Origin of the sequence: Streptosporangium sp. NPDC002544, assembly GCF_040295965.1 — a bacterium.
Classification (GTDB): Bacteria; Actinomycetota; Actinomycetes; order Streptosporangiales; family Streptosporangiaceae; genus Streptosporangium.
Genome location: NZ_JBEOWJ010000027.1, coordinates 1 through 55,095 on the forward strand (window position 1 = coordinate 1; position 55,095 = coordinate 55,095).

Here is a 55,095-nt window from a genome sequence, read left to right on the forward strand (position 1 = left end):
CTTCTACGGCCCGGGCAAGGCGCGCCACGACGACCACAGCCTCGCCGTCTACGAAGCGGCCGGCTTCGTCGGCACGCAGGCGGACCGCGCCGCGGCCACCGTCTTCACGTTCGTGCTGGGCGACGTCCTCGGCGCATCGGCCGCGGTCTCCCTGACCAGACGGCTGAGCCAGGACGGTGGAGACGCCGAAGCGCTGATCCAGGACACGATGGTCAAGGCGAGCGAGATCGCCATGCAGTTCCCCCGGCTGCGCACCCGCCTCGAAACACCAAAGGCCGTGGACTACACCGCCGCCCCTGATCAGACCTTCGAGTTCGGCCTCCAAGCCCTCCTCGACGGCCTTGAGGACCGGCTCACCGGCCGGCCCGGACGCGCCCCGACCACCCGTCACGATGCCCGGCGGATATGAAGATCACTCAGGCTGAGCGGAACGCCGGAGGACGGCACCCCCGCCCGCGTCAGCTCCCTAACGCCACTGGCCGTTCCGTTGTTGCTCAAGCCCTGCTACCGCCTGAAGGCTGCCGCGGCGCTTCCGGGTCCTCGCTTCGCTGCGGTCCGGATCACCTTGCCATCGGACAAGTTCTGTCCTCACCGCGCAGCTAAGCAGCACAAACACACTCAGGCGCACAAAGAGGTTGACTCAGGGAACTGTCGCGGACCGACTTCGTCGGTCCTTGCCACCGGATGACGTGGTGACCGCAGCGCCAGGATCTCCGGCCACGGAGCATGCACGGAACGATCAACGGAGGTTGATCACTACATATGCGGTTTTGGCAGCTCAGGCCGGTGATTACAGGGAAAGACGATCGCTCTCCTAACGAGGGTGTCTCACAGTGAAGCGCCCTCGTAGGGTGGCACCGTGCAACGGCTCGCGCTTTTCGACCTGGACAACACCCTCGTCAACTTGGATGAGGCGTTCCAGGTGTGGGCTGGGGAGTTCGCCGACGAGCATGGCCTTGGGCGTGAGGCAACTGGTTGGCTGATCTCTCTCGACCAGGCCGGCTACCCGCACCGTGAAGTCTTCTTCGCCAAGATTCGCGACCGCTTCGCCCTGTCCGAGCCGGTCGAGGAGCTGTGGAGCCGTTACCGTCAGCGCATGCCGTACCTCGTTCGCTGCCGACCCGAGGTGATGGATGGTCTGTCTCGACTCCGTGCGTCGGGCTGGAAGGTGGCGATCGTCACCAACGGCACCGCGGACAACCAGCTCGGCAAGATCCAGCGGACGGGTCTGGCCGAGGCCGTCGATGCCTACACGCTCTCCGGGGTCGAAGGCATCCGTAAGCCCGACATCGGTCTGTTCGAGGTTGCGGCCAAGCGCTGTGGCGTGGTTCTGGCCGACGGGGGATGGATGGTCGGTGATCACCTCGTTGCCGACATCGGCGGAGGGCGCGCAGCCGGTCTGCGTACGGTCTGGGTCGACCGAGGCGCGTGGCCCGACCACGATCACGACGCTGATCATGTCGTCACTGACGTGCTCCAGGCCCTGGAGATCCTGCACGCCGAGCGGTGATCGAGCGGCTGTGCCGTAGCCCCGAGAAGGCGTGCCGGTGAGGTCGAGCCGAGGCGCGGTATCGAGTTTGACCCGTCTCCTCGGCCCGCCTTCCGGACCGGACGTGCGGCTTTCACCGCATCCGGCTCTCCGTAGATCCCGTCGCGGGGATGGTTCGTCATGCCGTTGTCGGCGAGGTCCTGCTCTGTTGAGGTCGGGAGCTCCCCCCTGATGTGACCGGGGAGTTTCCGCGGGCATCGGAGCGGCCTGTGGGGGCTCAATGACCTCTGGAGAGTCCAGGCCCCCGATGGCCGACGCCCCTGTCCTCTGCTCGGTCACCGCGTGCCACGACCTGAGACAACGTGTGTCGTTCTCTCATCTTCGTTCGGGTGGAGAGGCGGAGAGCCGCCCTCTTGTAACCATTTGGATGGTTCTGACCAAGCAGGGGTGTCAATCGACGAAGGGAGCATTGCCGGTGCGTCGTAAACAGGCGGAGATCGCTAGAGATCACGTGGCGTTCGAAGCCTTCTACCGGCGGCACGTCGATGCGGTCACCCGCTTCCTCGCTCGGCGTGTTGACGATCCGCACACGGTCGCCGACCTGGTGGCCGAGGTGTTCATGGCGGTGCTTGACTCCGCCCACACCTACCGGGCCGGGTTGGGGACCGAGATCGCGTGGCTGTACGGCGTGGCACGTAACACACTCTCGACCGAGCGGCGCCGGGTGTTCAAGCAGTCGCGGCTGACCAGCCGGGTGAGCGGGCGGCGGTCGTTGGACACCGACGACCTTGCCAGGCTCGAAGAGCGCATCGACGCGGAACGGCACGCCAGGCGGATCTTCGAGGCCATGGCCTACCTGCCCGAAGGGGAACGCGCCGTCCTGGAACTGGTCGTCATCGACCAGCTCACGGTCACCGAGGCGGCGACGGCCCTGGGCATCCGGCCGGGGACCGCCAAGGTGCGGCTGTATCGCGCTCGTCGCACGCTGCAGGGACTGCCCTTCGTCATGGAAGGAACACCGGGATGAGTTTCGAGGAGCAGATACTGATGGAACTTAAAGCCGAGATCACCGCACGTGCCGAACGACGTCGTCGCACCGGCCGCCGCCTGTTCGCGGGGGCGGTGGTGGCCGGGCTGGCCGCGGCGGCGGCGATCGCGGTGCCGCTGCTGACCGGAGCGGAGCAGCCCGCGTACGCGGTGACCAAGAACGGCGACGGCACGATCAACGTCAAGCTCAACGAGTTCAGGGACGCTGACAAACTGGAACAGGATCTAAAGAGGATGGGGGTATCTGCGGACATCACCTATCTCAAGCCCGGCAAGTGGTGCGGGGGAGACAGAGGCGAGATCGTCGGGGGCGGCTCCCCGGAGGAGTGGAAGGGCTCCGTGTCCGACAGGGCCGCCCGACTGCTCAGGACGGGAGGGTTGGAGATCGACCCCCGGTACGTCGGGAAGGGCCAGACCTTGGTGATGGCGTTCAGCGAGAGCAAGGAGCAGGCATCTAGGGCGAAGAAGCCGGAGACGGCGTGGCAGTTCTCCGCATATGTGGTCAATGGCCAGGCCAAGCCGTGCGTCGTCGTCGACAATCCGACCTGGAACGACGTTGACGGCACCGGCCAGCCCCCCGCAGGAAGCTGATCCCGCGAGGAGCGATCCCCGTTCGTAGGGCGGCGACCACCCAAAGGTGGATCCAACAGGGGTTCTGTCCGATCAGCTTGATCGGACAGGTTCCCGCCTCAGCGCATCGGGCTGGAAGGTGGCCGTCGTCATCAACGGGACGGTGGATGATCAGCTCGGGGGAATCCGGCGGCCGAGACCGGCTGAGGCCGTTGACACCTGCGGGCTCTCAGGCGTCGGTGGAGGGCGGGCGGCCTCACTGCGTCGCCATGACGATGCAGCGCCGCAGCTCCTCGACCGCCTCAGGGGTGCCCTCGACCGTCACACCGCTCGGCTCGCCGGCACTCTCCCGGTTCCACATCCAGCGGAGCACGGCCGTCGGCGGGCCGCTCACGGTCACGTCGGCCGCGTCGTCGTCAGCGCCGTCTTCGACGGCGAACAGCCCCGGGCCGGTCCGCACCCGCCACGCCGCGCCGTCGGTCCGCACCGTGTACGTCCGGCCCGGCGAGCCGGCCAGGATGTCGGTGAAGTAGTCGCCCCACTCGGCGACGCTGTATGCCACGAAGACCTTGAGCAGCTCGTCGATGCCGTCGACGGCGAGGTCTGCCGGGACCGGCGTGACCGGCTGCCCGGTGCCGAGCTCGGCGTCGATGCGGTGGATGACCGTCTCCTGAGCCATCCGCCGGATCCAGAAGCCGACGGTCTGATCCGGGGTGTACCAGGAGCCGGCCGGATCCCCTGGCTTGCGGGCGCCGAACTCGTCGATCAGCCCGGCGTACGCACGGTCGAGCAGCGCGATCGGCTCCTCGTCCGCGAGCTCCTTCGGCGGCCACGGGTCCGGCTCGGCGTCCCCGCGCATGGCCAGAATCTTATGCAGGTACACCTCGCCGATGTGACGGGTCAGGTCGGCGACGGTCCAGCCGGGACAGCTCGGCACCACCGCGGTCGGGGCGGTCGGCACGACGGCCCGCAGGCGGCCGAAGTCGGCCGCGAGGCAGTCAAGGAGTCGGGGATATTCCATGTCGAACAGTTCAGCACACGCCCACGGCTCGTTCGGCCCGCCCGGCGACGGGCCACCAGTCGCCGAGTATGCCCGCAGACGCATCCCGGCGGCTATCGCCAACCATCCACGCGCGAGAGTGCGGATCAGCCTGCGTAGACAGCCTCCACTACGACTAACCACACCCGGCAAAGAGCGCGTTGGCCCGAAAAGAAGTATCGCTACCGCTCACCTTAGGTTCTGGTACACATTTCGCGGAGGGCTCTGCCCACCCTGGGGACATGTCGTTCACTCGTAATGAAGGGGGCTTGGGTTCGATTCCCCAAGGCGGCTCCAGGTCACTCGATGGCTCCCACAGCCTGATCCCCCTGCCGTTCCGGTTCCCTGGCCATCGCCCTGATAAAGGACCATGGTGGGGCGGGTCTCGCATCGCTAGTGTGTGGAGACGACCGTGCATGGAGGAGCCGATGCCCGCTGGCCCGCTGGAGCCGGGAGACCCGCGCGTGCTGGGGGAGTTCGAGATCGTCGGGCGTCTGGGCGAGGGCGGGCAGGGGATCGTCTACGAAGGGTGGAATCGGTCCGGCGAGCGGGTGGCGATCAAAGTACTTCGCAGCGGCGCGGATCCCGACTCGCGCCGCCGGTTGGCCAGGGAGTTGCAGTCGGCACTGCGGGTGGCCCCCTTCTGCACAGCCCGGGTGTTGAAGGCGGAGACCGACCGGCCAGACCCCTACGTCGTGAGCGAGTTCATCGCGGGTCCCGCACTGCAGGATCGAGTGCGTGACGAGGGTCCCCTTCGTGGCGGTGACCTCGATCGCCTGGCGGTCGCCACGGCTACCGCGCTCGCCGCCATCCACAGTGCGGGAGTCATCCATCGGGATTTCAAACCGGCCAACGTGCTGCTCGGTCCGGACGGCCCGCGGGTGGTCGACTTCGGCATCGCCCAGTTGCTCGACGCGAGCACGATGCCCTCGGCCATGTCCGGCACCCCGCCGTACATGGCTCCCGAGCAGCTCAACGGCGTGCACGGATCACCCGCGGCCGACGTGTTCTCCTGGGCCGCGACCATGGTCTACGCCGCTACCGGCCGGGCGCCGTTCGGCAGCGACACCGTTGCCGCGGTCTTCAGCCGGATACTCAACGCCGAGCCCGACCTCACGGACATCTCATCGCCCCTGCGGGAGACGCTGGCCGTCTGTCTGGCCAAGGACCCCGGGGTACGCCCCTCCGCCCGGGCGCTCATGATCCGCCTGGTCGACACCGGAGCCCCCACCGTCACGGTCCCCGACGTCGGCCCGGTACCCACCGCCTACCTTCCCGCTGACTGGAGCGGCCGGGCGGATCAGGTTCCGGTCGCGGCCGGTCCCGGGCCGACCAGACTGCTTCCAGCCGACTCGTCCGGAGCACAGGGGCCGGCCGGACCCGCGTACGGCCCGGCCCCCACCCGCCAGCTCGGCCGTTCCGATACGGCGGTGCAGGAAACGGAGCCGCGGCCTGGTGAGCCGGTGCCCCGACGGGGACGGAGGCCAGCCGTGCTGATCGCGGTCACCGGCATCGCAGCGGCGCTCGCGACGGCGGTGACGCTGTACGCGACAGGAACGTTCGGTGGCTCCTCCGGCGACGGCGCGGCGAGGCCGGAGGCCGTTACCGGTAGCGGCAGGGACTCCGGATCACGCACGGCCGCAGGCAAACAACCGGCTTCCCCGTCGCAGTCGATGCCGCAGTCGACACCACCACCGTCGACACCACCGTCGACACCGCCATCGACGTCGCCCTCGGCCCAGCCGGGAGGCGGAGTCCCGGAGGCGTTCGCCGGGACGTGGACGGGCCAGGTCGTCTCGCAGGACAATCGGAAGAAGACCGTCGCGGTCACGCTCATCCTGCTGAGTGACCAGTCGGCCGGGACGTGGCGGGCCGATGCGTGCGAGCAGCAGGTCATGCTGACCCGGGTCAGTGCCGGGAATGTGCTCGATCTGACCCGCGTGCAGCGGAATCAGTGTATAGGGGGAGACATGACCCTCACTCTGAAGGACCCGGCGACGCTGGACTTCGTGGGCCAGGAGGGCGCCGGCGGGCTGGAGTATCGCGGGAGCCTGAGCCGGTCCTGACGCGGGACCGGCTCAGGCACATGACATCCTCCCCGGCCTGGAGGACTCCGTTGCTCAATTATTTCCGGTCGACGTCCAGCGTCGTCATCCGGTGCCGGACACGCAGGTCGCGGAGATCGAAAACGAATTGGGGGACGGAGTCCTGAAGGCCGGGGCATCCTCCGGTTACCTGGTGACCACGACCAGACGCCCGGCCGACGCTCAACCCGCCCGCGCGATCTGGAACGAGTAGGCCCCGGTCTTCGCCGTACCTGATCTGACCACGAGCGCATACCTGCCGTCTCCATTGGAGAGCGGGATGTCGAACTCGTATCCGCAGAGTGGGACGGGCTGCCGTGGGCTGGCGATGTTCTTCTCCGCGGCATCTGTGAGCTCCAGCTCGATAGCCGTGCACGCCCCGGCCCCACCGAGGACCTTGATGGCCGACGCGCCGTCCGCGTCGAACTCGAAGCGGTCGATGCGTCCTGGGACGTCCAGCCGTCCCGCGCCGTCCGGGTTGCCCTCGCCGATCTGCAGGCCGATCGTCGCCGGGAACGTGCGGATCTTCACCGTCGCGATCCTGAGGCTGTACGGGCCGATGACGTTCGTGCTCCCGAAGACCTCCAGCCGGTACTTGCCCGCCTTGGTCAATTTGATGACCGACGTGCCCCAGCTGAGAGCGATGTCGGACGGGCCGACCGGCTTACCGTCGACCTCGGAGAACACCTGGAGCTGGATGTCGTCGCCGGACATGTCGGTGACGTAGAACTCCCTGGTGCCGCCCAGGTCCAGGGTGAACTTGTCCCGCTGCCCGGCGCGGGTGAGCTCGGCCGCGACGGTGCTGCCGTCGGCGAGGGTCCCACCCGGCTGCACAGCCGCCTGGGCCTGGGCCGGGTCGTCCGGCTCGTTCGTGGTCTCGGCCGGCTCGCTGCTCTCCGTGGGCTCGCTGTTCTCCGTGGGCTGGGGGGTCTCGGTGGGCTGGGTGGTCTCGGCGGTCGCTGTGCTGGTCACGCGTTCCGGAACGGGCTGATCACTCTGGAGCGTGTCAACGCCGGCACCGCATCCGGTGACGGTCAGGAGTACAAGGGTCACGCCGGCGGCAAGCCGGAGGGGCATGCTGAGGCGTCCGGTGGGGGAGGCTTTCATGCCAGCCATTGTGTGCAGCCCACTTGCAGCCCGCTTGCCGTGGTGGATGCCCGGTCTTCGAAACCAGGCCGGCCACTCGCGCCGATTCGTCCTGCCACAGCCGGTCACCGAACTGTTGGGATGCGCATCGCGACCCGAGGGTGAACGTAGGCATGCCGGACGCGGAGGACGCCGGACTTCGCGCGGCACCGACCGTGGCCACGGCCCCGAGGCATTTCGACAGCGGCCTCGGACATGAACGTTTCCCAGGCCGTCACGGATGGAGCGCCTGCCCCTCGCACGAAACCGCAGATGAGCCGCCCCGGAGTCCGATCCGCCCAGGAGAACCGCCTTCACGCCGAGCTCGTTCTGCTCCTACACGCTCGACCCGGCGGCGAACGTCCCGGCGTTGCTGCGCGCCTACGCCGGCCCGCAGGCCAACATCGGCCTCTGGAAACCCTCGGTGACCGGAGGCATGAGCCGGTCACCGGGCACCATCCCACTGCGTTCGTCCCGCGGGTGCGGCGGTGATCGACGCCAACGCCTGGTACCGGCTCATCAATCGCGACAGCGAAAAGTAGGCAAGATCAGTGCGAAGCGGGCACCGGGTCACCGCTCACGGTGGCTGCGCCGGTGCCGCCCCACACCGAAACTAGAACGGCTTCACCGGAGTGCACTTCATCCATATCGAGGCCGTTTTGGACTGCGTGGTCCCGGAGTTGTTGAAGAAGAACGTCGCCTGCTGCCTGTATCCCCGGATTCCGGCGGGCGGCGACACCGAGCTCACGTAGGGACCCTCCCACCCAGTCTTCAGGAAGTACGGGTGGGAGTCGGGGCACTTGAGCCACAGGGAGGCGCCCTCCCACGGTGCCAGGAGCTTGCTGTTCGTGATGGTGACCGTGTCGGGTTCGGTGACGGCCGAGGCCGGGAGCGCGGTGGTGAGAAGCCCACCGGCCAGGGCGGCGGCGGCCGCCACACCGGCGACTCTGCGTACTCTCATGACATTCCTTCTTGTGCTGTGTTTTCTGGGCGCGGAAAGTCGTACCGGAATGGCGGGAACGGGCGCGGCAAGCGGCCTGTCGTGCGAACGCGTGATGAGGCGGTGCGGACCACCACGCTCTCGCCGCGGTGCCCGGACTTCTTTTCGCCAGCCGGATGGCGAATGTGATATTCGGGCTGAAAGGCGACTTTTTGTGATTTATCCTCCCAGGAGACCTCGTGGAGGAGTCTGCTCCCGGCGCCTTGGATGTAACTTGGATTTTGCTTGGCGGTCGGTTCCGCCACGAGCTGAGCGTCTTGGCGGGATCGCCGAGGCTCCCGCCGGGCGGTTGGCGCTCCCGGGGCGCTGCCGCCAACCTCGCCTGCGGCGTCGGGAAGTTCCCTTAGGCTGTGTGTTCGCAGATGATCTAGAACTCTCTTCCCGCCGGATGATCTGGGCCGCCCCTGGGGATGGCTGGCGCTGTGCGCTATGTGGCAGAAAGCGCTTTATGTGCACAGAACAGGGTTAAAGCCTAGAATCTACGCTTATGTCGGAACGGGGTAAGGGTCAGTCAGGGGCCGTGTCGAAGATCATGCGTCTTGCCGCCGTGGGGACGGCGGCGGGGGTGCTGGTCGCGGGGATCGCACTACCGGCCGTGGGGGGTGCGGGGCTCGGCATCGTGTCGGCGACCAACGGGCTGAACCTCAACCCCGAGGAGCTCGTCGAACCTCCGCCGGCGGAGGTCACCGTCGTGCAGGACGCCAGGGGCAGGGAGATCGCACGGTTCTACGAGGAGTACCGCGAGGTCGTCAAGCTCGACAAGGTGTCCGAGGTCATGAAGACCGCGATCGTCTCGATCGAGGACTACCGGTTCTACGAGCACGGTGCGATCGACATCGAGGGCACCCTCCGCGCGTTCGCCAAGAACCTCCAGGCGGACGGGGTGAGCCAGGGCGGCTCCAGCATCACCCAGCAGTACGTCAAGCAGGTGCTGCTCAACTCCGCCGAGACCGACGCGGAGAAGGACAAGGCGCTGGAGGCCAGCTACGCGCGCAAGCTCAACGAGCTGCGCCACGCGATGGCGGTGGAGCAGAAGTACTCCAAGGACGAGATCCTGGAGAAGTACCTGAACATCGCCTACTTCGGCGCGGGTGCCTATGGCGTCGAGGCGGCGGCCAAGCGGTTCTTCGGCGTGACGGCGGCCGAGCTCACCCTGCCGCAGGCGGCGGCGCTGGCCGGCGCCGTGCAGGACCCCAACGCCACCGACCCCAACCTGGGGGCGAAGCAGCGCGAGCGGCTGCTGAACCGGCGCAACGTGGTGCTGAACCGGATGGCCGAGCTGGGCAAGATCACCACGGCCGAGGCGGCCGAGGCGAAGGCCACCAAGCTCGGCTACAAGGGTACGAAGCTGCCCGGTGGCTGCGAGGCCAGCGACTATCAGTACTTCTGCGTCTACGTCCGCAACGAGATCCTGAAAAATCCTGACTTCGGGAAGACCGACAAGGAGCGCCTGGCGTTCCTCAACCGAGGCGGTCTGACGATCAGGACCACCATCGACCCGACCATGCAGGCGGCGGCGGACCGAGCGATCAGGAAGTGGGTCAACCCCACCGACAACCCGGTGGCGGCCGAGGCCCTGGTCCAGCCGGGCACCGGGGCGATCAAGGCCATGGCGGCCAGCCGGGCGTACGGTCAGAGCAAGGCCAGGAACGAGATCTCCTACAACGTCGTCGCGGACGCCGCGCACGGCGGTGGCGTCGGCTTCCAGGCCGGCTCGACCTTCAAGACGTTCACGCTGCTCAACGCGCTGAACAAGGGCATGAAGGTCGACGACGGCTTCAACGTCGGCGCCGGTTACCTCGCCTCGGGCTATTCGGCGTTCAAGAACTGCAAGGGCGAGAACATCGGTGACCCGACCCACACGGTGACCAACGACGAGGGCTCACCCGGCTGGCGGACCCTGCAGACCGGCACCTGGGGCTCGGTGAACACCTTCTTCATGACCCTGGAGCAGCACGTCGGGCTCTGCGACACGGTCAAGATCGCCAAGTCGCTGGGCATTCACCGCTCCGACGGGCTCGCGCTCCAGGAGTACGAGACGTTCACGCTCGGCATCAACGAGATGGACCCGGTGACCGTGGCGAACGCGTACGCCGCGATCGGCGCGCGCGGCAAGTACTGCGCGCCGATGGCGATCACCCAGATCACCGACCGCGACGGCAAGATTTCCAAATACCAGCCCAAGTGCCGTCAGGCGCTCGACCCCGAGGTCGCCGACGCGGCGGCGGACGTGCTGTCCGGGGTGTTCACCAAGGGCACGATGCGGGCGGTCGGCGGCATCGGCCGCGACGCGGCGGGCAAGACCGGCACCACCGACGGCTACGCCACCGCCTGGTTCGCCGGGTTCACCCCGGACCTGGCCGGCGCGGTCAGCATCGGCGACCCGCGCGGTTCGCAGAAGTACAAGCTGACCGGCGTCACGATCGGCGGACGCTACTACGGCTCGGTCTTCGGCGGCAGCATTCCTGGCCCGATCTGGAAGGACACGATGCTGGCGGCGCTGAGGAACGTCGAGCCGACGTCGTTCACCCCGATCAACTCGGCACGGTTCGGCGGCTGCGGCCAGAGCTGCCGGCCCGCGCCGCCCCCGTCGAACGACGACGCCCCCGACGGCAACGAGCAGGTCAACATCCCCCTCGGCGGCTACGGCGACTGACGCGACGCGAGGGCTCACCCCGATCCGATCGTCGGTGTGGGCCCTTGTCGCAGGTCGGGTCTACCGGCGGGAGCAGCGTTTCCGTATGCCTTTTGCCGGTCAATGAGCGATGCCGTCGGAGCGACGGTAATCCGGCCGAGTCGGTCGGGGTGGTGCCAGGGAAAGTTGACGGGCTCGCGTGGGATGTCGCCGGCGAGCAGACGTTCCATCAGCCCGGCCAGGCCGAGCGGGATGACCCGCTCGGCGGTGCTCCGAACCTCGGGCAGTGACCACCGGTGGAAGCGGTCGAGTATCGCCCGTTCGTGATCTTCCATGCCGGAGACGTCGACTTCGAGCTCCCGGATGTGGAGGAAGCTGCCGCCCTCGGCCTCGATGAGCTCGGAGCCCCTGCGCCTGGCCCGCGGACGCATCGGTGCCGTCGTCGTCGGGTGTCTGGACGGCTCTTCGTCAACCCTGGAAGCTTCCAGGTTTCCGTACGCCTGTTCTGTAACCGATTATTTGACGGAGTGATCACCCTCCGAACAACTCGCAGATCGCTGAACTGATCACCTTGCCGGACCTGGCGGATCCGACGAGCACCGATCCGCCACATGTCTCCCAGCGATCTCGCCCAATGAAGACGTCCAGGAGTCCGATGAACGCACGTCGTTTCACTTCTCGTCTCGCCATGATCGTGGTCATGGTGGCCTCGCTCACCGCGATCCTGCCGACCGTGTCCGCTTCGGCGGGGCTGGTCACATCCGCTTCGGCGGGGCAGGCCAAGGTACTTTCGAAGTGCACGGTGCCGCCATGTGGCGACATCTATAATTACACCAATACATGGTGGCCCATCCGCCGGAAAGACAGTGACAGCGGCCCCTGGATAACCTCATCGATCGGCCCGGGCCAGCACAAGGGCGGCTACTGGAACGATGGAATCGACTGGGACCAGTACGGCATCCCCTACCGCTGCTCGGTGAATCTCACCGTCAATGGTGTGAGCTATGTCAGGAGCAACAACACGGTCAACGGAAACCTGTGGTTCTCCTTCTCCTCCAATCAGACGGTCAAGCTGAACTCCTATACCTGCCGAGGTGTTTGAGCCGGCGATCGCCTCAAGGACATGATGACAATGCCCCCGCTCGCCTGGCGGGGGCATTGTTCGTCTGAAGTCATAGGCGAAGGTCCCGTGCCGCTACCGAGGTTGAAGCCCGGAATTCAGATCATCGACCTCGCACGAGCTCCGAGAATGTCGTCCACGTCTCCTCGGAGCACTTCGACCGTGACTTTCGGACCCCCTCTGGTGCGGTGACCGCCCACGTTCGCCGGGGTCCGATCTACATCCCTTGACGATCTCCATGAAGGGACGTGGTGTCCTGGCCGCGAGAAAGGCCGGGACCGGAGGTCTCGATGAGCACCTCCAGGCCGTCCAGCAGGCGCCGCAGGCCGAACTCGAAGAGCGTGTCCAGGTCGAGGGAGTCGGGCGGGATGCTCGACAGCAGCGGGAATTCCGCCATGCGCGGGAGCACCGCCGAGTCGAGCCACTCCTGGTCGGTCATGCCGGTCTGCTGCGCGGCCTCGGTCTCGGCCTCCAGGTTGATCGCGGTCCCGCGTACGTAGTTGGCCACGGTGACGTACACGTGGACCATCGTGGCCGGGTCGAGACCGAGACCGTCCACCGCGCGCATCGCCCACTCGGCCTGGGCCATCGCGTTGGGCGTGGGCAGTGGGCGGGTGAACGAGGTGAGCTGGGCCAGCCAGGGGTGGCGGTGGTAGAGGGCCCACTGCGTCCTGGCGGTCAGCTCCAGCCGGGCCCGCCAGCCCGGTGGCGGCTCATCGAGCGCGCACTCGGCCAGCACGGTGTCGGTCATGAGCATTATCAGCTCCTCCTTGCCCGACACGTGCCGGTAGAGCGACATCGCCGAGACCTCCAGGCTGGTCGCGATCCGGCGCATGGACAGGGCCGCCTGCCCCTCGACGTCGGCGATCCCGATCGCGGCGCGCACGATCCGTTCCCTGGTGAGCTCGGGCACGGGCCTGCGGGAGGGGCTGGTGTCCGCGACGGCGCCGTCCGCGACGAGGGTCCCGATGCCGGGTACGACCCGCACGAGCCCCTCCCGGCGCAGGGTCGCCAGCACCTTGCCGGCGGTCGCCATCGCCACGCCCCACTCCTGGATGATCTGCCGGGTCGAGGGCACCCGGTCGCCTGGGCGTAGCCGCCCCGTCGCGATGCGCCGCCGTAACTCGGCGACGATCCGCAGGTACGGAGGCTCTGTCCCGTCCACTGTCCACCCTCCCGGTGCCCTAGTGCACCATTTCCGCAATGACCTGGTCGCACACTGCCGTAATTTTGGTGCACTAGGACATAATTTACAGGGTAAGCGCACTATGCATACGCTATACGCATCGTCCAGCAGGGAGCGCTTATGAAGAGCATTCTGATCTCCGGTGCCGGTATCGCGGGGCACGCCCTGGCCTACTGGCTACATCGCCACGGCTTCACCCCGACCGTGATCGAGCGAGCCCCGGCTCCGCGCGCCCAGGGCCACACGGTCGACCTGCGCGGCGTCTCCGTCGACGTGGTCAGGCGGATGGGGCTCCTTGACGAGGTCCGACGCGCGGCCGTCGACTCCGGCGGGATGTCCTACGTGGACGCCACCGGCAGGCGCATGGCCGACATGCCCGCCTCCTTCCTCGGTGGAAACGGCCTGGTCGGTGAGGTGGAGATCCTCCGCGGCGACCTGGTCGACATCCTCCACCGGGCGACCGGGGACGAGGTGGAGTACGTCTTCGACGACACGATCACCTCGCTGACCCAGACCCACGACGGCGTACGGGTCACCTTCGAGCGGTCCGCGTCGCGCGTCTTCGACCTGGTGGTGGGCGCGGACGGCGCGCACTCGGTGACCCGGTCCCTGGCCTTCGGCGAGGAGTCGCGCTTCGGCCGCGAGCTCGGCTGCTACCTGGCGTACTTCACCGCGCCCAACGTCTTCGGCATCCAGCACTGGGAGCTGTTCCACAACATGCCGGGCAGGAGGGTGGCGGCACTGCGCCCGTCCCGGCGGGCCGAGGAGGTCAAGGTCCTGTTCGGCTTCGCCTCGAAGCCGCTCGACCACGGTGATGTGCGGAGGCAGAAGCAGATCGTGGCCGAGGTCTTCGCCGGAGCGGGCTGGCAGGTGCCCGCCATGCTCAGGGAGATGGCGGCGGCCACCGACTTCTATTTCGACGCGGCCACCCAGGTCGTCATGGACACCTGGTCCCGTGACAGGGTCGTGCTGCTCGGCGACGCCGGATACAGCCCGTCGCCGCTGGGCGGCGGCGGCACCGGGCTGGCGGTGGTCGGCGCCTACGTGCTGGCCGGAGAGCTGGCCGAGGCGGGCGGGGACCATCCGGCCGCCTTCGCCGCGTACGAGCGGGAGATGCGCGGCTTCGTCCAGCAGAGCCAGAAGCTCCCGCCGGGCGGCGTCAACGGCTTCGTGCCCAAGACGCGGTCGGTCATCCGGCTGCGCAACCTGTCGATCAGACTGCTACCCCACATGCCATGGGCCGGTCTGGTCGAGAGAATGGCCGGCAGGTCCGACGCCATCACCCTTAAGAACTACGGCTTCGCCGCCACCCCGCGACCCTGAGCGTTCCGTACGGCCCCTGGGCCGCCTCTGGCTACGTACCAGGCCCGGCCGCCCCAAACCCTAGTGGTCCAGGCTCGCCGGGAGGCCGAACGCGGTGAACAGGCCGGGTGCTTCGAACACGTCCATCGCGGCGAGGAGGCCCGCCTCCGGGCGCAGCACGATCAGCACGAAGGGGCGGAACGCGGTGTCACCGGCGCCGCGGACGTAGGCGGCGACCGCCGGCTGGCGGTTCGCGGCCGTCGGCAGCATCCGCCACCGGCCGAGGGAGTTCATGTCCCGGCGCAGCGCCCGGGCGACCGCGGCCTTGCCGGTCCACTCGCCGACGCCGGGCTCGATGGTCAGCCGGACGTCCTCTCGCAGCAGGTCGACCAGGGCCTGCGGGTCGGCCCGTTCGTGCGCGGCGATGTACCGCTCCAGCAGCTCGCGCTGCGCCGGGTCCGGTTCGCCGGCGGGTGACCACTCCAGGCGACCGCCCGGCCACCGCTCGCGCAGCGTCGCCCGGGCCCGCTGCAGGGCGCTGCTGACCGCCGGCGTGGTCGTGTCGAGCAGCGCCGCGGCCTCGCTCGCCGGCCAGGACAGCACGTCGCGCAGGATGAGCACGGCCCGCTGGCGGGGCGGCAGCAGCTGGATCGCGGCGAGGAACGCCAGGGAGATCGTCTCGTGGCCGACGGCCATCGCGTCGGGGCCGGGGCGCTCGTCGAGCAGCTGGTCCGGGTACGGCTGCGGCGGCGGGGTCGTGCGCCGCAGGGTGTCCAGGCACGCGTTCGTGGCGATGCGGTACAGCCAGGTCCGGGCGCTGGACCGCTCCTCGAACGTGTCCCTGGACCGCCACGCCCGCAGGAACACCTCCTGCACGTGGTCCTCGGCCGCGTCGAACGATCCGAGCATCCGGTAACAATGGACCTGCAGTTCGCGGTGGTAGCGGCGGGTCAGGTCCGCGAACCTCGTGGCGTCCACAGCAATGTTCATACCTGTACCGACGAAAAAAGTCGGCCGAATCATCGGCGACATTCCGGCCGGAGTGCGTCTACCTGGGCATGACAATCGTTGAGGTGGACATCTCGATGTCGGTGGACGGCTTCGTCACCGGTCCCGACCTGGACACATGGCCCGGTTTCGGCAAGGGCGGCGAGCGGCTGCACGCGTGGCTTGAGCACGACGAGGGGCGGCGGCTGAGCGAGGCGACGTTCGCCGCGTCCGGCGCCGTCGTGACAAGCCGGTCGGTGTACGAGGCGACCGGCGGCTGGGGCGACGACGGCTTCTACCGGATGCCGGTCTTCGTGGTGACCCACCGGCCGCACGAGGCGGTGCGCAAGGGCGACACCACGTTCACGTTCGTGACCGGCGGGGTCGCCGCCGCGATCGAAGCGGCCGCGGCCGCCGCCGGTGACAGGCGGGTCCACGTGATGGGCGGTGCGTCCATCGTCCAGCAGGCGCTGCGGACCGGCCTGGTCGATCATCTGCGGCTGCACATCGTTCCGCTGCTGCTGGGGTCCGGCACCGTCCTGTTCGACGGTGCCGGACCCCGGCTGGAACATCTGGACACGGTGGACACCCCGGAGGCCACCCACGTGACGTACCGGGTCGGACCCTGACCGATCCCGGCCGCGGCAGGACCCGCGAAACACGCCTCAGCGGCGGCCGGAGGCGAGCCCCGGAGGCGCCGCGGCCAGGGCCTTCTGGATGGCGTCGATCAGTGCCAGCGCCGACTCCTCGGTGAGCTCGACCGCGACCCGCGCCGAGGGGCCCTCGGCCGGGTTGGTGAAGTCGATGTTCACCGTGTGCTCGTGGCAGGCGTGGTAGGGGTGGTCGACGTAGACCGCGCCCTGGCTGAGCGTGAACCAGCCGTTGCCGCCCTTGCCCGCGCCGTCGAGTTCGATCTTCTCGGTGAGATAGGTGCACATGCTGATCGCTCCGGTCAGGCGCTGAGGTGACGGCCATAGAAATTGAAGATCTTCTTCCAGCCCTCCACCGCGGCGGCGGGCCGGTACGCGGGCCGGTCGGTCGCGAAGAAGGCGTGTCCCGCCCCCTCGAAGGAGTGGAACTCGTGCTCCTTGCCCAGCCTCTCCAGCTCGGCGTCCAGCGCCGTGACCTCCTCCGGCCCCGGGTATTTGTCCTCGGCGCCGAACAACCCCAGCAGCGGGCAGGACAGGTCGGCGGCCTTGGAGATCAGCGGCTTGTGCTGGAGCGGGAACTCCGCGGGCGGGGTGTTCACCACGAAGGCGCCGTAACAGTCCACCGCCGCGTCGATCTGGAGGGAGCAGGCCACCAGGAACGTCTGCCGCCCGCCCGAGCAGAATCCGATCACACCGATCCTGCCGTTGGCGTGGTCGAGGGAGTTGAGGTACGCCGCGGCTCCGGCGACGTCCCCGACGAGTTGCTCGTCCGGGACCCCGCCCTTGGCCCGTACGGCGGCGGCCTGGTCGTCGGGGCTGACCCCGGCGCCCTCGCGGGAGTACAGGTTCGGGCAGATCGCCGCGTACCCGCGCGCCGCGAACCTGCGGACGATCTCCTTGGTCGCGTCGTCGTACCCGGGCAGGTGGTGGATCACCACCACACCGCCGCGCGGCTCCTCGCCGAGCGGCCGGGCCAGGTACGCCTCCAGCTCGGCCTGCTCGTGCCCGGTGACCGTGACCGTCCCGGCCCACATCGCGTCGTTCATGTTCTTGCCTCCCGATACCCCACAGGAGCGGCTGCGGAGCCGGATCCGTCAGGTGCCACTGCCTTGCTCCTATATATGATCTTGTTCAGCGGCCTCGCCGCGTCGCGCAATCGAGACGTCTCCTCATCGGCGAGCTCGTCGGCGATGGCGGTGACCAGCCGCGGGCCCGCCGGACGCGATCATCACCCGTCTCTACTGCCACATCTGTTTCAAGGCTCAAGACAGATGCTAGATGCCCGGCTCGTACGGCTCGCGTGGAGGATGGGCTACGTCCCGGCGACGGGTCCGCCCACCCGGCCCGTTCGGGCAACCGGACTCGACAACGATCAGTGGCCAGGAGAGCCTGGATTCAGGCCGAGGGCTTCCGGGGTGAACAGGTAGCGTTTGAACCAGCGGTGCATCTGGCGCCGCAGGGCCGGGTCACCGTGCACGCGTACTCCTTGCTGCCGCAGCAGCCGTGCCCAGGACAGGTCACCGAGCCACCACCGGGTCGCCGCTGCCGTCGGGGCGGTGAGCCAGACGTCGACGGGTGCCCCGGTGTCCTGCCGGCACAGGTTGACGCTTGTCCGGGACAGGTGCAGCCAGTATCTGCTGTCGGCCGGCCTGCGGTCGGTGAACTCGATCGCGAGCACGACCGTGCGCTCGGGCAGGGCGGCGGCGTCCACCCGGCGTTGCATGTCCCAGGTCAGTGCGGCGGTGTCGAGATCGTCCTCGGTCAGGGCGGCGCTGTCGGTGGCGACCGCCCATCGGGCCAGTTCCCGCACCACCGGAGCCAGCGCGGCGCCCGCCTCGGTGAGCCGGTAGTCGTCGTCGACGATGCCGGCGGCGCGCAGTGCGCGTAGTCGTGCGGACAGCGTCGCTCGCGGGATGCGAGGCAGGCCGCGGCGGATGCCGGTGAAGGTTGAAGCGCCCAGCAGCAACTCCCGCACGATCAGCAGTGTCCACCGCTCGCCCAGAAGTTCCAGAGCGCGCGCCACCGCGCAGAACTGCCCGTATCCGTTCACCGGTGCATGGTACGCACCATGCGCCGGAGGCGCTGGTTCAGAAGTTGAACTGGTGGTGGCGGCGTGGTCGGCCCGACGATCGAGGTCATGAGCGAGGGCATCGAAAGGACCGGCGGCATCAGGGGCCTCAGCGGCGACGTACTGCAGACGATCGGAAACACGCCGCTGGTGAGGCTGCGCAGGGTCGTGCCGTCCGGGTGTGCGGAGATCTTCGTCAAGGTCGAAGGCCAGAACCCGACAGGCAGCATGAAAGACCGCATGGCGCAGGCGATGATCGCCAGAGCCGAAGGCGACGGGCGGCTGAGGCCCGGCGACACCGTTGTCGAGTACACGGGCGGCAGCACGGGTGCCTCCCTTGCCCTGGTCTGCGCGGCGAAGGGATATCAGCTGCGGATCGTCAGTTCGGATGCGTTCAGTGCGGACAAACTCCTTCAGATGGCGGCGTTCGGCGCGGAACTCACCGTCATTCCCAGCGAGGGGGGTTCGATCACGAAGGCGCTGATCCTGAGCATGATCGAGAAAGCCGGGGAGTTCGGCCGCCGGCCGGGCACCTACTGGACCGATCAGCTCAACAACGCCGACAGCATCGTCGGCTATCACCCGATGGGCGAGGAGATCTGGGAGCAGTCGGGCGGGCGGATCGACGCGTTCGTTCAGTCGATCGGCACGGCGGCCTCGCTGCGCGGGGCGGCGGCCCCTCTCCGGCGCCGCCGTCCGGGGCTTCGGGTCATTGCCGTCGAACCGGCCGAGTCCGCCGTGCTGTCCGGAGGCCGGCCCGGCGCCCACCGCATCGAAGGCATCGGCATCGGTTACCTCCCGCCCATGTGGGACCCCACCCTGGTAGACGAGATCGTTCCGATCTCCACCGCCGACGCGGAGGAGATGGCCGGGCGTCTGGCTCGGGAGGAGGGCCTGTTCGCCGGAACGTCGTCAGGGGCGAACGTCCTGGCCGCGATCCAGGCCGGACAACGCCTTGGGCCGACCGCCAGGGTCGTCACTCTGCTGGTGGACTCGGGGCTGAAGTATCTCAGCACCGACATGTACCGACGTCAGTACCGTGTCAGGCCAGGTTCGCCCTCGTGACGATCCGGCGCAGGCGGAGTCGCCGGTGTTGCGGTTCCGCCAGGCAGCGGAACGGCGGATCATGCCGCCCGCCTCGTGGTGGCCGGCGTGATCGGTGCCGTTGAGGGTGGACCCGCGCAATGCGGTATCCGGTTCAAGCGGGGCTCTCGTTACGCGTCCGCCGGGTCCGGTTCGGGGATGTACGCGGGCGTGAGCACTTCGCACAGGGTCCATCCCAGGGCGCGGTAGAGCGCGAGGCCGTCCCGCGAGGCGCCCAGGACTCCGGTCGTGGCGCCCTGCTCGGCGGCGGCGTCGCCGAGCGCGGTCATCACGACGCTGCCCAGGCCCCGGCGGCGGTGTGCCGGATCGGTCAGGATCTGGTCGGCCACGGCTGCCGGGCCGGCCACTCCTATCTGCCCGCGCGCGGCCGTCGTTCCGTCGGCGTCGTGTATCCGTACGGTCGTGACTCCGCCATCCGTCGCGGTGTGCAGCGTGTAGCCGTCCGGAGCGAGCGCGGTGGCCCGGCGCAGCGGCACGGTCATCAGGTACTCCGGCTCGCCGACGGTCCAGGCCGGGGTGAGCAGGGGCACCACCCGCTCGGCGGGCGCGGAGGTCTTGATCCAGGTGCCGGGGGCGGTCCTGGTCAGGGCCAGCTCGGCCACCTGGTCGACGTCGAAGAGCACGTAGCGGACGCGATGTCCGGGCAGCCCGACATCCAGCCGGAATCCACCGGTCACCTCGACCGGGGGCCGCACCGAACGGGAAACGGCCCAGCCGCCGACCCAGGCCCGGACCACCTCGGGTGTGGCCGTGGGCTGCTCCTGATCGATCACACTCATGACGTCCTCCTGAGGGGTGGCTTCCTGCCTCTGGCAGTTTATTGCAAGTAAGTCGCAATAAGCCTGCCCCCTCTAAGCCGTCCCCGTCAGGGCAGGCGAGGGCGCCGGCCCTGTTTCACCGACCGGGGCGTGAGCGCGTCATAGCTCCGGCACGTTGGCTTCGACCGCGTCCTTCCTCCAGGTCGCCGGCCGGCGCGCGCACGGCCATCTGCACGCCGGCGGCGCCTGGAGAGCCGAACTGCTCCCACCGGAGTTCACAGCCTTCGGCTACGACGTCGCAGATGGACAGTCGTTTGAACGTTGAGCGCGGGCTGTCGCCAGTGGCCATCATCAGTCGTATGACGTCGCCGGCGTCCTTACGCGCTGGAGGTGCTGGTCGCTGCCGGGCGGGCGGCGCTCGCATGGACTGGCCCGGCTGGCAGTGACCGAGGCGGTGCGCGGCTCCTTTGACGGCGCCAAGGCCGCGATCGAGGCGCGGTGTGGTCCGGTGCTCGGTAGTGCCGGGGCGCTTGCGCCGACGGCCAAGCGGCGTGGGACGGTGAGATCACGCTGGGCGGATGAGCCCCTTTCTGGTGGCGGCGGCCACCGCTGAGGTGCGGGAGTCGACGCCGAGCTTGACGTAGATGTGCACGAGGTGGGTCTTGACAGTGGTCTCGCTCAGGAACATCTGCTTGCCGATCTGCCGGTTGGACAGGCCGGACGCGACGTAGCCGAGCACCTCCAGCTCTCTTGGGCTGAGCGTGGTGGCCGGGGTGCGGACCCGGCCCAGCAGCCGCGAGGCGACGCTGGGGGCCAGCGCGCTGGTACCTGTGGCGGACGAGCGGATCGCGGCGTGCAGGTCGTCGGAGGGGGCGTCCTTGAGCAGGTAGCCGGTGGCGCCCGCCTCGACGGCTGCCACGATGTCGGCGTCGGTGTCGAAGGTGGTGAGCACCAGGACGCGGGGACCACCGAGCGCGACGATTCGCCGGGTCGCTTCGCTGCCGTGGATGCCCGTCCCGAACTGGAGGTCCATCAAGACGACGTCGGGTGCGAGGGCACGTGCCGCCTCCACGCCGTCCTCGCCCGTGGCCGCCTCCCCGACCAGCTCGAAGTCGGGCTGTCCGGCGAGCATGGCACGGATGCCCGAGCGCACTACGGGGTGATCGTCCACCAGCAGGATCCTGATCGGCGCTGTCACCGGCCCGCCCCTTCGGGCAGCGGCAGTGTGGCGGCGACCGCGGTGCCCTCTCCCGGGGCGGACTCGATGGTGAGGCTGCCGCCCAACGCCCTTGCCCGGTCGTGCATGGTGCGCAGACCGTAGCCGGGGCTCGCGGTCTCGGCGGGGGCCTGCGCCGGGACGAAGCCGCAGCCGTCGTCGACGATGTCCAGCACGATCATGTCGTCCAGGTAGGTGAGCGTCACTGTGGCATGCGCGGCCTGCGCGTGGCGGCTGACGTTGCCCAGCGCCCCTTGGGCGATGCGCAGCAGTGCCAGGTCGTAGTCGGCGGACAGCGGCACCGGCGTGCCCGACATCTCGAACCTGACCTGGGTGGGGGTGCCCGCGGCGGCTGAGGCGCTGATCCTGCGCAGGGCGGCGGTCAGCGAGGAGTGCTGCAGCGCGGGGGGTGCCAGGGCACGGACGAAGTTGCGTGCCTCCTCCAGGTTGTCCTGGGCGGCGTGCTCGGCCTCGGCGATGCGCTGCTCGGCATCCCCGGGCCGGGTGGCAAGATCGCGGCGGGCTGCGCGCAGCAGCAGGATGATGCTGGACATGCCCTGGGCGAGGGTGTCGTGGATCTCCCTGGCCAGGCGTTCCCGCTCGGCCAGGCGGGCCGTGTCGGCCTCCGCCTGCATGAGCATGCCTCTGGTGCGGACCAGGTCGTCGATCAGCAGGCGGCGCTGCTCGCTCTCGCTGTAGAGCGCCTTGTAGACCAGTCCCATGAGCGTGGCCACCGCCGCGCCGATGGACGGCCCGATCACCTGGGGCGCGCTCACCCCGCCCGCATGCCAGCCGGCTGTGGCGATCGCCGCGACGCTGAGCACCGCAACGCCGGGCAGCGCGACCATCAGGGGCAGCACGTGCAGGTAAGCGAAGAAGAGCGGGAAGGCCAGCCATACGAAAAGCTGTGAGTTCAGGGCCAGTGCGGCCCAGCCGAGCGTGACGATCAGCAGCCAGATGCGTCCCAGCAGCAGATGCGCGGGGCCGCCGAAGCGCGGGAGCCGTCCCTCGATGACGATTCCTGCCGCGTACAGCACGCCGAGCAGGACACCGCAGGTCGCGACGGTGGCGCGGCCCTCGTGTGCGGCCCCGGCGACGGCGATCGCCAGCAGGACCGCGAAGGTGCCGTGAATGGCCCACCTGAGCAGCTTGAGCGTCGGCGGGAACGGGAAGTCCATCATTTCTCCCCCAGAGTAGGTGAGGGGGTTCGGTGGGATGCATCATTCAAAAGGTTGATTTCGGGCCGACCAAAAGAAGGCGCCTACGTCGCCCGTTTTCACGATGTGGCGGAAACGCCCGTTCCCGGAGTCTGGAAGGCGTCCAGATCGACCCACATCCAACGGGGGGATGCGCCGTGTTCGTGGCGCTCAGAGACCTGCGTTTCGCCAAAGGACGGTTCGCCCTGATGGGTACCGTCGTCCTGCTCATCACGCTCTTGGTGACCATGCTGTCCGGCCTGACCGCCGGGCTGGCCCAAGACAACATCTCGGCCGTCAGCGGACTGCGCGCCGACCGGATCGTCTTCTCCCGCACCGAGAAGCCGTCCTTCTCCGACAGCCGGATCACGGAGAAGACCTGGCAGGAGTGGCGCAAGGCGGACGGCGTCGCCACCGCCGAGCGGCTCGGGATCACGATGGGGAGGATCGCCTCCGGGCAAGACAGCACAGGCGCCGCAGTGTTCGGTGTCGAGCCCGGCGGCGATCTGGCCGGACCGTTGGGTGGCGCCCTCGGCGCGGGCAAGGTCGTGCTCTCCTCCGGCCTGGCCGACGACAGCGGGCTGGCCGCCGGGGACAAGGTGCAGATCTTCGGCCGCGACTTCACCGTCGCCGGCACCGCGGCCGCGGCCGCCTACAGCCACGTGCCGGTCGCGTGGATCAGTATCAGCGACTGGGAGTGGATGGGCCGCCAGGGCGGCGCCGACACGGTCGCCACCGTCCTGGCCCTGCGCACCACCGGAGAGCCGGACTTCTCCACGACCGACGAGCGCCTGAACACCACCACCGTTTCACTGGCCGACGCGCCGGCCGCGATTGGTTCCTTCTCCTCCGAGAACGGCTCGCTGCAGCTCATGCGCGGCTTCCTGTTCGCCATCTCGGCACTGGTCATCGGCGCGTTCTTCACTGTGTGGACGATCCAGCGGGCCGGTGACGTTGCCGTGCTCAAGGCGCTCGGCGCGAGCACCGGCTACCTGCTACGCGACGCCCTCGCCCAGGCCGTGATCGTACTGCTGCTCGGCGCGGGGCTCGGCGGCGTTCTCAGCGCCGGGCTCGGATCGCTGGCCGAGGGCACCGTCCCGTTCGTCCTGTCGGCGGCCACCACCGTCGTTCCCGTCGCCGTGATGATCCTGCTCGGCGCGCTGGGCGCGGCACTGGCCGTCCGCAAGATCACCTCTGTCGACCCGCTGACCGCGCTGGGAGCCTCCCGATGACCCTCAAACTCACCGACATCATCCTGACCTACCCCGACGGCGACCGCACGCTCACCGCGCTCGACCACGTCAGCCTCTCGGTGGCCCCCGGCGAGTTCACCGCCGTCGTCGGCCCGTCCGGATCGGGCAAGTCCAGCCTGCTCGCCGTCGCCGCCACCCTCCTCACCCCCGAGTCCGGCACCGTGACCGTGGCCGGGTATGACGTGTCCGGCGCGAGCCCGGTCGACCGGACTCGCATCCGGCGCGACCACATCGGCATCGTGTTCCAGCAGCCCAACCTGCTGGCCTCGCTCACCGTCCTGGACCAGCTCCTGGTCATGGCCGACCTGGCCGGCCGCTCGACACGGCAGGCCACCAAGCGGGCGTGCGAACTGCTGGTGGCCGTAGACCTGGTGGGCAAGCAGGACAAGAGGCCGCACCAACTCTCCGGCGGCGAGCGGCAGCGGGTGAACATCGCCCGCGCGCTGATGAACGAACCCGAGGTACTACTGGTCGACGAGCCCACCAGTGCCCTCGACCACCAGCGCGGCGAGCAGATCGTCTCTCTGCTGGCCGGCCTGACCAAGCAGAACGGCGTGGCCACCATCATGGTCACCCACGACCTGGCCACGCTCGCCATGGTGGACAGCGTGCTGACCATGACCGACGGCAACCTCACCACAGGAGCCGCCGCCCACCTCGGCTGACACGATCCCGACTCACGCCGGCCATACACGGCAACCGGTCCAGGACAAGACAGTGCGGCTGCCGAAATTGCATCCGTGCAGTTCGAACGGCACGTGAGTACTCGTGAAGGACTCCACGGTCAGGTAGGCCAGGCGAAAGAGCACGAGTGATCATTCCGCCGCGATCGCCCCCCTCTCAAGACCCGAAGCGGGCGCACGCCAAGATGAGCCCGTACGCCGGATGACCTACGCGGATGGCATTATCGGCAGGCGCAAAGTCGGGCACGATGGTCAGTGGGCGGCAGGGACGCGTTCAGGTCGGTGCTGATGTACGGGTTGGCGATGGCCACCACGCTGCCGTCGAGGCTGACCATGAACAGCCCGAAGCAGACGGCTACCAGGGTGAGCCACGGGTTCACGCGTGGAGCCGGTGGGGCAGAGGTCGTACTGTCCGTGAGTGAAGTGGTCTGGGAGGCCGCGAAGGGGTGGTCCTTGTCGTTCAGGTACGGCTCTCGCGAGCTGGCGGCTGCGCTATCGGGCAGCGGGATGAACCCTGCGGAGCAGGGCATTGAGGGCGGACAGAGCACGCCCGATGGCCGCGACCTCGGCATCGCTCAGGCCGTTCAGGCCGGCACCGAGGGCCCTTGAGGTCAGGGCCTCCGCGAGCGCGAAACGCCTGAGCCGTCCTGGCCTCGTCAGGGGAGGCCGTACCGTTGTTTGATCATTTTGGCCTCCTCCTCGCTCACCTGGCGGGGGGTGATGGCCAGGGTTCTTCGCAGGTCAGAGATGATCTTCTCGCCCGCGCCCCGGACCCGGGTGCGGTGCTGGACGAGCTGGGCGTCGAACCGTTTGGCGGTCGGCCCCGACCACACCTTGCCCTCGTGGAAGTCCCGGTACGGGGTCTCGATACCGCTCTCGATCTCCTGGATCAGCGGCTCGACCGTCCGCAGGGCATCCCCCAGTGCCGCATGGAGCGGATTGGGCACCAGCTTGGCCATGGGGTCAGTCCTTTTTTGGGGTGGGGGTCTTCGGTGTCGGGGACGGCGCGCTGGCGTCGGTGAGCAGCTTCGGCGCGATCAGCTTCATCAACGCCAGCACATCAGCGGCGTTGTCCCGGCCCTTGGCGCCGATCTCCATTTGGATGCTTATCTCAGCTTTGCCGCGTACAAGCAGCGCGTATGCGTCGTTGGTTTCGCTGTCCAAGGGCTTGAAGTAAGAGCCGATAACCCCGGGAAGTATCTCCGGCAACCGCAAGGCGCCATCTTCGATCTGCTCCTCAACTTCCCCTGGGTATCCACCCGGGGTGAGGTTGATCAGCAACACCTTCAGCCGCTCACCTTCTCGCTGGTAAACCGCGCAGCTTCCGTCTCCAAGACCTCCCGCACTCGTGAGGTCGAAGTAGCCGCGGACCAGTGGATTGCGTACCCCAGTCATCAGCTCAACCGCCTTCAACGGGATGTGCTCACAGAGGTACGGAGGTGCGGCCACTGTCGGCAATGGAGTGCGGTCGACCACCGCCTCATCGTTCTGGCAGGCCGTCAACATGGCCAGGACACAGGTCAGCGCGGCGACTCCAGCGAACACTCTTCGCATCATGAGCCGTACTGAGCGAAGCCGTTGGTGAATCCCTGGTGCAGACGACCCTCCACATCCAGCCAGGGTTTTCCGGCCGGTCCCTCATAGAGCCAGCGGTCGTAGGCCTCGACCCGCCGATACTTGTCGGTGCTGTTGGTGGCCGTTTTGTCGATCATCTCGTCCATGGTCATGAGGGTTCGGCCGTCGTCCTTGAGGAAGTTGTTGGGGTTGTCGCGGGGGTCATCCCCCTTCTCCAGGCCCTCCAGGGTGGCCCAGGGGTGGTTCCGGTCGGCGGGCTCGGCGGAGCCGAAGAGGCCGTTTTTGAGCATGGCCTGAGCGGCGAGATCGTGCACAAGCCCTCGGGTCTTGTCGACGGCGGCATTGGCGTCAACGCGGGCGTTGTCCTCCGCCTTGCCCTTGGCTATTTCTTCCGCCAGCCCGGTCCAGGCTCCGATGACACCGGCGGTGATCGGCCAGGTCCCCGACTGGGGGATGGCGAGGCCGGTATTGACCACCGCCAGGAGTGTCTTCATGTTGCGCTGCTGCGCCTCGTCCAGATCCTTGCCATCCCCGATCTTCGCCAGCCCCGCCGCATCAGTGATCATCCCGAAGCCTGCCCCGATCACTCTTGCATTGGTCAGGAATGTATCGTCGCCCCGCCCCGCGGCCATCTCAGCGGCACCGTGATTAAGGAGCAAGCCGGTGAACGCCGTCTGAGCGGCCAGAACAGGGGCAAATGCCTTGGGGTCTGTAAATGCCTCCTTCATTACCTGACGTAGTTCCCCCGTATTGAATTGGGCGCCCCAGGGGTCAGGTCCAGGCGCGGCGGGGTTGTCAGCACTTCGCACTCCGAACGACTCGGGGGCGCGGCCCCGCTGAGCGATGTGGTTGATGTCGCTGATGTAGCCCGCCAGGATGCGCCCCATCGAGGCCGCGTTCACCAAGGAGTCGGGGAGCTTGCCGTCCTTGATTCGTACGGCTTGCAGGTGGACGATCTCCGAGGTGAGTTTGGCCGACAGGAAGCCGCGTGACGGGTTCTGCGGTGAGCCGTTGTGGTCGCGGAAGGTGAGCGTGGCGGCCTCCAGCGCCTTGCCCAGGGCCATGCCGTCGTCGCCCAGGCGCCGTTCGGTCAGGAAGCGTTTCAGCATGGTCGGGTCGTTCGCGAAGAAGTCTTGGGCGGCCAACGGATCGCGGCTGAGCCCTTCCAGCAGGGCCACCATGACCCGCGGATCCAACAGCACTCTTCCGCGATCGGCGGACTCGATCTTCCTGGCGGTGGCGAGGAGGAAGGCGGTGCTGAAGGTGCCGTGCTTGAGGGCCGCCGCCATGGCGTAGCCCTTTTCCCAGCCGATGTAGCCGGTCGTCCGGCCGACTTCGAGGTCGGACAGGAGTTCCTTGTGCCAGGCGTCACTCAGCCGTGGGCTCGCCGTACCGAGGGCTTTTCCGAGGGCGGCCTGCAGGCGTTCGTACTTCTTGTCGTCCTTGCGTTTCGCGGTCTCGATCATCAGCTCGCGGAACCTCGCCGTGCCCAGCGTGTTCATCAGCGCGGCGGCGAACGCCGCGTCCCCCGTCCGCTTCTCCAGTCCCTTCAGGAGTCTCTCGTCGATCTTGCCGTCTTCGGCGGTCCTGCCGAGGCCGAGGGTCGCCGCGTAGACGTCCGGATTGTGGCCGGCCTTGCCGTACAGCGTCTCGTCGAAGGCGGTGATCCCGCCGGGGGTCTTGGTGGCGGCACCCCACTCGGTGAGCTCGGTGCGGATCGTTTCGTTGCGGCGTCGCAGGTCGGGGCGGCTGGTCCCGATCCAGCTCCGCATCTCGCGGAGCGCGCTCAGCCCCGAGGTGTCCAGGTCGAGCCGCTGCAGGGTGCGGTGGATCTGCGGTTCGTTCCGGCCGAGTGCGTCCTCCGCTTGGCCGAGCCCTCGCTCGAAGTCGTCCATCCGCTCGGGATCGATCCCCGAGTACTCGCCGTTCACACTTCGGGCCGGAGCAGCGGGAGAACTCTGCGGAGCGGGGGAAGGTACGGCGGGGACCGGCTGAGCGGTGCCGGTCGGCGGGGAGGAGAGCCGCGGGTCAGGGGCGGACTGGGGGGACGGCGAGGGCGTGGGGTACGGATGGCTCATGAGGACGCTGACTCCGGCTCGGTCCGTGAAGGTGACGGCTCCAGCGAACATATTAATTTCAATCCGTCTGCCTCGTAAAGATCTCCATTAAAGTGGGCATATTTGATAAATATGCTGGCTGCGACCTGGTATTCGACTAAACGGCTGGGTTTGATAAACGAAATCGAGGCATCGACCGAGCCGGAGCCCGGAGACAGCTCTACTGCTTCCGAGTAGAGGTCGAGGCGTCGGCCCGCGCTTTAGCAAGGTCGGGGCGAACGCTCCACACACCTCGCCGATCATCAACTCGCCCTACCGGGCGCCGGACAGGCACTTCACGTTCGACAACGACGGGATCACTGGTGGGGTTGCCGAGGGGTATCGCCAGTCGGTGCTTGTAAGGACCCCGTTCGGGCTGGGAGGGTAGCCGACCCGCTCGATACGAGCTTCCGTCATATGGACTCCGTCCGGTGGAAACTTCTTCCACCGTAGGGAAAGGTGACCCTGTGATTCGCCGTCTCCTTCCCCTCGCAGTTCTCGGACTCGCCGTGTTGACCGGCTGTAGTTCGCAGACCTCGCTCAGCCAGACCGCGCTGGACCAAGCCCTGAGCCAAGGCGTGGCTCCGGAGCTCATCTACGTGGTCGACCTACTCGGATACAAACTGGCCGAGGGGCCCTCTTATGGTGGTGCTGAAGGCTTCATGGCCGTCTACAGCACGCCGGACGGCCGGCAAGCGATCCTGAGCATCGAGCGCGGCACTTCCGAGGAGGCCCGTTGCGTCGGTGCTCCGGCCAAGCCCACCGAACCGTTGGAAACATCGGTGAGCTGCGAACGCGATGAGATGGGCTGGTATCGCACTGGCGGGGGCCGCCACGAGTACATGGCGATCCGGGGTGATCACATCATCCGGCTGATCGGTGAGATAGGGGATGTGGATCGGGCGGCCCTGAAGGAAGCGGTGGCCGGTGCCCGGCGCGTGATCGCAGACGGTTCCCCGACCCCGTAGGAACCGACCGTCCTGCCCATTGAAATGTGGCGACCTGCCCACCATCGGCGACGGAGTCCGCGCGAGGCGGGCAGCAGCGGTTCGATCAGTGCCCGCTCCTCTTCGAGGTAAGGAGCGCTACGGGCTGCCTGGGGAATTAAGGTCACGCTGGTGTGATTCTCGGATGCCGGCGTGGGTTGCCGCACGGCCGGGTGGTTTTTCGGTCGGTTTCGGCCGTGCGGCACTCGTGGTCGGTCAGATTTCTCCGCTGCGGATGCCCGTCAGGAAGTTGTTCCAGGCTGTGGGGGAGAAGGCCAGCGCGGGGCCGGATGGGTTCTTGCTGTCGCGGACGGCGATGAGGCCAGGCAGGTTCGTTGCAACTTCCACGCAGTTGTTGCCGCCGCCGCTGAGGCTGGACTTGCGGAACTCGGCGCCGGACAGGTCAAGGGAGATCATGGCTGCTCCTCAACGCGGCGATGAGCGCCGCGGATTTCTCGGGGGACAGGCAGGCACTGCGGAGACGCTCGAATGTCAGGGTAAGCCGCAGAACCTGATCGGCCGCTTCAACGTAGACGTCCCCGCTGGGGCATTCGGTGTAGCCCACGTCCGGATCCTCCTCGTCGAAGCTCAGTACAGAGAAGGCGCCTTCCACGCCGCCGTGTGTGCCGGCCGTCAGGGGGAGGACCTGGAGCGTGATGTTGGACCAGTCCGCGATCTGGAGGAGGTCGTTGAGCTGACGGGCCATGAGACCGGGCGATCCCACCGGGCGGCGCAACGCGGCCTCGTCGACGAGGGCGTGCAACGTCGGCGCATCCGATCCGAGCAGGCTGACCTTCCGGGTCATCCGAGCACTGACGTGCCGGTTCAGCTGGGTCTTGGTCAGCTCTGGTCTTGTCGCACGGATGATCTCGCGGGCGTACTCCTCGCTCTGGAGCAGGCCCGGAATCAGGATCGGCTCCCAGGCGCGGACGGCCGTCGCCTCGGTTTCGAGTGCGATATAGCAGCCGGTGAACACGTCAGAGTAGGCAGACCACCAGCCGCGTACGGCGGCGTCCTTGCAGAGCTGGACCAGCTCGGCCTTGGTTGAGAAGTCCACGCCGTACAGGTCACAGGCATCGGCGACAGCCGAGGGGGTCACCGCGATTCGTGCGTTCTCGATCCGGTTGAGCTTTGGCCGACTCCACCCGAGCTGGCGGGCCGCCGTCTCCGGTGTGAGCTTGGCTTGCTCTCGGAGCCGTCGCAGTTCACGACCCAGGCGGCGATGCCGGACCGTGGGGCTCTTCGTCATGCCGCTCAGTGTGCTAGGGATTTGGCAAAAAATCTATACGCACAGCAGTTGCTTTGATGCACAGTGTGACTGCATGATACTCCCACGGCCCGAAACGGAGAGTAAGGCTTTGATGACAAAATCGAACAAAAGGCTGCTTGCGCCTACGTCTCGGAGATCTCAATCCTTGGCCGACTCCCAATCGCCAGGAGATCGCGCGAACGTTCCCAGGCCCCGGACGGCGTAGACCACACCCTCCTCACGAAGGCGCACCAGCACCTTGCGAGCCGTCGGCCGGGATACGCCGAACTCCTGGACGATCAGGTGTTCGCTGGCGACGGGTTCGTCAACCACGTAGGTGCCGTTGCGAATACGGTCCTTGATCACATTAGCGATCTGCACCCATTTTGGCTGGTTTGCACGCCACACTATCGTCACAAGATCACCGTAGACATCTCTTGTCGCCCCGGGATACCTGCCGTGAACAGCTCTAGATAACTGATGATAAAGGACGTCCACACTTCATAGCTGTTAAGGGTAGTGAAGTAAGATCAAAAATGAGCCCGTCCATCGCTGCAACGACTGAACGGGCTCCTGACCAGGAAGGCACTCCTGATCCGTGAGCAACCCTAGTGCTCCCGTTCTCGACAGGCAGGCGGTCGGTGGTTGCGGCTGTTTCGCCGAGGTGCCGCCGATGCCGATGGGCTGTGCCGCCTGCGGGCACGCCCCGTACGCGCACGGCTGTCCCGACCGGCCCGCCGACCATGAGTACGTCCAGCCGTCCGCCGCGCTGATGGACACCCGCCTGCGGGTCCGCCGGACCGGGGATCGCTCGCTGCCCTGTTTCGAGCTGCCCTGTTTCGAGCCGCCCGCCCTCGCGGTCCCGGCCGAGATGATCCCGCTGGTGCCCGCCCAACAGCCCGCCCGGCGGTCCGCCCGGCAGGTCCCGGTGGAGACGACCGCACCGGTGACGGAACGGTGGCCCGGTGAGCGGGTCCCGCCCGAGGCGGTCGTGCCGGTGGCCGGTCAACGCCCTGCCGGGCGGGCCTCGGGTGAGACGGCCCCGCCGGTGGTCGTCCCGCGCCGTTCCGAGCAGGCCCCGGCCGCCGTACCGGTGTCGCCACTCCGCCGGGTGCGCTGCCCGCTCCGGTCCCCGCCCAGGGGCACCCGTACCGGACCGCCCCGGCCCGGCGGAGGGCGCCGCCGCGTCCCCGGCACCGGCCGGAGGATCTGCGCTCCACCCCGGGCGATGCCCACCCTGCCTCCGTACCGGCCGTCCGGCCGGTGCGGCACACCCCTCCGTGTCTTTCCCCAACCCATGAAGCGGGCCCGTCCTCCGCGACCAACGAACAGGCGGGCCCTTGATCGGATCGAGGTCCAATCAATGAACGATGGTAGGTCCACGACCCCGGAACCCACCACCATTCCCGGCTGGCGGCTCATCCTCAGCGACGCCGGACGGCTCTGGGCCAGCCGGGAGAAGCCTTTCTCCCCGGCCGCCACCCACGCCGGAGCCGAACGTACGGTCGACGGAGACAGCCTGGAGGCGTTGCGCGCCGAGACCGATCGCCAGGAGACCTTCGCCCGCGAGGCCGGGGAACAGGCGGCCAAGGTACAGACGGCGAAGGAACAGGCGGCACGGGAAGAGGAGGCGCGGCAGGCTCCCGCCCCGGAGGCGCAGGGGCCGAAGACGCAGGCCGGGCAGGTGATCTCATGATCCGCCGCTGCCTGGCCCGTGCCCGTGGACGCCACCGTGACGGTCAAGCCGCCGCCGCTCCGGTCCCGCACTACACCTGGGACCACGAGGCCCGCGCCGAGGCCGCGATGCTGGAGATCACCTGGCCCGGCTGGTCCGTCCTGTACGGCACCGGCAGCCGTCTCTTCCACGCCATTGCCACCTGGCACACCCCCGAACCCCTGATCATCTGCGACCGGACCATCGAAGGGCTGAAGACCCAGATGCGCGAGGCCGAGATGACCGGGCTGCTGCACCGCTGGGCACTCACCTCCGGCTCGGTCAGTATCGGTCGCTTCTGAGCAGGCGCGGTGGCCCCCTTCCCCGATCCGGGCCACCGTGCCCTGGACGACGTACGGCACGGGCACGAAGAGGCGCCCGTGCGGTACGTGACGCGGGCGGAGCCATCCGGCACGCCCGCGTCCTCCAAGCAGGAGAGACCCCTGGGTGGCCGACCCGACCCGCGCCACCCCATCCAGGGGAGCGGATGTATCAAATCCTCCCCCTCAGCGGGGTCGAGGGGTAGGGGCTGATACATGAGTCCTTTGGCGGGCCGGCATGCCAGGATGCGTTGATGACCACCGTCGAACGACCCACGACCGTCGCCCGGCTCGACGCGGGAGCGGTGGAGTACCGCCTGGAGCGGCGAGGCGAGGTCGCCGTGGTGGTCTTGCACGGCGGGCACATGCGTGCCGGGCTCGCGCTTGGGGAGGAGATCTTCGCCGAGTGCGGCCACAGCGTGCTCGTGCCCTCCAGGCCCGGTTACGGCCGGACCTCGCCGGCGACCGGTGCGACACCGGCCGCTTTCGCCGATGTGGTCCGCGACCTCTGCGGTCACCTGGGCATCGAGCGGGTGGCCGCGGTCGTCGGGGTGTCGGCCGGTGGGCGGACCGCGGTGTCGATGGCCGCCCGGCACCCTGACCTGGTCGAGCGGCTCATCCTGCAGAGCGCACTGGGTTTCCTGCCGTGGCCGGATCGCCGCACCCGGCTGGCCGCGAACATCGCCTTCACCCCGGCCACCGAGAGGGCGACCTGGGGTGCCATGCACGCGCTGCTACGCCTGGCCCCCGGCCTCGGGCTGCGGATGATGCTGGGTGATCTGTCCACGCGACCGGCGCGCGAGATCCTTGCCGCACTCACCCCTGGGGACCGGGCGACCCTGATCGCGCTTTTCTCACTGATGCGCTCGGGCCACGGCTTCCGCAACGATCTGCGCGCCTCTGCCGAGGAGACCGCGCAGGTCACCCAACCGGCCCTGGTCGTCGCCACCCGCAACGACGGTGCCGTACCGTTCGCGCACGCCGAATCCCTGATGGCACGCCTGCCTCGCGCCGAGCTCGTCGAGAGCCGGGCAGGCAGCCATTTCATCTGGTTCGCCGACGACTACCCCGCCATCGCCGACAGGATCCGCGACTTCCTGACCTCCGAACCGTCACACCACGGCTGAGCTCTCCGGTCAACGCCGCCACGGCGATCTCGCTCCGCCCCTCGGGGCCTCGGGCCGGAAGCCACCGGGGACCGAATCGCCCAGCCGGTTTGGCAACCATCGGGAATCCGTGCGGAGCTATCTAGGTCTGGCAGGTTCGACCAGCCTTTGATCCAACCGTGGCTGGGCCGACGGCAGGCCTCCTGTCGTTCGGTGACGGAGAGCATCGCGCGCTCGGGTCTGCCGTAGGACGGTTCATCACTGAGGCCAACTGAGAAGTGGTATCCGAACGACGGTTCTCAGTTGACTCTCAGTGGAGAGCCATGGACATGAGTGTCGTCCTGTCAGCAAGAACCGCTCGGATTCCGCGCGGTCAGAGGTTTTCCGCGCCCCCTGCGGGCCGGCGCCGACGGCCGCGCGATGCGCTTGGGCCGTGCGCTTAGAAGTCCAAGGCGGTGATCGACAGCTCCCGCGTGCGGGGGCCTATTGCTGCACCTGCTGAGTCATCGAGGTCATCTTGCGTTGGCCGGGGAACCGTTCTGTGCGGATGTCCCGGTAAAGGCGGCGATGTGCTGGATATCGGGGCTGTAGCCGTTCGCGGTGTCGACCGTCAGCGTTGGGACGTCCAGCGAGATCGGCACGAAGGACTCGAGTGAGTGTTGCCCTGCCGCGATCGCTTCGAGTAGGTCTTGATCAGCGTGCGCCGCCCGGTGGTTGCCGTGCTCGGCGCGTTGGGCGATCCGAGCGTGGGCGATGGCTGCAGGGACCGTGCAGCGGATGACTCGGATGTGTGCGAGATCGGTGAGCGGTTCCAGGTTCGGGCGCCACAACCGGTCCTGGAAAGCGGCCTCGGCGACCACTGTCACGCCGGCTTTGAGCAGTACCCGCAGCACGGTGAAGAACGCGGCCAACGCGGGAAGGTTCAGCGGGTCCTGCGGGCCGGGCGTGAACCCCGGGGTGGCCAGGACCATCCCTTGTTTGATTTCGTCCCGGATGATCGCGGGGCATCCGAGATGGTGGGCGAGCTCGTGCGCGAGCGTCGTCTTGCCCATTCCGGGTGGACCGCTCACGACGGCTAGCGTCGGCAATGTCATAGTGCATTCTCGCAGTTCAGCACGGCTATTCCGGCTATTTCCCGGTCAGCATTGGGGGCTTGGTGCCGTCTTTCGCGTATTTCCGAAAGTAGAGGATCGAGGTAACTCCTCGACGTCGGCATCATCACCGCCCTGCCTTATATCGATATGCCACGGTTTACCCTGTGATCTTCTACCATGATCGAAATGCGACATCGATATGTGGTGGCCTGCCTGGTAGTCGTGGCGGCAGTCGCGTACGCGACCTTGGGGTGGGTCAAGTACGCAAGGTTCCGGACCGGTATCTACGACCTGGTGATCTTCGACCAGGCCATCCGCGGCTATTCACAGTTCGAGGTTCCCGGCTCCTACGTCAAGGACCAGTGGAATCAGCTTGGCACCGCCGTATCGGTCCTCGGTGACCATTTCTCCCCGATCCTGATCGTGCTGGCCCCCTTGTACTGGATCCATGACGGCCCGCAGACCCTCATCGTCGCGCAAGCAGTACTGTTCGCCACCGCCGCGATACCGCTATGGTGCTGGCCCGCCGGCATTTGGGAACCGGTGCTGCGCACTTGGTCGCTGTGGCGTACCTGTTGTCCTGGCCGATTGCCGAAGCGGTGACCTTCCACTTCCACGAGTACGCTTTCATGCCGCTGCTGACGGCCGTGCTCTTCGAACGACTCGATGCGGGCCGACGCCGGCCGGTGGTCATCTCGGCGGCCGCGCTGCTGCTCGTCAAGGAAGATGTGGGGTTCTTCGTCGCAGGACTCGGCCTGGCTCTGTTATTTCGCAGGCACTGGCGGCTTATCGGGGGCGCGATGGCCGTGGCCGGGCCGCTGGCGGTGTGGGTATCGAGTCAGATCATCATTCCCGCCTTCGGAGGTTCGGCGAGCCGTTACTGGTACTACAGCGGGCTTGGCGCGAGCCCGGAAGAGGTCGTGGCCCGCATTCTCACCCACCCGCTGGACGCCTTGGCCGTATTGACCTCTCCGGGCGTCAAGGTGAGCACGATGTTTCTGTTACTGGCTCCGCTCCTGCTCCTGCCACTGGCCTCGCCGTACATGTTGGCACCCGCGATGCTCATCCTGGAAAGGATGCTGGCCACCGACCAACCGGGCTGGTGGGGTACCGACTACCACTACAACTCCGCCGTCATCATGGCCCTGCTGTGCGCGTCGATCGACGGAATCCAGCGACTCCAGCACCGGCGTTCCGAGTCGGAGGCAAAGATCAGCCATCGATGGAACCCCGGCCAGATCTGGGCCGCGAGCACAGCGGTGATCGCTGTTGCGCTGATGACGTCCTTCCCCCTCCGGGACCTCTTCGATCCGGCCTTCTACAGACGCGAAGAGCGCCACCACGCTGCTGCCGCCGCTATCGCGACCGTTCCTGACGGTGTGCTGGTGGAGGTGGCCAACCAGGTAGGTCCGAACCTTTCGAGCAGGACCAAAGTGGTGATCTGGCGGTCAATGCCGCGCCGTGCCCCGTGGGTCGTGGCCGATGTCGCCTCACCACAACCGATGTTCAAGACCATCACCGAACAGCACGATGATGTCGCCGAACTTCGCGCGGCCGGCTACCAGGTGGTGTTCGCGCGGGAAGGTTATGTCGTCCTCCGGAGGACTGGAAGCTGAGCATCGGATTGAGGACCGACGGCTTCCCACACTGCTGAAGAACAGGCAGCAAGCTGAAAGCCGGTGGCCAAGCGATGTCGCCGGCACAGGCTTCCAGCCGTGACATCTGGTGCGCGATCACCGCGTCGGCCAGCGCGGTGCGGTCCGGGAAATGGCGGTACACCGTGGCCTGGCTGACACCCGCCCGACGGGCGACCTCCGGCATCACCAGCGGTGACCGCGGGTCGGACATCATGTTCACCGCGGCCTGAATGATCGCCAGCCGATTCCGCTGGGCGTCCTGGCGAATCGGCCCTTGCGCACCATAAGGCATCGCACGCTCCTTGACCGCCGATGTTACCGACTGGTAGCGGTGATGTCACCGTTCCTGAGACATGGCTACCGCCGGCTGATCCTCAGGGTCGGCCAGCATCGTCCACTCCAGGTCCCGGGCGAACGCGGGCTCCCAGACGATACAGCTCGGCTGCTCAAGACCGATGGACGGGGTCGTGATCGACTGGTGCGCGCCGCCCTCGGACGACAGCGTCACGCCGGACGGCGTACCGACGATGATCGACTGTCCGCCGGCGTAGGTGCCGTACGACCAGGGTTCGAGCGCGCGTGAGATGAACGGGCCGTACCCGCGGAGGGATCAGGTGGTGCCCGGCCCCTCGCGGTTCCACAGCCGGAGTTGCAGGTCCAGCACCACCCGGTCATCGGGGTCGTCGAGCCGGTAGCCGCCCACCTGCTCCAGCCGGGCCAGCCGGTAGCGGATGGTGTTGGGGTGCACGAGCAGTGTCCGTGCCGTGGCGCCCACATCGCCGAACGTGCCGAGGTAGGCGGCGACGGTCTCGATGAGACAGCTGTGGTGGCTCCGGTCGTACTCGACCAGACGGCGGAACCGCTCGTCGCTCAGCAGATCCGTCACCCCCAGCGTGGTGAGCGCCTCGGAGAGCAGCACCGCCGTGAGCTGGCCGTCGAGACTGATCACCGGCCGGTCGGGCGTGTACGCGACGGTCTCGCACACCCGGTCGACCTCCGCGCGGGCCGCGGCCACGGTCGGCACCGACAGGGACGAGGCGATCGCCGCCCGGAAGGTGGACCCCCGGTGCCGCTCGAACGCCGTCAGGGTGCGCCGGGCCCAGTTCAGGTAGCGGTCCACCTCGACCCGGCCGGGGAGGACGGCGTACAGGCGCAGTCCGACCGGGGCCACCATCGACTCGTCGCGGACGGAGTGGGCGTGCACCGTCAGCATCGTCACCGCCTCGGTGGAGGAGAGCCACTGTCGCGCGCCGGCGTCGCCGACCGCTTCGAAGGCCACCACGGCGAACTCCTCGGGGGCGTCGAGGCTCAGCTGCCGGACGAACCCGGCGTCGTCGCGCTGCGGGTTGGGGGCGAGCATGCGCTGCACGAACTCGGTGCCCATGCTGTGGATGAGGCGGCTCTGGCCGACGAGCCGCGCGGCGAAGACCGATGCCGCGACCAGGTGTTCCTCGGTCTGCCGGGAGAAGGGCCGGCCCGTCTCCTGCGCCCAGATGGTGCCCAGGTACTCGCCGGACCGAGGGTCGTGCATGCCGACCCCGAGCCTGCGCCGGAACCCGATCTTCTCGTTCAGCGTCACCGTGGTACGGGGACGCCGCAGCCGGTCGTAGACCCGCATGGCCTGGAGCTCCGCCATGTGCCCGGCCGGGGGTTCGCGCCCGAGGATGGTGCGGCGCCGGATGTCGTCGGCCTGGTCGCTGTAGGGCGAGAAGGCGAGCACCCGCCCCTGCACGTCCTCGATGGAGATCAGCGTGCCGGTCATCATGCCGAGCGCCTTGGCGAGTCCGAAGAGGTCGTTGTGCTCGCCGAGCGCGGGGCCGGCTCCCTGCGGGAACCGCTCCTCGGACTCCTGGCCGAAGCGTTCGACCGCGGCGACCAGGCGCCACCACGGCGCCCGGTCGGTGACCCCGAGGACCGGGACCGGCACGTCGCGCAGCGACCACGGATCGACGTCCCCGAGTTTCACGACGAGCGCCCCGGGCCGGCGGCGGGCGAGGTCGGCGACCGCCTCGACCGCCGCCGGCCCGCCGGTGCCGAGGAGCAGCACGACGGCGCCGTCCAGCTCGTGGTCATCGGGCAGGTCCGTCCCGTCGGACAGGTCGAGGACGACGCAGCCGCCGATGGGAACATCCAGCCCCTCGGGGGCGTGGACCGCCGACACGAAGGGGTCGCGTACCGCGTCGAGGAGCTCGGCCAGGGTGGATGACCAGCGTGGGTACCTAGTTTTCACAGGACTCCGGAACGTTGTGATTTGGATGAAACCTACCTGTCCGAGTATCCAGTGAACTGGACAAAAATATAGAGAGCTGTACAAAGCCCTTGGGTCGTTCGGCATTTTAGGGTGACAGCACTCACCACGGCCGACCGGCCGGAACCCAGGAATCAGGAGGACCGACATGACGTTGGTTCGCACCCGGCGCGCCCTCCGCGTTGTCGCCGCAGGCGTGCTCGGCGCCGCCGTCCTCTCAGCGTGTGGCAGTTCCTCAAGCGATTCCGCGTCCGGCCCCGACGCCGGCTCCGGCTCGCAGGTCTACACCATCCCCCAGCAGATCGGCGTCCCGCCGTACAGCTTCCTGGACGAGGGCGGCAAGCTCGTCGGCCTGCTGCCGGACCTGTCCACCGCGCTCGGCGAGGAGATGGGGGTGACCGTCAAGAACGAGCAGGCGTCGTTCGAGAACTCACTCCTGGGCCTGCAGCGCGGCACCTACGCCTGGGTGCCGGGCGCCGACGTCACGGCCGAGCGGCTGGAGAAGTTCGACTTCGCCACCACCCTCGTCGAGAGCTACGGCTTCCGGGTCAAGGCCGACGGCGTCGCCATCGGTGACTCACTCGACGACCTGTGCGGGCTCTCCGTCGCGGTGACCGCGGGTTCGAGCCCGGTCTCGGCCCTCCAGGACCAGTCCGGGAAGTGCGAGGCAGCCGGGAAGAAGCCCATCGACGTGCAGACCTTCGCCGACCAGGCGACCGCCGACCTCGCGGTCAAGAGCGGCCGGGCCGACACCTCCACGGCCACCGCCAGCGGCCTGGGCTACCAGACGCGCACCGAACCCGGCGTGTGGAAGATCACTGGGCCGACGTACCAGGCGATCGACATCGGGTTCGCCTCGATGAAGGGTGACGGTATGGCGGCCAAGTTGCAGCAGGCCACCGAGGCGCTGATCAAGAAGGGCACCTACGCCGAGATCCTCGCCAGGTACGGCACCGAGAACATGGCGATCACCACCTCGGTGATCAACCCAGAACCGAACGCATGAGTGAGATCCGGACAGGTGGGGCCGGCGTGAGCGCCGTACCCACCGGCCAGGCCGGGCCGGACAGGCCAGGCGGGGCGGCGGCGGACTGGCGCCGGCGGATGGAGGAGATCTCGCGGCTCCCGCACGGGCGCCCGCTCCACCTCGGCCGGCTGACCGTCGCGGTGCTGATGGTGGTCGCGGTCGCCGGTCTCGCGGTCAGCGTCGCCCGCAACCCCGCCTTCGAGTGGGCCACCGTGGCCGACTACTTCTTCTCCGAGCAGGTGCTGAACGGCCTGCTCAACACCATCACGCTGACCGCCCTGTCGATGGGGCTGGCCCTGGTGGTCTCGGTGGTCATCGCGAACATGCGGCTCTCGGCGAATCCGGTGCTGCGCGCGGTCAGCGGGACCTACGTCTGGTTCTTCCGGTCCATCCCGTTGCTGGTCCTGCTCATCCTCTGGTTCAACATCTCGCTGATCTATCCGACGTTCAGCCTGCCCAACCCCTTCGGCGGCGACCTGTTCGCGCTGCAGACGCGCAACCTGATGACCGCCTACTGGTCGGCGGTGCTGGCCTTCGGCCTCCAGCAGGCCGCCTACACCTCGGAGATCATCCGCTCCTCGCTGCTGGCGGTCCCCAAGGGGCAGCGCGAGGCGGCGCTCGCCCTGGGCATGACGCCGTTCGACATCTTCCGCCGCATCGTCTTCCCCCAGGCGATGAAGATCGCGGTGCCGCCGGTGAGCAACGACCTCATCAACCTGATGAAGGCAACCTCGCTCGTCGCCTTCATCTCGGTCTCGGACCTGCTCTACAGCGTCCAGCAGATCTACAACCGCACGTTCGAGGTCGTCCCGCTGCTCATGGTGGCGACCATCTGGTACATGATCCTCGTCAGCGTGCTGTCGGTCGGCCAGTACTACCTGGAGCGCGTGCTCGGCCGGAGCACCGCCACGACGACGCGCCGCGCCGGACGAGTGAGGGCCCAGCCATGACGACACCGCTGATCAGCGCGCTGCACGTGCGCAAGTCCTTCGGCCAGCACACGGTCCTGCACGACGTGTCGCTGGACGTCCACCAGGGGGAGGCGGTCTGCCTGCTCGGCCGCTCCGGCAGCGGCAAGAGCACCTTCCTACGCTGCCTCAACCTGCTTGAGCGCACCGACTCGGGAGTGGTCATGCTGGACGGCGAACTGCTCGGCTACGAGGAGCGCGGCGGCAAGATCCACCGGCTGTCGGCGAAGCGGGAGGCCAGGCAGCGCCAGCGCCTCGGCATGGTGTTCCAGCAGTTCAACCTGTTCTCGCACAAGACCGTGCTGGAGAACGTGGTCGAGGCGCCCATCCGGGTGCTGCGCCGCCCGGCCGACGAGGCGCGCCGTGACGCGCACGAGCTGCTCGACCGGGTCGGCCTGGCCGAGAAGGCCGACGCCTACCCGGCCCAGCTCTCCGGCGGTCAGCAGCAACGCGTCGCGATCGCCCGCGCCCTGGCCATGAAGCCCCAGGTGCTGCTCTTCGACGAACCGACCTCGGCGCTCGACCCCGAGATGGTCAACGAGGTGCTGCAGGTCATCCGCGGCCTGGTGCTCGACGGGATGACCACCATCATCGTCACCCACGAGATCGGATTCGCCCGCGAGGTCTGCGACCGGTTCGTGTTCATGGAGGACGGCCGCATCGTCGAGGAGGGTCCGTCCAGCCGGCTGTCCGGTGAGGCCGAGCATCCGAGCACCCGCGACTTCCTCAGCAAGGTCCTCTAGCCCCGGCGCCCGCGAGCGCCGCACACCATCGTGCCCCGGCACGAACTCGACAGAGAGAAGCAGTCATGCCATCGACGGGCGGAGCCATGCCCTCTGTGGCCGTGATCGGCGGTGGGTTCGCCGGACTCGCGGCGGCCCACCAGCTGAAGCGGCACGGGTATTCGTTCACCGTGTTCGAGACCGAGGACGGGCCCGGCGGCACCTGGCGGGTCAATCGTTTCCCCGGCGCCGAGGTCGACACGCCGGCCCCGATGTACTCGTTCTCATTCGCCCCGTACGACTGGTCACGGTCCTACCCCGGCCAGGCGGAGCTGCAGTCCTACCTTGAGCACGTGGCCGACCGATTCGACCTCAGGACGCACTTCCGGTTCGGCCGCACTGTCCGGCGGCTGGTCTGGGAGGAGGACGGCCAGCAGTGGGCCGTGCACCTCGACACCGGGGAGGTGCGGCGTTTCACCGCCGTGGTGACCGCGGTCGGGCTGCTGAACGTCCCGAACGAGCCCGCCTGGCCCGGCCGCGAGCTGTTCACCGGCGACATCTTCCACACCGCGCGGTGGCGCCCCGACGTGGCGCTCGACGGACGCCGGGTGGGAGTGGTCGGCACCGGCTCGACGTCCGCCCAGATCGTCGCGGAGCTCGGTGGCCGCGCCGGGCACCTGACGGTGTTCCAGCGCCAGCCGGCCTGGGTGGACCCGAAGGTCTCGCTCCCGTTCACCGAGGAGGAACGCGCCCGGCGGCGCCACCCGGTGACGCGGCGGCTCATCCGGTGGCGGCTCTTCCTGGAGCTGGAGCGAAAGTGGCTCGGTGGCCGGATCATCCGGCCCGGCGGGACCGTCGACACCCGGGCGGTCAAGGTCTGCCAGGACTACCTCGAAGAGGTGTTCGGCGACCACCCCGACCTCAAGGCGGCGCTGACACCGAACTCGGCCTACCTGGGCAAGCGGGCGATCCACAGCTCCACCTTCTACCCGACCCTGCTCCGCGACGACGTCACCCTCGTTCCCCACGCGGTGGAGCGGATGACCGAGACCGGGGTGGTGGACGCCGCGGGCCGGGAGCACGAGCTCGACGTCGTGATCACCGCGACGGGCTTCCGCGCGGCCGAGTTCCTCTGCGGTCTGGAGGTACGCGGACGCGGCGGGCGTGACCTGCGGGAGAAGTGGGGCGACGACCCCATGGCGTTCCTCGGGATCATGGTGGACGAGATGCCGAACCTCTTCATGATGTACGGCCCCAACACCAACTACTACGCTCCGGTGTTCAACTTCGAGCAGCAGGCGAAGTTCGTGGTCCGGTCGCTGCGGGAGATGCGCCGCCGAGGGGCCTCGGCCGTCGAGGTCCGGCCCGAGGCGGTCAGGCGGTTGAACCGGTGGTTGAAGCGCCGGCTGGACGCCAGCTCGTTCGCCCAGGCACCGAACTACTTCCGCTCGGCGAGCGGCCGGGTGGTCACCCAGTGGCCGGACGGTGCCTCGGTCTACTGGTTGCTGACCCGGACCCAGCACGCCCGCGCCGCGCGGTTCTTCCGCGCTCCGATGGCACCGGCGTCGCCGGACGACAGGCACGTCTCCGTGCCGTGAGCCCGCCTGACGGGCTCGGCCCGGAAGATCTGCTCCTCCACCTCCATCGGAGCCGTAACATGTTCCGTCCTCCGGGACCGGACTCGGTCAGAGTTCTCCGGCGGCCCTGCGGGACTCCTCGGCCGCCCAGGTGAACACGCCCTTCGACATCAGGGACGCCTCCGACTCCGCTCTGGTCGCGTACACCTCGGCCCGGACCCGGTGCAGCGCCGCGTCGTCGGGCGCGGCCTGTACGGCCATCTCCGCCAGGTGTCCCGCCAGCCGCTGGTCTCCGCCCGCCAGCGCCCGGAGCGCGGCGTCGGCCAGCTTTTCCGCGCCCCCGGCCAGCTCCGCGATCGCCGAGGCCAGCTCGGCGTCGGGGGCGGGCTTGAGACGGGCGGGGTTGCCGTCGTACCAGCCGCCGTACAGCCGCCAGATGTTGCGGACCACGAACTCCGGCTCGTCGTAGTGCGGGCGCAGGTAGGGCCGCTCCGCCAGATGAGCGGGCGGCTGTACCGCGCGCACGATGTCGTCCAGCCGGGCGCCCTCGTTGAGCATCTCCAGGGTGCGCTCGACCATGGACTCCAGCCACTCGGCGGTCTCGGTCAGCGCCTGCTCGACCCGGTCGGCGCCGAAGATCGGGGCACCGTGACCGGGCAGCATGATCTCCGGCCGCAGCGTGGCCATCCGGCGCAGCGCGATCGCCCACTCGCGCGGGTAGCGCTGTGCCTTCTGCGGGTTGCCGCAGTTGGGGGTCACCCAGATGAACAGGTCGCCGGGGAGCAGGATGCGCCGGGAGGGGATCCAGCCCACGCTCGCGTCGTCGGTCTCGCCCTTGGCGTGGAAGAGCTCGACGTGGCCGGCCGTCAGCTCGTCGCGGTAGGTCACGTCGGGATAGCGGTACTCGGTGGGCCAGGTCAGGTCGGGCGCCTGGAACTGCCGCCGGTTGATGACGGCGTTGTAGCCCGCTGTCAGCACGTAGCGCCCGAACCGGGCGGTGATCGCCTCGTGCCCCACCACCATCGGCCGGGGCCGCCCCGCCGCCTCGGCCTCCGTGTCGAGCGGCCCGACCCCCGAGACGTGGTCGATGTGCCCGTGGGAGTAGATCGCCGTGCTCACCGGCTCGTCGGTCCAGGCCCGCAGGTCGGCGTGGAGCCGGTCGGCGTCGAACGGGTTGCCGGTGTCGAACAGCGTCACCTCCCCGCCCTGACGGAGCGCGATCACGTTGCCGAAACCGCTGCGGAAGCCGACCCCGTCGACGACCTCCACGAAGCCCTGCCCGGTGAGCCCCACGTGCACGATGCTGTCGGGGGCCTCGCCCCGCCACACGGTGTCGGCGTACTCGACGATGTTCATGAGGCAACCGGCCTTTCCTTGTCCCGCTCGGGGGCGACGACCCCTACCACCATCATGAGCGCACCCGCTTCGCCTCCTGCCGGTCGAGGTGCGGGTCGAGGGTCAGGGCCGCGACGAGGACGGCGGCGGGTGATCGGTGATCGCCCAGGGGGCCCGGCACCGTCAGGCGAACATCCCGTAGGAACCGACCATCCTGTTCTTCCCAGCGAACATCAGGGTTCTGCTCGTCTCGTCCTGCTGGGTCATGTGATCGGTCCTTTCGCTCGTGCACGGATCCACGGTGGGCGGAACCGGCGACTTGCCCTGCCCCTGGGGCAGAGGTATTGACTGATGTGCGACTGTGGAATCGTTGCGAGGAGAGGGCCATGGCGTGGAGCACGCGAGAGATCGCCGACTTGGCCGGCACCACCCAAAAGGCGGTGCGCTACTACCACGCCATCGGACTGCTGGATGAGCCGGACCGCGGCTTCAACGGATACAAGCAGTACCAGGTTCCCCACCTGCTCCGGCTGATCCAGATCACGACCCTGGCCGAGCTGGGCATGCCGCTGTCGCGGATCGCCGAGGTCGGCGACGGCGGGGCCGACGAACTCATCGACGATCTCGACGCGGCGATCGCCCGGCTCCAGCGCAACCGCGAGCGCCTGGTGCTGCTGCGCTCGCACGGCGTCAGCTGGCAGGTTCCGGCCGATCTCGCCGAGGTGATCGACGGCGTCGCCGAAGCCGACCGCGGTGTCGTCGCCATCGCGGCGCGCGTGCTCGGCGACGACGCGGTCGCAGGTCTGCACGAAGTGCTGGAACAGCGCGACACCACCGACGAGGAGCTCGACGCCCTGCCCGAAGACGCATCCGATGCCGACATCGAGGATCTCGCGCAGCGCTTGCACCGGGCTCTTCTCGGCTCCGGTTCGGCATTCCCCGCCGTGATGCCGGCCGGACGGGGTGGGCCTGTGCCGGCCCACCTCGCCCAGGACGCGATCGCGGAGGCGTTCCTGGAGCTGTATCGGCCGGTGCAGCTGCGCGTGCTGGTCCGGCTCGCCAAGTTGGCGCAGGCCGGCGAGGAAGCACCCGGTCACGCGGGGAATGCCTCGAGGAAGAGGTAGGTGGAGTTGAACACCATGTGGATGACGATGGCCGGCCAGATCGACCTCGTGTAGCGCAGCATCAGTGAGGCAAAGACGCCCACGATGAAAGCGTTCACCATGACCCCGTTGACACCGTGCGCGACGGCGAATACGGCCGAGCTCAGGATGACGGCGACGGGGGTGCCCCAACGGAAGAGGACGTTGGCGAGCACGCCACGGAAGAGCACCTCCTCGCCGATGGGTGTCAGGATGCCGCCGAGCAGGATGATGCCGGCGAAGGCGAGGACGCTGGAGCTTCCCGCAGCGCGGTAGTCGGCCTGCACGTCGTCGGAGCCTGGGAAGACCGGCTCCAGCAGAGGGAACGTCACGAGGGTCAGGGCCACGCATCCCGCGGCGATCAGCACTGCCAGCAATAGCCATTTCGGGTGGACCCTGCGGAACCCGAAGGCGCGTACGTCTCGGATCCGCAGCAGAACCGCCACCGCGAAAGCGCACAGCGGCGCGAGACCCGAGAGCGCGAACTGCGCGAGACCCGAGACGACGACACCCCCCGGGAGGGTGAACACCACGAGCGACCCCACGGCGTAGAACACCAGCGCGGCAAGAGTGGCGATCCCGAGCTCAGGCCATCCGGGACGGGTCACGCGGATTCCGGCCGATCCGGCCTCGGTGGAAGGCGCCGTTCCGGGGGAATCCTCCGTGCCGGTGCGGGGTGTGCGTTGCTCGCTCATCGAGGCTCCGTCTCGTCGCCCGGACGGGCGATCCGCCTGGGTGACCCGAGCCTCGACTCTGCCCTTGGGGCGAAGTCAAAGCGGACCACTACTCAGGATGAGGAGAGCTCATTGTGTCGGTGGGTGCTGCGAACATGCCGGGATGATCGCGACTCCTGATGACTACTCCTGGTTCTCCCGCGAGCGCTTCCCCGAGCTGGCGGATGCCTACTGTTTCACCTACGTCCGCGGCCTGACGCCTGAGGAACTGGTGACCCGGCTCGGCGTCCGGGTTGAAGACTGCTCTCGCATGACGCTTGATGAGCTGACGAAGAACAGATGCTTCGGTGCCGTCGCCGTCGGCGACTGGGTGCTCATCGTCGAGGCCCTCGGCGGGCTCGGCATCACCGAAGAGATCACCATGCCGCTGTCGGCGGGCACCCGCCTCGTCTCCCACTTCTACCTCGACGTCGACGGCATGGACTACTTCTACTGGATCGACGACGGAAAGATCCGGTTCGAGTTCGCGTACCAGGAAGGCTATTCCCACTGGATCAAAGACGGAAGGATCCAGTTCATGTTCCCGCACCATGAAAGCTACTCAGAGGAGATGCCGGACGAACTCGCAGAGACCCTGGAGCGGATCGACTCCCCCATCTACCCGATCGCCGAGCCCCACGAAGGGCCGGCGTTCCTCCTGGCCGAGCGCCTCACCGGGATCACGCTGACGCCGCAACTGCTGGAGGAGTCCACCTACCTGTGCGGAGTCGTTTCCAGACCGAGGTGAGCGGTGGTGGATCACTTCGCTGCGAGCTTTTGCGGGTTTCACGGGGGCCGGCCATCGGCATGAAAAAGCCTCCCTGAGCCGGCGCGGGGATCCCGTACGAGCCAGGCACTTGACTCGGAACTGGACCGCCGGCGAGCTGTCCTGGGGAGGGCCTTTGTCCTCGATGTAAATTCATCCACCAAGCGAGATATGGAGATGGGAAATATGACTGAGGCGGAGAAGGCCGGCTACGGGCCGGGCCGGGGGCCCGGGGCTCTGGTTCTCTCGGATGACGCGCTCGCGCAGCTGTTCGGCGCTCACCAGATGGGTGCGCTGGCGACGAACAAGCGCAACGGTCATCCTCAGCTCTCCACTGTGGCCTACGTGTGGGATGCCAAAGAACGCATCGCGCGAATCAGCACGACGGAGGACCGGCTCAAGGTACGTCACCTGCGAAGAGACCCCCGGACTGCCCTGTATGTGTCCAGCAGGGACTTCATGTCCTACGTCGTGGCCGAGGGTGAGGCGGAGCTCTCGGCGGTCAGCGCTGTGCCCGGGGATGCGGCCGGACGGGAACTCCTGGGTATGCAGCCGCTCTTCGACCATCCGGAGGACGAGGCCGCGTTCCTTGAGAACATGGTCGCGGATCGGCGCCTGGTGATCAGGCTTTGCGTGTCTCGCCTGTACGGGATCGCCTTGGACGTCCCCTCCAGTGAATAGCGCACGTTGACCCGCTCCACCTGCCCGCAGCGGATCCGAACCGGACATCAAGTCACTATGCCGAGGCCCTGGTCCAGCAGGGTTCAGCTGGTGCCCGTCAGCCCCTTGTCCAGATAGATCAGGTCATCCGGGATACCGAGCCCAGTCAGCGCCTGGCGCTGGATGGTGAGGTCTTGCAGCACGGTTGAGCATCTGGCGTAGCCGATCAGTTCTCCCACCTGGGAAGCGTGCCGTTTACCCCCTCACCGGACAATTTCGCGGACTGGTCTAACGAGACAAAGTTTTCGCAGGTCGCCATGCCAGGCGGCGGATGATCTCGGTGTCTCGTTGAGGAATCGGCTATCGGACGTCGTAGGTGATCTGCACCATGCCGTTGCCGAATCGGCGTTCTCGCTTCAGGGAGAGAGCGGTTCGAAGCCCGTCTGGCAGGACCGGTGTCCCCGCGCCGACGATGATGGGACAGAGCAACAGCTCGATCACGTCGACGAGCCCAAGCCGAAGCGCGCTGTGGGCCAAGGTCGGACCCTCTACTGTCAAGTCCCCGGATGCCTCGGCCCGGGCCCTCTCGATCGCCTCGGCCGTCAGTTTTCGCTCCAGCCGAGTGCGCTTGGTCCAGACCTCGGGCAGGCCGGCCGAGAAGACGACCTTCTGTGCGGCCTGCCACGTGGTCGCGAACGCTGAGGACTCAGGTGACTGGGCGGCAACCGCTGGATCGGTCTCCCACCCCGCCATCGCCTCATACATCCGCCGCCCGTAAAGGTAGGTGCTCACCTCGCCGGCGTCAGCGTTGAGCGCCGAGATGACCTCTTCGTCAGGGACCGCCCAGGAGTAGTCGCCCTGGGCGTCAGTGTGGTAGCCATCGAGAGACGATGCGACCGAGTAGATGATGCGATGCACGAACTCGCCCTTCCTGCCGGGTTCGTAAATGAGACCACAATCGTGAGACTCAAACGACACGTGAGACTCATCGGCTGGACGCTCGCTCGTTCGGAAGGTCGCCGGGGCCCGGGCGCGCGAGCGGCGCTCCGCCACCGTCAGACCGGCCGGGTTTCGCCCCCCAGGGGCGATGCCGTGGTCAGCCAGGCGTCGACTTCGGCCAGAAGCGCCGCCTTGAGCTCCCGAGGGGCGAACGACGCCTCGATCGAAGCACGAGCCAATTCGGCCATGACGTCGTCGCCGTATCCGTGGACCTCACGCAACCGCGCGTACTCGTCGGCCAGCGCCGTCTCGCCGTCGGTGTTGACCGTGACCGCCAGCCCGGCCGCGCGTAGCCGAGGCAGCGGGTGTTCGGCCAGCGAGGCAACGAGCCCGAGCAGGACGTTGGAGGTGGGGCAGACCTCCAGCGGGATTCCGCTCTCGCGTACCCGTGCCACCAGCGCGTCGTCGTCGAGCACCCGGATGCCGTGCCCGAGCCGCTCGGCGTGCCCGACGTCCAGCGCCTCGCGGATGCTGGCCGCGCCGGTCGTCTCCCCCGCGTGGTGCACCAGGTGCAGCCCGGCCTCCCTGGCCGCGTCGAGCACCTCGGCGAAAGGCGTCAGCGGATGGCTCTCGTCGCCCGCCAGCCCTATGCCGATCACCTCGTCGTAGCGGACGGCCAGCTCGTACGTCCGCCACAACCGCTCCACCGGACGCCGCCTGGAGTGGTCGAGCAGTACCCGGCTCCGGATCCCGAACCTGGCGCAGCCTTCGGCCAGCCCGTCGAGCACCGCCTCCAGCGGCATCTCGGGCGCTCCGACCCGCTCCCCGTGTGAGGCGGCGGTGAAGGTCACCTCGGCGTAACGAGTGCCCTGAGCGGCCTCGTCCTCGCAGAACTCCACCGCGATCCGGCGGAAGTGCTCGGACGTGCGCAGCGACTCGCGAACTTTGGCCCGCTGGTCGGCGAACGCGCGGAAGTTCGCGAACGGGCCCTCGGGCTCCGGCGGGCCGCCCAGCTCCCGCACGGTCTCGGGACGTACGGTGCTCTCCAGGTGCACGTGCAGGTGGGCCTTGGGCAGCAGTCGGAGATCTCTCACGTCAGATCATGCTAACGACTCTTGATGATCTTCGACCATCCACGGCAACCCGGCTGAAGATTCGAACTCCGTGCGGGCCACTCCAGCCGTTTGTCGCTCACCGCAGCTGAGCGCGTTTCAGCTTGCGGCGTTCGAGGGCGTTGGGATGGCGGACGACCACGCCTGCCGGGCCGCCGGTGCCGGTGAGGCGGATCAGTGGCGTGCCCGGCAGTCGGTCGGGAGTGGTCTTGTCCCTCAGACCGCCGAGGCCGGGATCCATCCCGCCGGTCTCCACGGCCCAGCCGTCAGGGAGGATGATCGTGACCCCGGCCATCTGGCCGTGTGCTTCCACCTCGACCTCGGGCAGCCGGCAGTCGGCCTGGGTGAAATCGATCTTGACGCCGGCCATGCCGCCGTACGCGCTTACTTTCGCGGGTACCTGCCAGCGCCCGACGCGCGACGCGCCGTGAAGGCCTCCCTTGAGGACCAGTGGCTGTCCCGGGTCCGGCGGAACCACGGGCGGCAGGTCGGCGGTGAGGGGCGTCAGATCGGCGTAGGTTCTGGCGGTCAGCGCCCGTTCCAGCCTCTCGTCGAGCTCGGTCAGGTCGATACGGCCCTCGGTCGCCGCCTCGTTCAGCCGTGTCACCACCGCTTCGCGCTCGGCATGGGAGACGCGCAGTTCACCACGACGGAAGGATTCCGGGTACTCAGCGGTCATGTAGTCGATGATACGGAAATGTGGGTACAAACGCGGCTACTGCCGATCACTGTAAGTCGCGTGGACCGAGGATGAGGCGGTAGCCGCGGGTCACGCGTTCACAGCAACGCAGGCCAGGCAGGCGGCCCTCTCGTCGCGCGATCTGACCGTGCCGGACCGGTCAGGATCTGGTCGGCCACGGCTGCCGGGCCGGCCACCCCCAGATGCGGTGGCTGACCAGCGTGATCGGTCCTTCGGCCGCCCACGGGGGAAGGATCAGCCCCGCTCCGGAGCGGGGCTGGAATCGGCGATCCTCAGGCCGGAGCGGTCGTTGACGGCTCCAGTTGAACCTGTGTCTCGGCGTCGGTGAATCCGACCGAGCGGTACACGCGGATCGCGACGTAGCTCGGATCGGCCACCATGACGAGCGTGTGCGCGTTCAGATGTTCCAGAGCGTGCCGGCCGGCCGTGTACACGAGGGTTCCGGAAAGGCCCTGGTTTCGATGTGCCGGGTGGGTGTCGACGGCCTGGTAGCGCGCGAGCCCCGAACCATCGGTGAACAGGCCGAGCCCGGAGACCATGCGGTCGTTCACGAAGGCTCCGAACCACGCGCCGCACCCGCGTTCCTGCAGTCGGCGCATCGCCGCCAGATTGCGCTGGGCGAACACCCGGTATCCCTCGATGTCGGGACCGGGGTTGGTGGCCTCCTGCAGTGCCAGCGCGGCGGACCAGTCCTCGTCGCCGTCCAGGACGCGGAAGTGAGCGTCACGGTTGGGGCGCGGCGGCGGGTGCACCGCACTGGCCGTCATCACGGTGCTCCGCTCGACACCGAGGCTCGCCGCCGCCAGTTCCTCCGGCTCACCGGCATCGCCGGTGACACCGTCGACACCGAGGGCGACGTGGCCGGCGTCCGGGAACTCGCGGTGGAAGGTGCTCACCCACGAGGCCACCGTTCCGGGGGCCGGCGGGGTGTCCAGCAGGATGAAGTTCCCCCAGTGATAGGTCGGGTTGGCGGGCGTCCGGACAGCCAGGTAACCGTCGCGCCGGTCGACGACGCCGCCTTGCAGCCCGAGCAACATCAGATCACTCTGGTATCCCAACGACCGCACAGCCATGGTCAAACCGTACCGGCGCCCTCATCGCCTCACCAGAACCCAGGTTTTCCAGATCGCCGGCCTGTTGAGCCAGGCCGGGCTGGTCATGCGTGCCCGGCTGCTGCGCGAGCCCAGTGAGAGCACGGAGACGACGCGGCAGGCCTGCCTGCCGGCCCACAGACCGGCATGGCTCCTCGGTCACCGGCTCTTGGCGGGCTCTCCTTCCAGCGCGCTCCTGATCATGGCGAAGCTCTCCGTGATCTTCCCGGCGAGGCCGCGCGGGATCTCAAGGAAACCCACCGTGTCGGCGTCGGCCCAGTAGCAGTAGGTCCCGTCGTCGGTGTTCCGGCAGGAGGCCGCGCCGCGGAGCGGACCGGTTCCCACGTAGACCCAGTCCGTCTGCGGGTTCTCCCTCTCGCGGTCCTGAGCGGTCAGCCAGTCCACGGCGGCCTTGGGATCGGTCACCTCGGCCTGCGACCCGGTGGCGTAGAAGGATTTCAGGCGTGGGGTGTCCTGGTAGAACGTGGTGAGCTGGGTGCCGAGGATCTTGTGGTGCGGCCCGTCCGGGAGCTTGAAGCGTTCCTCGGCGGGGGTCACCGATACCAGGTCCAGTGCTCCGATCGCGGTGGGGAAGGGCGTCGCGAAGGTTCCCGGGGGTTTCGGCGGGTTCTGGGCCGATGAGGCGTCCTCCTGATCCGCTTCGACGGTGAAGGTACATCCCGCGAGAACGCCGACCGCGAGCGTCATGAGGGAGATTCTTGCGATGTTCATGGCGTGAGGATGATCCAGTGGCTTGTGCGCCGGTTGGATCTCTCTGGCACCTGATGGAAATCATCGCGATAGACGGGGCGCGGGTGCACGTATGCAACCTGGAGGCGCTGGACGGAACATCTGTCGTGAAAGTGAAGCCGGTCCTCGGCCGAGGAATCGAGCGCTGAGCCGATACGGGTCACGTCCTGCCGGGGGTGATCCCGCACCGTCGGAGCCGTTCGGCCTCGTCGGTGTGGCCGAGCCGTCTCAGCAGGCCGATCGCCTGGGCCAGAACGTCGGGGCGGCCCAGTTCGGTGGCGCTCAGGTAGGCAAGGACCGCTCTCTCCGCGTGACCGGCCTCGCAGAGCAGCAGGACCGCCCATATCAGGGCGTGCGCGTCACCGGTCTCCGCCCGGGTCCGCAGCCAGGTGATCGCCTCCTGGGTGCGGCCCGTCTCGTGCATCAGGTCGACCGCGTGCGCCAGGGCGTCGGGGTAACCCGCCTCGGCGCGGGCCCGCAGCCAGGTGATCGCCTCCTCGGCCCGATCCAGCTGGTACAGCAGGACGGTGAGCCGCCTGAGGGCGTGGGGGTCGCCTGTCTCGGCGCGGGCCCGCAGCCAGGTGATCGCCTCCTCGGCCCGCTCGGACTCCTGGAGTAACTCGACCGCCTTCCACAGGGCGTCGATGTCGCCGGTCTCCGCCCGGGTCCGCAGCCAGGTGATCGCCTCCTCGGTCCGGCCCACCCGCTGGAACAACTCGACCAGCTGCCAGCAGGCGTCGGTGTTCCCGGCTTCCGCGGCGTGCCGGTAGGCGGCGATCGCCTCTTCGGCCCTGCCCGTCTCCTGAGGCTCGACCGGCCGCCGGCCGTCGCGGACGCGTCCGGCGCCGGCGGCGCGGTTGTGGTCTCCGGGCTGTCCCGCCCCATCGGGGAGAGCAGCGGTCCGGTTGGAGATGTCGGGCGGCCGCCGGAGCTGACCGCCGCTCTCATCGCGGCTCATCACTCATTGCCACTCGTCGCAACATCATCACTCCGTATGGAGCCTGCGGACGGCGAAAATAGACGATATTAAGGTGACATAAGTAATTCTGCCATCTCGCGGAGATCGGTTTTCTGCCCCCCTTCGGTGGGGCAATAATAGATATTTGAGTGTTGCCTAATATATTTTAGGTGATATTTCTGGGATTCGTGGGTGATTTTGCGGGCTCCGCCGGGCCCGTCAGGTTGGCCGACATCCGGGTCAGGACGTCGATCGTGGCCAGGTACTCCTCGGCGCTGATCCCCTCGGTGAGGCGGGCACGATCGGCGTTCACCTGCCGTCGTAACTCCTCGTGCGCCCGGATCCCGGCGGCGGTGAGGGTCGGCCGCTCCGCTCCCTCCAGCCAGCCCCGCTCGCGCAGGTCGTCCGCCACCGGGCGCAGGGAGGGCCGCCGGTCGTCAAGGAAGGGGGCGAGGGCGATGTCGAGGTCGGCGAGGGTGGGGGAGTCGGTGGCGATGACGTTCAGCACCTGCCAGTGGCGGCGGGTCAGGCCCTGGCCGGCGAGGAGGCCGTCGAGGGAGCCCTCGACGAGGCCGTGCAGGTGCTTGATCCAGTAGCCGATGGGACGTCTCTGGCCGGTGATCTCGGAGATGTTCACGGTGCCGCCTTCCCGGGTCGATACATGTACTTTGACAATAACATGTATTAGTACATGTATCATTGGGGCATGGAAGACCCTCAGGTGGCCGCCGTCGAGCGGGCGATGGTGGCGATCCGGCGCAGCCAGACCCGCCGCGCCCTCCAGCGCCTCGCGGGCGACGTCGAGCTCGACCCCGCACTCTTCGGGGTGATCGACGCTGTGGAGGAAGGGCCGGAGGCCGCGACGGTGACCTCCGTCGCCGGTCGGATGGGCGTCGACCAGCCCCGCGCCAGCCGACTGGTGGCCAGGGCAGTCGAGGCGGGGCTGCTGCGCAGGGTGGCCGACCCGGCTGACGGCCGCCGCAGCACGCTGGAGCTCACCGAACTGGGCGCCGGGCACGCCGAGCGGGTCCACCGCTTCCGCCGTGAGGTCTTCGACGCGGCGATGCGCGGTTGGTCCGAGCACGAAAGGCGGGAGTTCGCCCGCCTGCTCACGGCCTTCGTCGCGGAGCTGGGCCGACGCCACCGGGAAGGCTGACTCCTCTTTCCGCGGTGGGTCCGCCGATCAGGCGAGTTCGTCCAGCCGGGCGATGTCGCTCTCGGTCAGCCGCAGGTCGGCCGCGGCGACGTTCTCCTCCAGGTGTGCCACGGAGCCGGTGCCGGGGATCGCGAGGATGACCGGGGAACGGGCCAGCAGCCAGGCGAGCGCCACCTGAGTGCGGGTCGCGCCATGCCGTCCGGCCACCTCGTCGAGCGTCCGCTGCTGCTCCGCGGTGGGCGCCATGCCCGGTGGGGCCTGTGAGGTGTCCAGTCCCGGCCTGAGCATTCCCGCCGCGAGGGGAAAGTAGGGAACGAAGGCGATGCCGTGCTCCTCGCAGGCGGTGAGGACGTCCTCGCTGGCCCGGTCGAAGAGGTGGAACCGGTTCTGCACCGCGACCACGGGGGCGATCTCGCGGGCCTCGGCGAGCTGGGCGGTGGTGACCCCGCTGAGCCCGAGATGCCGGATGAGACCGCGCCGGTGCAGGTCGGCGAGCGTGCCGAAGGAGTCGGCGAAGGGGGTTTCGTCGGGGAAGAGCAGGCCGTCGCCGCCGACTCGCAGATAGACCAGGTCGAGGCGGGCCCTGCCGAGCCGGGACAGGTTCTCCTCGATCTGCTCGCGCAGCTCGGCCGGCGTGGCGGCGGCGTTCCACGACTGCCACTCGTCCCTGACCACGCCGACCTTGGTGGCGATCACGAGGTCGTCGGGGTAGGGGTGGAGTGCCTCGCGGATGAGGTCGTTGGCCACGTGCGGGCCGTAGAAGTCGCTGGTGTCGATGTGCCTGACGCCGAGTTCGACGGCTCGGCGCAGCACGGCCAGGGCGGCCGCCGGGTCCTTCGGCGGCCCCCAGACACCGGGGCCCGGCAACTGCATCGCCCCGTAGCCGAGCCGGCTGACGGTCGCTCCTTCGGCGAGGCGCAGCGGGCCGCCGGGGGCGGTGGT

The 55,095-nt window shown here is 68.2% G+C and carries 57 protein-coding genes and 1 pseudogene (1 of these 58 only partly in view); 25 read left to right on the top strand and 33 right to left on the bottom strand.

Annotated elements, in window-relative coordinates; all coding sequences use genetic code 11:
• The 4 genes from ABT061_RS33145 to ABT061_RS33160 form a co-directional block, all read left to right on the top strand.
• Positions 1 to 409 (top strand): TetR/AcrR family transcriptional regulator C-terminal domain-containing protein (locus tag ABT061_RS33145; protein ID WP_350925447.1); only part of this gene is annotated, 409 nt, incomplete at its 5' end.
• 450 nt (positions 410 to 859) lie between these two features.
• Positions 860 to 1,510, top strand: a complete 651-nt coding sequence (locus ABT061_RS33150) for an HAD family hydrolase (RefSeq protein WP_350925449.1) — start codon at positions 860 to 862, stop codon at positions 1,508 to 1,510.
• Positions 1,511 to 1,964: 454 nt separating this feature from the next.
• Complete coding sequence (locus ABT061_RS33155; protein ID WP_350925451.1) at positions 1,965 to 2,516, top strand: RNA polymerase sigma factor; 552 nt, start codon at positions 1,965 to 1,967, stop codon at positions 2,514 to 2,516.
• A 20-nt stretch (positions 2,517 to 2,536) separates the two neighbouring features.
• Positions 2,537 to 3,127, top strand: coding sequence for a hypothetical protein (locus ABT061_RS33160; RefSeq protein ID WP_350925453.1), 591 nt, complete (start codon positions 2,537 to 2,539; stop codon positions 3,125 to 3,127).
• Between the two features lie 235 nt (positions 3,128 to 3,362).
• Here the strand turns inward: ABT061_RS33160 and ABT061_RS33165 are convergent, their stop codons facing one another.
• Positions 3,363 to 4,127 carry a maleylpyruvate isomerase family mycothiol-dependent enzyme gene (locus tag ABT061_RS33165; protein ID WP_350925455.1) on the bottom strand — a complete coding sequence of 255 codons (765 nt, stop codon included), beginning with the start codon at positions 4,125 to 4,127 and terminating at the stop codon, positions 3,363 to 3,365.
• Between the two features lie 446 nt (positions 4,128 to 4,573).
• Between ABT061_RS33165 and ABT061_RS33170 the strand changes: the two genes are divergently transcribed.
• A complete protein-coding gene (locus ABT061_RS33170; protein ID WP_350925457.1) occupies positions 4,574 to 6,211 on the top strand; it encodes a serine/threonine protein kinase in 1,638 nt (545 codons plus the stop codon).
• Positions 6,212 to 6,412: 201 nt separating this feature from the next.
• On the opposite strand, the gene ABT061_RS33175 is transcribed toward ABT061_RS33170, so the two are convergent.
• Positions 6,413 to 7,336 carry a hypothetical protein gene (locus ABT061_RS33175; RefSeq protein WP_350925459.1) on the bottom strand — a complete coding sequence of 308 codons (924 nt, stop codon included), beginning with the start codon at positions 7,334 to 7,336 and terminating at the stop codon, positions 6,413 to 6,415.
• Positions 7,337 to 7,967: 631 nt separating this feature from the next.
• The gene (locus ABT061_RS33180; protein ID WP_350925461.1) at positions 7,968 to 8,315 is read right to left on the bottom strand and encodes a hypothetical protein; all 348 of its coding nucleotides are present in this window, start codon (positions 8,313 to 8,315) and stop codon (positions 7,968 to 7,970) included.
• A 526-nt stretch (positions 8,316 to 8,841) separates the two neighbouring features.
• Here ABT061_RS33180 and ABT061_RS33185 point away from each other — a divergent pair.
• Complete coding sequence (locus tag ABT061_RS33185; protein WP_350925463.1) at positions 8,842 to 11,010, top strand: transglycosylase domain-containing protein; 2,169 nt, start codon at positions 8,842 to 8,844, stop codon at positions 11,008 to 11,010.
• Between the two features lie 14 nt (positions 11,011 to 11,024).
• Here the strand turns inward: ABT061_RS33185 and ABT061_RS33190 are convergent, their stop codons facing one another.
• Positions 11,025 to 11,420, bottom strand: a complete 396-nt coding sequence (locus ABT061_RS33190) for an NUDIX hydrolase (RefSeq protein WP_350925465.1) — start codon at positions 11,418 to 11,420, stop codon at positions 11,025 to 11,027.
• Between the two features lie 224 nt (positions 11,421 to 11,644).
• Here ABT061_RS33190 and ABT061_RS33195 point away from each other — a divergent pair, with 224 nt between their 5' ends.
• Positions 11,645 to 12,091: a hypothetical protein gene (locus tag ABT061_RS33195; protein ID WP_350925467.1), complete on the top strand. Its 447-nt coding sequence runs from the start codon at positions 11,645 to 11,647 to the stop codon at positions 12,089 to 12,091.
• Positions 12,092 to 12,326: 235 nt separating this feature from the next.
• Here the strand turns inward: ABT061_RS33195 and ABT061_RS33200 are convergent, their stop codons facing one another.
• The gene (locus ABT061_RS33200) at positions 12,327 to 13,274 is read right to left on the bottom strand and encodes a TetR/AcrR family transcriptional regulator C-terminal domain-containing protein (RefSeq protein ID WP_350925469.1); all 948 of its coding nucleotides are present in this window, start codon (positions 13,272 to 13,274) and stop codon (positions 12,327 to 12,329) included.
• 141 nt (positions 13,275 to 13,415) lie between these two features.
• Between ABT061_RS33200 and ABT061_RS33205 the strand changes: the two genes are divergently transcribed.
• Positions 13,416 to 14,618, top strand: a complete 1,203-nt coding sequence (locus ABT061_RS33205) for an FAD-dependent monooxygenase (RefSeq protein ID WP_350925471.1) — start codon at positions 13,416 to 13,418, stop codon at positions 14,616 to 14,618.
• Between the two features lie 60 nt (positions 14,619 to 14,678).
• On the opposite strand, the gene ABT061_RS33210 is transcribed toward ABT061_RS33205, so the two are convergent.
• Complete coding sequence (locus ABT061_RS33210; RefSeq protein ID WP_350925473.1) at positions 14,679 to 15,587, bottom strand: sigma-70 family RNA polymerase sigma factor; 909 nt, start codon at positions 15,585 to 15,587, stop codon at positions 14,679 to 14,681.
• A gap of 68 nt (positions 15,588 to 15,655) precedes the next feature.
• On the opposite strand from ABT061_RS33210, the gene ABT061_RS33215 reads away from it, so the two are divergent.
• Entirely contained in the window at positions 15,656 to 16,213 is a 558-nt protein-coding gene (locus ABT061_RS33215; protein WP_350925475.1) for a dihydrofolate reductase family protein, read from the top strand.
• A 36-nt stretch (positions 16,214 to 16,249) separates the two neighbouring features.
• Here the strand turns inward: ABT061_RS33215 and ABT061_RS33220 are convergent, their stop codons facing one another.
• The 3 genes from ABT061_RS33220 to ABT061_RS33230 all read right to left on the bottom strand — a co-directional run bounded on the left by ABT061_RS33220 (position 16,250) and on the right by ABT061_RS33230 (position 18,284).
• Positions 16,250 to 16,522: a DUF6295 family protein gene (locus ABT061_RS33220; RefSeq protein ID WP_030905835.1), complete on the bottom strand. Its 273-nt coding sequence runs from the start codon at positions 16,520 to 16,522 to the stop codon at positions 16,250 to 16,252.
• Between the two features lie 14 nt (positions 16,523 to 16,536).
• The gene (locus ABT061_RS33225) at positions 16,537 to 17,280 is read right to left on the bottom strand and encodes a dienelactone hydrolase family protein (RefSeq protein WP_350925478.1); all 744 of its coding nucleotides are present in this window, start codon (positions 17,278 to 17,280) and stop codon (positions 16,537 to 16,539) included.
• A 326-nt stretch (positions 17,281 to 17,606) separates the two neighbouring features.
• Positions 17,607 to 18,284: a winged helix-turn-helix transcriptional regulator gene (locus ABT061_RS33230; RefSeq protein WP_350925480.1), complete on the bottom strand. Its 678-nt coding sequence runs from the start codon at positions 18,282 to 18,284 to the stop codon at positions 17,607 to 17,609.
• A gap of 63 nt (positions 18,285 to 18,347) precedes the next feature.
• On the opposite strand from ABT061_RS33230, the gene ABT061_RS33235 reads away from it, so the two are divergent.
• A complete protein-coding gene (locus ABT061_RS33235; RefSeq protein ID WP_350925482.1) occupies positions 18,348 to 19,367 on the top strand; it encodes a PLP-dependent cysteine synthase family protein in 1,020 nt (339 codons plus the stop codon).
• A gap of 149 nt (positions 19,368 to 19,516) precedes the next feature.
• Here ABT061_RS33235 and ABT061_RS33240 read toward each other — a convergent pair whose 3' ends face one another.
• From ABT061_RS33240 to ABT061_RS33250, 3 genes are all read right to left on the bottom strand, one after another.
• A complete protein-coding gene (locus ABT061_RS33240) occupies positions 19,517 to 20,185 on the bottom strand; it encodes a GNAT family N-acetyltransferase (protein ID WP_350925484.1) in 669 nt (222 codons plus the stop codon).
• Positions 20,186 to 20,729: 544 nt separating this feature from the next.
• On the bottom strand, positions 20,730 to 21,362 hold the full coding sequence (locus tag ABT061_RS33245) for a response regulator (protein WP_350925486.1): 633 nt from the start codon (positions 21,360 to 21,362) through the stop codon (positions 20,730 to 20,732).
• Complete coding sequence (locus ABT061_RS33250; RefSeq protein ID WP_350925488.1) at positions 21,359 to 22,561, bottom strand: sensor histidine kinase; 1,203 nt, start codon at positions 22,559 to 22,561, stop codon at positions 21,359 to 21,361. Before ABT061_RS33250 ends, ABT061_RS33245 begins: the two co-directional genes overlap by 4 nt.
• 173 nt (positions 22,562 to 22,734) lie before the next feature.
• Between ABT061_RS33250 and ABT061_RS33255 the strand changes: the two genes are divergently transcribed.
• Positions 22,735 to 23,808 (top strand): FtsX-like permease family protein, encoded by a 1,074-nt coding sequence (locus tag ABT061_RS33255; RefSeq protein ID WP_350925490.1) that lies wholly within the window; start codon positions 22,735 to 22,737, stop codon positions 23,806 to 23,808.
• Positions 23,805 to 24,494, top strand: a complete 690-nt coding sequence (locus ABT061_RS33260) for an ABC transporter ATP-binding protein (RefSeq protein WP_350925492.1) — start codon at positions 23,805 to 23,807, stop codon at positions 24,492 to 24,494. The genes ABT061_RS33255 and ABT061_RS33260 overlap by 4 nt, the downstream gene beginning before the upstream one ends.
• A gap of 674 nt (positions 24,495 to 25,168) precedes the next feature.
• On the opposite strand, the gene ABT061_RS33265 is transcribed toward ABT061_RS33260, so the two are convergent.
• Genes ABT061_RS33265 through ABT061_RS33275 form a run of 3 tightly spaced genes read right to left on the bottom strand, consistent with a single transcriptional unit; the run spans position 25,169 to position 28,018 of the window.
• The gene (locus ABT061_RS33265) at positions 25,169 to 25,471 is read right to left on the bottom strand and encodes a hypothetical protein (RefSeq protein WP_350925494.1); all 303 of its coding nucleotides are present in this window, start codon (positions 25,469 to 25,471) and stop codon (positions 25,169 to 25,171) included.
• 4 nt (positions 25,472 to 25,475) lie between these two features.
• Positions 25,476 to 26,057 carry a hypothetical protein gene (locus ABT061_RS33270; protein ID WP_350925496.1) on the bottom strand — a complete coding sequence of 194 codons (582 nt, stop codon included), beginning with the start codon at positions 26,055 to 26,057 and terminating at the stop codon, positions 25,476 to 25,478.
• A gap of 8 nt (positions 26,058 to 26,065) precedes the next feature.
• On the bottom strand, positions 26,066 to 28,018 hold the full coding sequence (locus ABT061_RS33275) for a hypothetical protein (protein WP_350925498.1): 1,953 nt from the start codon (positions 28,016 to 28,018) through the stop codon (positions 26,066 to 26,068).
• Positions 28,019 to 28,650: 632 nt separating this feature from the next.
• Between ABT061_RS33275 and ABT061_RS33280 the strand changes: the two genes are divergently transcribed.
• Entirely contained in the window at positions 28,651 to 29,151 is a 501-nt protein-coding gene (locus ABT061_RS33280; protein WP_350925500.1) for a hypothetical protein, read from the top strand.
• Positions 29,152 to 29,385: 234 nt separating this feature from the next.
• On the opposite strand, the gene ABT061_RS33285 is transcribed toward ABT061_RS33280, so the two are convergent.
• The 3 genes from ABT061_RS33285 to ABT061_RS33295 all read right to left on the bottom strand — a co-directional run bounded on the left by ABT061_RS33285 (position 29,386) and on the right by ABT061_RS33295 (position 30,835).
• Entirely contained in the window at positions 29,386 to 29,586 is a 201-nt protein-coding gene (locus tag ABT061_RS33285) for a DUF397 domain-containing protein (RefSeq protein ID WP_350925502.1), read from the bottom strand.
• Complete coding sequence (locus ABT061_RS33290) at positions 29,573 to 30,418, bottom strand: helix-turn-helix domain-containing protein (RefSeq protein ID WP_350925504.1); 846 nt, start codon at positions 30,416 to 30,418, stop codon at positions 29,573 to 29,575. Before ABT061_RS33290 ends, ABT061_RS33285 begins: the two co-directional genes overlap by 14 nt.
• Before the next feature lie 159 nt (positions 30,419 to 30,577).
• Positions 30,578 to 30,835: a GntR family transcriptional regulator gene (locus tag ABT061_RS33295; protein WP_350925506.1), complete on the bottom strand. Its 258-nt coding sequence runs from the start codon at positions 30,833 to 30,835 to the stop codon at positions 30,578 to 30,580.
• 181 nt (positions 30,836 to 31,016) lie between these two features.
• Here ABT061_RS33295 and ABT061_RS33300 point away from each other — a divergent pair, with 181 nt between their 5' ends.
• From ABT061_RS33300 to ABT061_RS33310, 3 genes are all read left to right on the top strand, one after another.
• Positions 31,017 to 32,114 (top strand): hypothetical protein, encoded by a 1,098-nt coding sequence (locus ABT061_RS33300; protein WP_350925508.1) that lies wholly within the window; start codon positions 31,017 to 31,019, stop codon positions 32,112 to 32,114.
• Positions 32,111 to 32,434 carry a hypothetical protein gene (locus ABT061_RS33305; protein ID WP_350925510.1) on the top strand — a complete coding sequence of 108 codons (324 nt, stop codon included), beginning with the start codon at positions 32,111 to 32,113 and terminating at the stop codon, positions 32,432 to 32,434. The genes ABT061_RS33300 and ABT061_RS33305 overlap by 4 nt, the downstream gene beginning before the upstream one ends.
• Positions 32,435 to 32,706: 272 nt before the next feature.
• Complete coding sequence (locus ABT061_RS33310; protein WP_350925512.1) at positions 32,707 to 33,579, top strand: alpha/beta fold hydrolase; 873 nt, start codon at positions 32,707 to 32,709, stop codon at positions 33,577 to 33,579.
• A gap of 491 nt (positions 33,580 to 34,070) precedes the next feature.
• Here the strand turns inward: ABT061_RS33310 and ABT061_RS33315 are convergent, their stop codons facing one another.
• Entirely contained in the window at positions 34,071 to 34,652 is a 582-nt protein-coding gene (locus tag ABT061_RS33315) for a P-loop nucleotide/nucleoside kinase family protein (protein WP_350925514.1), read from the bottom strand.
• A 186-nt stretch (positions 34,653 to 34,838) separates the two neighbouring features.
• Here ABT061_RS33315 and ABT061_RS33320 point away from each other — a divergent pair.
• Positions 34,839 to 36,268 (top strand): annotated as a pseudogene (locus ABT061_RS33320) (DUF2079 domain-containing protein).
• Here the strand turns inward: ABT061_RS33320 and ABT061_RS33325 are convergent.
• From ABT061_RS33325 to ABT061_RS33335, 3 genes are all read right to left on the bottom strand, one after another.
• Positions 36,168 to 36,581 (bottom strand): TetR/AcrR family transcriptional regulator, encoded by a 414-nt coding sequence (locus ABT061_RS33325; RefSeq protein WP_350925516.1) that lies wholly within the window; start codon positions 36,579 to 36,581, stop codon positions 36,168 to 36,170. The pseudogene ABT061_RS33320 and the gene ABT061_RS33325 sit on opposite strands and share 101 nt — an antisense overlap.
• 45 nt (positions 36,582 to 36,626) lie before the next feature.
• Positions 36,627 to 36,797: a hypothetical protein gene (locus ABT061_RS33330; RefSeq protein ID WP_350925518.1), complete on the bottom strand. Its 171-nt coding sequence runs from the start codon at positions 36,795 to 36,797 to the stop codon at positions 36,627 to 36,629.
• Between the two features lie 102 nt (positions 36,798 to 36,899).
• Entirely contained in the window at positions 36,900 to 38,519 is a 1,620-nt protein-coding gene (locus tag ABT061_RS33335; protein WP_350925520.1) for a PucR family transcriptional regulator, read from the bottom strand.
• A gap of 166 nt (positions 38,520 to 38,685) precedes the next feature.
• Here ABT061_RS33335 and ABT061_RS33340 point away from each other — a divergent pair, with 166 nt between their 5' ends.
• The 4 genes from ABT061_RS33340 to ABT061_RS33355 all read left to right on the top strand — a co-directional run bounded on the left by ABT061_RS33340 (position 38,686) and on the right by ABT061_RS33355 (position 42,852).
• Positions 38,686 to 39,543, top strand: a complete 858-nt coding sequence (locus ABT061_RS33340; protein WP_350925522.1) for a transporter substrate-binding domain-containing protein — start codon at positions 38,686 to 38,688, stop codon at positions 39,541 to 39,543.
• A gap of 26 nt (positions 39,544 to 39,569) precedes the next feature.
• Positions 39,570 to 40,514: an amino acid ABC transporter permease gene (locus ABT061_RS33345; protein ID WP_350925524.1), complete on the top strand. Its 945-nt coding sequence runs from the start codon at positions 39,570 to 39,572 to the stop codon at positions 40,512 to 40,514.
• Positions 40,511 to 41,275 carry an amino acid ABC transporter ATP-binding protein gene (locus ABT061_RS33350; protein ID WP_350925526.1) on the top strand — a complete coding sequence of 255 codons (765 nt, stop codon included), beginning with the start codon at positions 40,511 to 40,513 and terminating at the stop codon, positions 41,273 to 41,275. Before ABT061_RS33345 ends, ABT061_RS33350 begins: the two co-directional genes overlap by 4 nt.
• Positions 41,276 to 41,361: 86 nt before the next feature.
• Positions 41,362 to 42,852, top strand: a complete 1,491-nt coding sequence (locus tag ABT061_RS33355; RefSeq protein ID WP_350925528.1) for a flavin-containing monooxygenase — start codon at positions 41,362 to 41,364, stop codon at positions 42,850 to 42,852.
• 87 nt (positions 42,853 to 42,939) lie between these two features.
• On the opposite strand, the gene ABT061_RS33360 is transcribed toward ABT061_RS33355, so the two are convergent.
• Positions 42,940 to 44,187 carry an alkyl sulfatase dimerization domain-containing protein gene (locus ABT061_RS33360; protein ID WP_350925530.1) on the bottom strand — a complete coding sequence of 416 codons (1,248 nt, stop codon included), beginning with the start codon at positions 44,185 to 44,187 and terminating at the stop codon, positions 42,940 to 42,942.
• A gap of 365 nt (positions 44,188 to 44,552) precedes the next feature.
• Here ABT061_RS33360 and ABT061_RS33365 point away from each other — a divergent pair, with 365 nt between their 5' ends.
• On the top strand, positions 44,553 to 45,290 hold the full coding sequence (locus ABT061_RS33365; RefSeq protein WP_350925532.1) for a MerR family transcriptional regulator: 738 nt from the start codon (positions 44,553 to 44,555) through the stop codon (positions 45,288 to 45,290).
• Here ABT061_RS33365 and ABT061_RS33370 read toward each other — a convergent pair.
• Positions 45,260 to 46,003, bottom strand: coding sequence for a CPBP family intramembrane glutamic endopeptidase (locus ABT061_RS33370; RefSeq protein ID WP_350925534.1), 744 nt, complete (start codon positions 46,001 to 46,003; stop codon positions 45,260 to 45,262). The genes ABT061_RS33365 and ABT061_RS33370 overlap by 31 nt on opposite strands.
• 142 nt (positions 46,004 to 46,145) lie before the next feature.
• Here ABT061_RS33370 and ABT061_RS33375 point away from each other — a divergent pair, with 142 nt between their 5' ends.
• Both ABT061_RS33375 and ABT061_RS33380 read left to right on the top strand, forming a co-directional pair.
• Positions 46,146 to 46,769 carry a DUF6461 domain-containing protein gene (locus tag ABT061_RS33375; protein WP_350925536.1) on the top strand — a complete coding sequence of 208 codons (624 nt, stop codon included), beginning with the start codon at positions 46,146 to 46,148 and terminating at the stop codon, positions 46,767 to 46,769.
• A 204-nt stretch (positions 46,770 to 46,973) separates the two neighbouring features.
• Positions 46,974 to 47,468, top strand: coding sequence for a TIGR03618 family F420-dependent PPOX class oxidoreductase (locus ABT061_RS33380; RefSeq protein ID WP_350925538.1), 495 nt, complete (start codon positions 46,974 to 46,976; stop codon positions 47,466 to 47,468).
• An 83-nt stretch (positions 47,469 to 47,551) separates the two neighbouring features.
• Here the strand turns inward: ABT061_RS33380 and ABT061_RS33385 are convergent, their stop codons facing one another.
• The 8 genes from ABT061_RS33385 to ABT061_RS33420 form a co-directional block, all read right to left on the bottom strand.
• Positions 47,552 to 47,686: a recombinase family protein gene (locus tag ABT061_RS33385; protein ID WP_350925540.1), complete on the bottom strand. Its 135-nt coding sequence runs from the start codon at positions 47,684 to 47,686 to the stop codon at positions 47,552 to 47,554.
• Between the two features lie 121 nt (positions 47,687 to 47,807).
• The gene (locus tag ABT061_RS33390; protein WP_350925542.1) at positions 47,808 to 48,425 is read right to left on the bottom strand and encodes a dihydrofolate reductase family protein; all 618 of its coding nucleotides are present in this window, start codon (positions 48,423 to 48,425) and stop codon (positions 47,808 to 47,810) included.
• Between the two features lie 77 nt (positions 48,426 to 48,502).
• The gene (add, locus tag ABT061_RS33395) at positions 48,503 to 49,480 is read right to left on the bottom strand and encodes an adenosine deaminase (protein WP_350925544.1); all 978 of its coding nucleotides are present in this window, start codon (positions 49,478 to 49,480) and stop codon (positions 48,503 to 48,505) included.
• 97 nt (positions 49,481 to 49,577) lie between these two features.
• A complete protein-coding gene (locus ABT061_RS33400; RefSeq protein WP_350925546.1) occupies positions 49,578 to 50,177 on the bottom strand; it encodes a DUF1707 SHOCT-like domain-containing protein in 600 nt (199 codons plus the stop codon).
• A gap of 293 nt (positions 50,178 to 50,470) precedes the next feature.
• The gene (locus ABT061_RS33405) at positions 50,471 to 51,271 is read right to left on the bottom strand and encodes a GNAT family N-acetyltransferase (RefSeq protein ID WP_350925548.1); all 801 of its coding nucleotides are present in this window, start codon (positions 51,269 to 51,271) and stop codon (positions 50,471 to 50,473) included.
• Between the two features lie 177 nt (positions 51,272 to 51,448).
• Positions 51,449 to 52,021 carry a hypothetical protein gene (locus ABT061_RS33410; protein ID WP_350925550.1) on the bottom strand — a complete coding sequence of 191 codons (573 nt, stop codon included), beginning with the start codon at positions 52,019 to 52,021 and terminating at the stop codon, positions 51,449 to 51,451.
• A gap of 178 nt (positions 52,022 to 52,199) precedes the next feature.
• On the bottom strand, positions 52,200 to 52,997 hold the full coding sequence (locus ABT061_RS33415) for a tetratricopeptide repeat protein (RefSeq protein ID WP_350925552.1): 798 nt from the start codon (positions 52,995 to 52,997) through the stop codon (positions 52,200 to 52,202).
• A gap of 166 nt (positions 52,998 to 53,163) precedes the next feature.
• Entirely contained in the window at positions 53,164 to 53,634 is a 471-nt protein-coding gene (locus ABT061_RS33420) for a MarR family winged helix-turn-helix transcriptional regulator (RefSeq protein WP_350925554.1), read from the bottom strand.
• Between the two features lie 69 nt (positions 53,635 to 53,703).
• Between ABT061_RS33420 and ABT061_RS33425 the strand changes: the two genes are divergently transcribed.
• On the top strand, positions 53,704 to 54,153 hold the full coding sequence (locus tag ABT061_RS33425) for a MarR family winged helix-turn-helix transcriptional regulator (protein ID WP_350925556.1): 450 nt from the start codon (positions 53,704 to 53,706) through the stop codon (positions 54,151 to 54,153).
• Between the two features lie 27 nt (positions 54,154 to 54,180).
• Here ABT061_RS33425 and ABT061_RS33430 read toward each other — a convergent pair whose 3' ends face one another.
• Positions 54,181 to 55,095: the 3' portion of an oxidoreductase gene (locus ABT061_RS33430; protein ID WP_350925558.1), read on the bottom strand. The gene runs 18 nt beyond the window's last position; only the last 915 of its 933 coding nucleotides appear in the window; its start codon lies off the right edge, out of view; the stop codon is at positions 54,181 to 54,183.

Excerpts from the sequence above, each read along its gene's own strand:
- ABT061_RS33160 (WP_350925453.1), top strand. The coding sequence starts at position 2,537 with ATGGAACTTAAAGCCGAGATCACCGCACGTGCCGAACGACGTCGTCGC.
- ABT061_RS33165 (WP_350925455.1), bottom strand. The coding sequence starts at position 4,127 with ATGGAATATCCCCGACTCCTTGACTGCCTCGCGGCCGACTTCGGCCGC.
- ABT061_RS33170 (WP_350925457.1), top strand. The coding sequence starts at position 4,574 with ATGCCCGCTGGCCCGCTGGAGCCGGGAGACCCGCGCGTGCTGGGGGAG.
- ABT061_RS33175 (WP_350925459.1), bottom strand. The coding sequence starts at position 7,336 with ATGAAAGCCTCCCCCACCGGACGCCTCAGCATGCCCCTCCGGCTTGCC.
- ABT061_RS33180 (WP_350925461.1), bottom strand. The coding sequence starts at position 8,315 with ATGAGAGTACGCAGAGTCGCCGGTGTGGCGGCCGCCGCCGCCCTGGCC.
- ABT061_RS33185 (WP_350925463.1), top strand. The coding sequence starts at position 8,842 with ATGTCGGAACGGGGTAAGGGTCAGTCAGGGGCCGTGTCGAAGATCATG.
- ABT061_RS33190 (WP_350925465.1), bottom strand. The coding sequence starts at position 11,420 with ATGCGTCCGCGGGCCAGGCGCAGGGGCTCCGAGCTCATCGAGGCCGAG.
- ABT061_RS33195 (WP_350925467.1), top strand. The coding sequence starts at position 11,645 with ATGAACGCACGTCGTTTCACTTCTCGTCTCGCCATGATCGTGGTCATG.
- ABT061_RS33205 (WP_350925471.1), top strand. The coding sequence starts at position 13,416 with ATGAAGAGCATTCTGATCTCCGGTGCCGGTATCGCGGGGCACGCCCTG.
- ABT061_RS33210 (WP_350925473.1), bottom strand. The coding sequence starts at position 15,587 with ATGAACATTGCTGTGGACGCCACGAGGTTCGCGGACCTGACCCGCCGC.
- ABT061_RS33215 (WP_350925475.1), top strand. The coding sequence starts at position 15,656 with ATGACAATCGTTGAGGTGGACATCTCGATGTCGGTGGACGGCTTCGTC.
- ABT061_RS33220 (WP_030905835.1), bottom strand. The coding sequence starts at position 16,522 with ATGTGCACCTATCTCACCGAGAAGATCGAACTCGACGGCGCGGGCAAG.
- ABT061_RS33225 (WP_350925478.1), bottom strand. The coding sequence starts at position 17,280 with ATGAACGACGCGATGTGGGCCGGGACGGTCACGGTCACCGGGCACGAG.
- ABT061_RS33240 (WP_350925484.1), bottom strand. The coding sequence starts at position 20,185 with ATGAGTGTGATCGATCAGGAGCAGCCCACGGCCACACCCGAGGTGGTC.
- ABT061_RS33250 (WP_350925488.1), bottom strand. The coding sequence starts at position 22,561 with ATGATGGACTTCCCGTTCCCGCCGACGCTCAAGCTGCTCAGGTGGGCC.
- ABT061_RS33260 (WP_350925492.1), top strand. The coding sequence starts at position 23,805 with ATGACCCTCAAACTCACCGACATCATCCTGACCTACCCCGACGGCGAC.
- ABT061_RS33265 (WP_350925494.1), bottom strand. The coding sequence starts at position 25,471 with ATGGCCAAGCTGGTGCCCAATCCGCTCCATGCGGCACTGGGGGATGCC.
- ABT061_RS33285 (WP_350925502.1), bottom strand. The coding sequence starts at position 29,586 with ATGATCTCCCTTGACCTGTCCGGCGCCGAGTTCCGCAAGTCCAGCCTC.
- ABT061_RS33290 (WP_350925504.1), bottom strand. The coding sequence starts at position 30,418 with ATGACGAAGAGCCCCACGGTCCGGCATCGCCGCCTGGGTCGTGAACTG.
- ABT061_RS33305 (WP_350925510.1), top strand. The coding sequence starts at position 32,111 with ATGATCCGCCGCTGCCTGGCCCGTGCCCGTGGACGCCACCGTGACGGT.
- ABT061_RS33310 (WP_350925512.1), top strand. The coding sequence starts at position 32,707 with ATGACCACCGTCGAACGACCCACGACCGTCGCCCGGCTCGACGCGGGA.
- ABT061_RS33315 (WP_350925514.1), bottom strand. The coding sequence starts at position 34,652 with ATGACATTGCCGACGCTAGCCGTCGTGAGCGGTCCACCCGGAATGGGC.
- ABT061_RS33325 (WP_350925516.1), bottom strand. The coding sequence starts at position 36,581 with ATGCCTTATGGTGCGCAAGGGCCGATTCGCCAGGACGCCCAGCGGAAT.
- ABT061_RS33340 (WP_350925522.1), top strand. The coding sequence starts at position 38,686 with ATGACGTTGGTTCGCACCCGGCGCGCCCTCCGCGTTGTCGCCGCAGGC.
- ABT061_RS33350 (WP_350925526.1), top strand. The coding sequence starts at position 40,511 with ATGACGACACCGCTGATCAGCGCGCTGCACGTGCGCAAGTCCTTCGGC.
- ABT061_RS33355 (WP_350925528.1), top strand. The coding sequence starts at position 41,362 with ATGCCCTCTGTGGCCGTGATCGGCGGTGGGTTCGCCGGACTCGCGGCG.
- ABT061_RS33360 (WP_350925530.1), bottom strand. The coding sequence starts at position 44,187 with ATGAACATCGTCGAGTACGCCGACACCGTGTGGCGGGGCGAGGCCCCC.
- ABT061_RS33365 (WP_350925532.1), top strand. The coding sequence starts at position 44,553 with ATGGCGTGGAGCACGCGAGAGATCGCCGACTTGGCCGGCACCACCCAA.
- ABT061_RS33370 (WP_350925534.1), bottom strand. The coding sequence starts at position 46,003 with ATGAGCGAGCAACGCACACCCCGCACCGGCACGGAGGATTCCCCCGGA.
- ABT061_RS33375 (WP_350925536.1), top strand. The coding sequence starts at position 46,146 with ATGATCGCGACTCCTGATGACTACTCCTGGTTCTCCCGCGAGCGCTTC.
- ABT061_RS33380 (WP_350925538.1), top strand. The coding sequence starts at position 46,974 with ATGACTGAGGCGGAGAAGGCCGGCTACGGGCCGGGCCGGGGGCCCGGG.
- ABT061_RS33400 (WP_350925546.1), bottom strand. The coding sequence starts at position 50,177 with ATGACCGCTGAGTACCCGGAATCCTTCCGTCGTGGTGAACTGCGCGTC.
- ABT061_RS33405 (WP_350925548.1), bottom strand. The coding sequence starts at position 51,271 with ATGGCTGTGCGGTCGTTGGGATACCAGAGTGATCTGATGTTGCTCGGG.
- ABT061_RS33410 (WP_350925550.1), bottom strand. The coding sequence starts at position 52,021 with ATGAACATCGCAAGAATCTCCCTCATGACGCTCGCGGTCGGCGTTCTC.
- ABT061_RS33415 (WP_350925552.1), bottom strand. The coding sequence starts at position 52,997 with ATGAGCCGCGATGAGAGCGGCGGTCAGCTCCGGCGGCCGCCCGACATC.
- ABT061_RS33425 (WP_350925556.1), top strand. The coding sequence starts at position 53,704 with ATGGAAGACCCTCAGGTGGCCGCCGTCGAGCGGGCGATGGTGGCGATC.